This window comes from Rhizobium sp. BK619, from assembly GCF_014195245.1.
Taxonomy (GTDB): domain Bacteria; phylum Pseudomonadota; class Alphaproteobacteria; order Rhizobiales; family Rhizobiaceae; genus Rhizobium; species Rhizobium acidisoli.
Map to the genome: position 1 here is coordinate 1 of NZ_JACIBH010000014.1, position 57,671 is coordinate 57,671.

Annotated in this window: 48 protein-coding genes (1 of these 48 running past the window's edge); 21 read left to right on the forward strand and 27 right to left on the reverse strand. The window is 59.1% G+C overall.

What is annotated here, in order from left to right; translation table 11 throughout:
• On the reverse strand, positions 1-3,411 hold a 3,411-nt coding region (locus FHX14_RS24985), incomplete at its 3' end, for a N,N-dimethylformamidase beta subunit family domain-containing protein (protein ID WP_184379386.1).
• A gap of 572 nt (positions 3,412-3,983) precedes the next feature.
• Between FHX14_RS24985 and FHX14_RS24990 the strand changes: the two genes are divergently transcribed.
• Together FHX14_RS24990 and FHX14_RS24995 are read left to right on the forward strand one after the other, a co-directional pair.
• Complete coding sequence (locus tag FHX14_RS24990; RefSeq protein ID WP_184379689.1) at positions 3,984-5,297, forward strand: polysaccharide biosynthesis/export family protein; 1,314 nt, start codon at positions 3,984-3,986, stop codon at positions 5,295-5,297.
• 79 nt (positions 5,298-5,376) lie between these two features.
• A complete protein-coding gene (locus FHX14_RS24995; RefSeq protein ID WP_184379388.1) occupies positions 5,377-6,885 on the forward strand; it encodes an O-antigen translocase in 1,509 nt (502 codons plus the stop codon).
• 51 nt (positions 6,886-6,936) lie between these two features.
• Here FHX14_RS24995 and FHX14_RS25000 read toward each other — a convergent pair whose 3' ends face one another.
• Genes FHX14_RS25000 through FHX14_RS25025 form a run of 6 tightly spaced genes read right to left on the reverse strand, consistent with a single transcriptional unit; the run spans position 6,937 to position 12,468 of the window.
• Positions 6,937-8,154 (reverse strand): DegT/DnrJ/EryC1/StrS family aminotransferase, encoded by a 1,218-nt coding sequence (locus tag FHX14_RS25000; RefSeq protein ID WP_184379390.1) that lies wholly within the window; start codon positions 8,152-8,154, stop codon positions 6,937-6,939.
• Positions 8,151-9,122: an NAD-dependent epimerase/dehydratase family protein gene (locus tag FHX14_RS25005; RefSeq protein WP_012560037.1), complete on the reverse strand. Its 972-nt coding sequence runs from the start codon at positions 9,120-9,122 to the stop codon at positions 8,151-8,153. The genes FHX14_RS25000 and FHX14_RS25005 overlap by 4 nt, the downstream gene beginning before the upstream one ends.
• Positions 9,119-9,838 carry an acyltransferase gene (locus tag FHX14_RS25010; RefSeq protein ID WP_184379392.1) on the reverse strand — a complete coding sequence of 240 codons (720 nt, stop codon included), beginning with the start codon at positions 9,836-9,838 and terminating at the stop codon, positions 9,119-9,121. The genes FHX14_RS25005 and FHX14_RS25010 overlap by 4 nt, the downstream gene beginning before the upstream one ends.
• Complete coding sequence (locus FHX14_RS25015) at positions 9,828-10,931, reverse strand: DegT/DnrJ/EryC1/StrS family aminotransferase (RefSeq protein ID WP_184379394.1); 1,104 nt, start codon at positions 10,929-10,931, stop codon at positions 9,828-9,830. Before FHX14_RS25015 ends, FHX14_RS25010 begins: the two co-directional genes overlap by 11 nt.
• Entirely contained in the window at positions 10,928-11,965 is a 1,038-nt protein-coding gene (locus FHX14_RS25020; RefSeq protein WP_184379396.1) for a Gfo/Idh/MocA family oxidoreductase, read from the reverse strand. Before FHX14_RS25020 ends, FHX14_RS25015 begins: the two co-directional genes overlap by 4 nt.
• Positions 11,962-12,468 (reverse strand): acyltransferase, encoded by a 507-nt coding sequence (locus FHX14_RS25025; protein WP_097627782.1) that lies wholly within the window; start codon positions 12,466-12,468, stop codon positions 11,962-11,964. The genes FHX14_RS25020 and FHX14_RS25025 overlap by 4 nt, the downstream gene beginning before the upstream one ends.
• 564 nt (positions 12,469-13,032) lie before the next feature.
• Here FHX14_RS25025 and FHX14_RS25030 point away from each other — a divergent pair.
• Positions 13,033-13,794, forward strand: coding sequence for a response regulator transcription factor (locus tag FHX14_RS25030; RefSeq protein WP_184379398.1), 762 nt, complete (start codon positions 13,033-13,035; stop codon positions 13,792-13,794).
• Positions 13,795-14,012: 218 nt separating this feature from the next.
• On the opposite strand, the gene FHX14_RS25035 is transcribed toward FHX14_RS25030, so the two are convergent.
• The 7 genes from FHX14_RS25035 to FHX14_RS25065 form a co-directional block, all read right to left on the reverse strand.
• On the reverse strand, positions 14,013-15,005 hold the full coding sequence (locus tag FHX14_RS25035; protein WP_184379400.1) for a glycosyltransferase family 2 protein: 993 nt from the start codon (positions 15,003-15,005) through the stop codon (positions 14,013-14,015).
• 208 nt (positions 15,006-15,213) lie between these two features.
• Positions 15,214-16,029, reverse strand: a complete 816-nt coding sequence (locus FHX14_RS25040; protein WP_184379402.1) for a glycosyltransferase — start codon at positions 16,027-16,029, stop codon at positions 15,214-15,216.
• A gap of 126 nt (positions 16,030-16,155) precedes the next feature.
• The gene (locus FHX14_RS25045) at positions 16,156-17,208 is read right to left on the reverse strand and encodes a UDP-glucuronic acid decarboxylase family protein (protein ID WP_003595492.1); all 1,053 of its coding nucleotides are present in this window, start codon (positions 17,206-17,208) and stop codon (positions 16,156-16,158) included.
• 39 nt (positions 17,209-17,247) lie between these two features.
• Positions 17,248-18,741, reverse strand: coding sequence for a sugar transferase (locus FHX14_RS25050; RefSeq protein ID WP_184379404.1), 1,494 nt, complete (start codon positions 18,739-18,741; stop codon positions 17,248-17,250).
• A gap of 13 nt (positions 18,742-18,754) precedes the next feature.
• The gene (locus tag FHX14_RS25055; protein WP_003595488.1) at positions 18,755-19,612 is read right to left on the reverse strand and encodes a WecB/TagA/CpsF family glycosyltransferase; all 858 of its coding nucleotides are present in this window, start codon (positions 19,610-19,612) and stop codon (positions 18,755-18,757) included.
• A gap of 408 nt (positions 19,613-20,020) precedes the next feature.
• The gene (locus FHX14_RS25060; protein WP_184379406.1) at positions 20,021-22,147 is read right to left on the reverse strand and encodes a right-handed parallel beta-helix repeat-containing protein; all 2,127 of its coding nucleotides are present in this window, start codon (positions 22,145-22,147) and stop codon (positions 20,021-20,023) included.
• Positions 22,144-23,463 (reverse strand): O-antigen ligase family protein, encoded by a 1,320-nt coding sequence (locus FHX14_RS25065; protein WP_184379408.1) that lies wholly within the window; start codon positions 23,461-23,463, stop codon positions 22,144-22,146. The genes FHX14_RS25060 and FHX14_RS25065 overlap by 4 nt, the downstream gene beginning before the upstream one ends.
• A 395-nt stretch (positions 23,464-23,858) precedes the next feature.
• On the opposite strand from FHX14_RS25065, the gene FHX14_RS25070 reads away from it, so the two are divergent.
• The 8 genes from FHX14_RS25070 (at position 23,859) to FHX14_RS25105 (ending at position 33,411) form a co-directional block, all read left to right on the forward strand.
• Positions 23,859-24,080 (forward strand): hypothetical protein, encoded by a 222-nt coding sequence (locus FHX14_RS25070; RefSeq protein WP_184379410.1) that lies wholly within the window; start codon positions 23,859-23,861, stop codon positions 24,078-24,080.
• Between the two features lie 9 nt (positions 24,081-24,089).
• On the forward strand, positions 24,090-25,040 hold the full coding sequence (locus tag FHX14_RS25075; RefSeq protein WP_184379412.1) for a glycosyltransferase: 951 nt from the start codon (positions 24,090-24,092) through the stop codon (positions 25,038-25,040).
• Positions 25,037-26,137: a glycosyltransferase family 4 protein gene (locus FHX14_RS25080; RefSeq protein WP_184379414.1), complete on the forward strand. Its 1,101-nt coding sequence runs from the start codon at positions 25,037-25,039 to the stop codon at positions 26,135-26,137. Before FHX14_RS25075 ends, FHX14_RS25080 begins: the two co-directional genes overlap by 4 nt.
• Positions 26,131-27,273 carry a glycosyltransferase family 4 protein gene (locus FHX14_RS25085; protein ID WP_184379416.1) on the forward strand — a complete coding sequence of 381 codons (1,143 nt, stop codon included), beginning with the start codon at positions 26,131-26,133 and terminating at the stop codon, positions 27,271-27,273. Before FHX14_RS25080 ends, FHX14_RS25085 begins: the two co-directional genes overlap by 7 nt.
• Positions 27,270-29,474 carry a polysaccharide biosynthesis tyrosine autokinase gene (locus FHX14_RS25090; RefSeq protein ID WP_184379418.1) on the forward strand — a complete coding sequence of 735 codons (2,205 nt, stop codon included), beginning with the start codon at positions 27,270-27,272 and terminating at the stop codon, positions 29,472-29,474. The genes FHX14_RS25085 and FHX14_RS25090 overlap by 4 nt, the downstream gene beginning before the upstream one ends.
• A 64-nt stretch (positions 29,475-29,538) precedes the next feature.
• Positions 29,539-30,642: a GDP-mannose 4,6-dehydratase gene (gene gmd / locus FHX14_RS25095; RefSeq protein ID WP_184379420.1), complete on the forward strand. Its 1,104-nt coding sequence runs from the start codon at positions 29,539-29,541 to the stop codon at positions 30,640-30,642.
• On the forward strand, positions 30,635-31,672 hold the full coding sequence (locus FHX14_RS25100) for a GDP-L-fucose synthase (protein WP_184379422.1): 1,038 nt from the start codon (positions 30,635-30,637) through the stop codon (positions 31,670-31,672). Before gmd ends, FHX14_RS25100 begins: the two co-directional genes overlap by 8 nt.
• 440 nt (positions 31,673-32,112) lie before the next feature.
• Entirely contained in the window at positions 32,113-33,411 is a 1,299-nt protein-coding gene (locus FHX14_RS25105) for a mechanosensitive ion channel domain-containing protein (RefSeq protein ID WP_184379424.1), read from the forward strand.
• A gap of 131 nt (positions 33,412-33,542) precedes the next feature.
• Here FHX14_RS25105 and FHX14_RS25110 read toward each other — a convergent pair whose 3' ends face one another.
• Positions 33,543-33,809, reverse strand: coding sequence for a DUF2277 domain-containing protein (locus tag FHX14_RS25110; protein ID WP_184379426.1), 267 nt, complete (start codon positions 33,807-33,809; stop codon positions 33,543-33,545).
• Positions 33,810-34,086: 277 nt separating this feature from the next.
• Between FHX14_RS25110 and FHX14_RS25115 the strand changes: the two genes are divergently transcribed.
• From FHX14_RS25115 to FHX14_RS25130, 4 genes are all read left to right on the forward strand, one after another.
• Positions 34,087-35,316, forward strand: a complete 1,230-nt coding sequence (locus FHX14_RS25115; RefSeq protein ID WP_184379428.1) for a protein-L-isoaspartate(D-aspartate) O-methyltransferase — start codon at positions 34,087-34,089, stop codon at positions 35,314-35,316.
• Between the two features lie 10 nt (positions 35,317-35,326).
• A complete protein-coding gene (locus FHX14_RS25120; protein ID WP_012560059.1) occupies positions 35,327-35,779 on the forward strand; it encodes a YetF domain-containing protein in 453 nt (150 codons plus the stop codon).
• Between the two features lie 170 nt (positions 35,780-35,949).
• Positions 35,950-36,750: an alpha/beta hydrolase gene (locus tag FHX14_RS25125; RefSeq protein ID WP_281414178.1), complete on the forward strand. Its 801-nt coding sequence runs from the start codon at positions 35,950-35,952 to the stop codon at positions 36,748-36,750.
• 1 nt (position 36,751) lies between these two features.
• Complete coding sequence (locus FHX14_RS25130; RefSeq protein ID WP_184379430.1) at positions 36,752-37,879, forward strand: PAS domain-containing sensor histidine kinase; 1,128 nt, start codon at positions 36,752-36,754, stop codon at positions 37,877-37,879.
• Between the two features lie 99 nt (positions 37,880-37,978).
• Here FHX14_RS25130 and FHX14_RS25135 read toward each other — a convergent pair whose 3' ends face one another.
• From FHX14_RS25135 to FHX14_RS25165, 7 genes are all read right to left on the reverse strand, one after another.
• Positions 37,979-38,743: a FadR/GntR family transcriptional regulator gene (locus FHX14_RS25135; RefSeq protein ID WP_183916921.1), complete on the reverse strand. Its 765-nt coding sequence runs from the start codon at positions 38,741-38,743 to the stop codon at positions 37,979-37,981.
• Between the two features lie 21 nt (positions 38,744-38,764).
• Positions 38,765-39,826 (reverse strand): four-carbon acid sugar kinase family protein, encoded by a 1,062-nt coding sequence (locus FHX14_RS25140; protein WP_184379432.1) that lies wholly within the window; start codon positions 39,824-39,826, stop codon positions 38,765-38,767.
• On the reverse strand, positions 39,823-40,815 hold the full coding sequence (locus FHX14_RS25145; protein WP_184379434.1) for an oligopeptide/dipeptide ABC transporter ATP-binding protein: 993 nt from the start codon (positions 40,813-40,815) through the stop codon (positions 39,823-39,825). Before FHX14_RS25145 ends, FHX14_RS25140 begins: the two co-directional genes overlap by 4 nt.
• Positions 40,815-41,822, reverse strand: a complete 1,008-nt coding sequence (locus FHX14_RS25150; protein ID WP_184379436.1) for an ABC transporter ATP-binding protein — start codon at positions 41,820-41,822, stop codon at positions 40,815-40,817. Before FHX14_RS25150 ends, FHX14_RS25145 begins: the two co-directional genes overlap by 1 nt.
• Positions 41,819-42,778: an ABC transporter permease gene (locus FHX14_RS25155; protein ID WP_184379438.1), complete on the reverse strand. Its 960-nt coding sequence runs from the start codon at positions 42,776-42,778 to the stop codon at positions 41,819-41,821. Before FHX14_RS25155 ends, FHX14_RS25150 begins: the two co-directional genes overlap by 4 nt.
• Before the next feature lie 2 nt (positions 42,779-42,780).
• Entirely contained in the window at positions 42,781-43,737 is a 957-nt protein-coding gene (locus tag FHX14_RS25160; RefSeq protein ID WP_003595845.1) for an ABC transporter permease, read from the reverse strand.
• Between the two features lie 128 nt (positions 43,738-43,865).
• A complete protein-coding gene (locus tag FHX14_RS25165; protein WP_003595843.1) occupies positions 43,866-45,503 on the reverse strand; it encodes an ABC transporter substrate-binding protein in 1,638 nt (545 codons plus the stop codon).
• 327 nt (positions 45,504-45,830) lie between these two features.
• Between FHX14_RS25165 and FHX14_RS25170 the strand changes: the two genes are divergently transcribed.
• The 4 genes from FHX14_RS25170 (at position 45,831) to pdxA (ending at position 50,436) form a co-directional block, all read left to right on the forward strand.
• Positions 45,831-46,733, forward strand: a complete 903-nt coding sequence (locus FHX14_RS25170) for a dihydrodipicolinate synthase family protein (RefSeq protein WP_184379440.1) — start codon at positions 45,831-45,833, stop codon at positions 46,731-46,733.
• 11 nt (positions 46,734-46,744) lie between these two features.
• Positions 46,745-47,929, forward strand: coding sequence for an exo-alpha-sialidase (locus tag FHX14_RS25175; protein ID WP_184379442.1), 1,185 nt, complete (start codon positions 46,745-46,747; stop codon positions 47,927-47,929).
• 351 nt (positions 47,930-48,280) lie between these two features.
• Positions 48,281-49,414: an iron-containing alcohol dehydrogenase gene (locus tag FHX14_RS25180; protein WP_184379444.1), complete on the forward strand. Its 1,134-nt coding sequence runs from the start codon at positions 48,281-48,283 to the stop codon at positions 49,412-49,414.
• A gap of 14 nt (positions 49,415-49,428) precedes the next feature.
• Positions 49,429-50,436: a 4-hydroxythreonine-4-phosphate dehydrogenase PdxA gene (gene pdxA / locus FHX14_RS25185; RefSeq protein WP_184379446.1), complete on the forward strand. Its 1,008-nt coding sequence runs from the start codon at positions 49,429-49,431 to the stop codon at positions 50,434-50,436.
• On the opposite strand, the gene FHX14_RS25190 is transcribed toward pdxA, so the two are convergent.
• The 5 genes from FHX14_RS25190 to FHX14_RS25210 form a co-directional block, all read right to left on the reverse strand.
• The gene (locus FHX14_RS25190; RefSeq protein WP_184379448.1) at positions 50,411-51,502 is read right to left on the reverse strand and encodes an acyltransferase; all 1,092 of its coding nucleotides are present in this window, start codon (positions 51,500-51,502) and stop codon (positions 50,411-50,413) included. The genes pdxA and FHX14_RS25190 overlap by 26 nt on opposite strands.
• A 92-nt stretch (positions 51,503-51,594) precedes the next feature.
• Positions 51,595-53,106 (reverse strand): lipopolysaccharide biosynthesis protein, encoded by a 1,512-nt coding sequence (locus FHX14_RS25195; RefSeq protein WP_184379451.1) that lies wholly within the window; start codon positions 53,104-53,106, stop codon positions 51,595-51,597.
• A gap of 19 nt (positions 53,107-53,125) precedes the next feature.
• A complete protein-coding gene (locus FHX14_RS25200; RefSeq protein ID WP_184379454.1) occupies positions 53,126-54,211 on the reverse strand; it encodes a polysaccharide pyruvyl transferase family protein in 1,086 nt (361 codons plus the stop codon).
• A gap of 450 nt (positions 54,212-54,661) precedes the next feature.
• Positions 54,662-55,144: an RES family NAD+ phosphorylase gene (locus tag FHX14_RS25205; protein WP_003595832.1), complete on the reverse strand. Its 483-nt coding sequence runs from the start codon at positions 55,142-55,144 to the stop codon at positions 54,662-54,664.
• Entirely contained in the window at positions 55,141-55,572 is a 432-nt protein-coding gene (locus tag FHX14_RS25210; protein ID WP_003595831.1) for an antitoxin Xre-like helix-turn-helix domain-containing protein, read from the reverse strand. The genes FHX14_RS25205 and FHX14_RS25210 overlap by 4 nt, the downstream gene beginning before the upstream one ends.
• Before the next feature lie 140 nt (positions 55,573-55,712).
• Between FHX14_RS25210 and FHX14_RS25215 the strand changes: the two genes are divergently transcribed.
• Together FHX14_RS25215 and FHX14_RS25220 are read left to right on the forward strand one after the other, a co-directional pair.
• Complete coding sequence (locus tag FHX14_RS25215; protein WP_184379693.1) at positions 55,713-56,591, forward strand: alanine--tRNA ligase-related protein; 879 nt, start codon at positions 55,713-55,715, stop codon at positions 56,589-56,591.
• 241 nt (positions 56,592-56,832) lie between these two features.
• Positions 56,833-57,671: the 5' portion of a sugar ABC transporter substrate-binding protein gene (locus FHX14_RS25220; protein WP_184379456.1), read on the forward strand. The gene runs 175 nt beyond the window's last position; only the first 839 of its 1,014 coding nucleotides appear in the window; the start codon lies at positions 56,833-56,835; its stop codon lies off the right edge, out of view.

Below are 57,671 nucleotides of genomic sequence, written 5' to 3' on the forward strand. Positions count from 1 at the left end.
GTTGCCGCTGGCGACCACCCCGCCCGAACCATTGGCAACACCACCCTTCTCCGTCGCATCACCCGCATCGGCGACTGCCGTCGGCGTCGTGTTCGAGCTCGGCGTTGTAAACATCACATCGACCCAATAATTCGTCGACTGGAATGTGGTCGTGGGGAATAGGCTGTTGCTGCCATAGCGATAGACGCCGTTGCCGCTGGACGGTGCCGTGAGCGGGCCGCTCGTCACGTTCGAGGTGAAATAGCCGGTGGTCGTGGAATAATGACCGGTATTCGTGTGGTAAGACGCCGTGTAGGTTTGCCCGGCTGTCAGTGACACCGGACTGGTGAAATAGGCAGTCTGCCAGCCGCTGGTCGTCTCGTTCGTGAAGGTGAGGGTCGCAAGCCGTGTACCAGTGCTCGACCATAGTGAACCTGTATGCGTTCCCGTATCGAGGTCGCTCTTGTAGAAACGAATGCCGGTGACGGTGCCCGCCAAGGAGGTCTGAAATTTCACGCCGAGTTCAACGGCCGAGGTATCGTTGGTGTTGATCACCGCCGGTGTCGCTGCACCGAAGAGAGAGGTGTAATTCGGCCCGCTGACGGTGACCGTTCGACCCGTCGACGGTGTTTCCAGGTTGACGTTGTCGTCCACTGCGCGAGATCGGATAGTGTAGGTGCCCGCGGTCTGCGGCGACCACTTATAAGTCCAGTTCTCATCGCCGGTAGCTGGATGCCAACTCGCCCCGTTGTCGGTCGAGACCTCGACCGCGGCGATAACCCCGCCTCCCGAATCGGTAGCTGTGCCGGTAATCGTCACGGTGGAGCCAACGGCCGCCGTGTCGGGCACCGTGATCACCGAAGTCGGTGCAGTATGATCCGCCGAAGCCGTTGCCGCAACGAGCCCGGATTGCAGCGTCCCGGGCTGAATGCCCATGTCGGCCAGCAGATTGACCATAGCCTGCTGCACGCGGGGATCGGTCGCAGTCGCCTGATTGTCATGATTGTCGCTCAGGCCCCACGTCCAGTAGACGGTACCGGCGCCGAACACCAGCGCGCCGCTCGGCGCGCGATAAAGCGTCAGATTGTGGGTCGCGGTGGCATCGCCGGTCGTGTTTCCGTAATCGAGCAAATAGGTGCTGACCGGAAGCGTCGTCGATGACAGCTTGACGAGACCAGCCGGATCGAAGCCGTTGTCAGACGCTTCATCCCACTCATAGCCAAGATAGTTCTTGGTGAGCGTTGCCGTCTGGCCTGGCTGAAGATTGGCGACGCTCGTATTACGCCAGAAGCGCAGGTTGGCGTCGTCATAGCCGACGGTGATCGAAGCAAGATTGTTGCCGACATCGTCGACCTTGAACAACTGTCCGGTCAGTGAGTTTTCCGGGTTTCCGCCGCCGATGGCAGGTGGGCTGAAGCGTGGATCGCGGAAGGTGCCCGTCCATTCGTTGGAAGGATCGATGCTGGAGTTGGCCCATGTCTCCTTGTAGGTGATCAAGGTGCGATAAGGCGTGCCGTCGGCGCTGTAGGCATTGCCCCAGCGGGTACGCCAATAGACCTCATTGCCGCTCCAGAACATAAGGTTGACGCCAGCATCACGCGCGGCTTCGACATTGGTTCGCTGTTGACCGGACCAGTATTCGTCATGCCCGGCATCGATATATGTCTTGTGATTGAGCAACAGGCTGCCGTAGCGGTCGGCGTCGACACCTGACATATAGGAAACATCATAGCCGTTCTGTTCCAGCCAGTAGATGCCGGCATATTCGGCACCGAACAGATAGTCCTGCGGGCCGGCATAGGTGCCGACCCCGCCGCGGGTCGCAATCGGTCTGTTGTAGCTGACCGCATAGGCACGACCGGCACCCTGCCCCGTCGCCGGGCCGTTGCCGCCATAGAGGTTTGCGCCACCCCAGCCGTTGTAAGCCTGCCAGGTCTCGTCGGCGGTCTGGAAGACGATGTCGCTTTGGCTGGCGTCGTCGCGCACGATGAACGGGATTTGATTTTCGCCAGAGGTGCCATCCTGGCGCACGAGCTTGGCGATATAGACGCCTGAGACGGCATCATCAGGTACGGTCCACGAGGCCGAAACCGCCCAGTTGCCGGCGTCGACCGTGCCGGTCGTTGAATTGCGCAACGGACTTGGCTGGGTCTGCAAGCCGGTGTGCTGCATGGTTGCGACCTTGCGGGCACCCATGCCGCCATAATAGCCGAGCCGGTAGATATCGATCCGGTAGTTGGTGGAATTAGTGTTGATCTTGAAGCTGATCGTCTTGCCGTTGTCGACGCTGATATCGGTCGCAAACCCCTCGATATTGGTGCTGCCGGCACCGTCGATGCCCCACTCGCTCTCCGGATTGCCCTGCTTCTGGTTTTCCAAGACGATCGCGTTGCTGGCCGCCGCCGCAGCGGCCGCCAGATTTTGCGTCGTCAACGATCGCTGCGCAGAAGGTGGAGACGGCGTCGTCACCGAGCCGGAAAGGGTGCCGACACCCTTCGTGGTAGTGCCCTTTCCAGTTTCTCCGCCGCCGGGCAACGATCCGTTCAGGGCCGTTGATTCTGTCCACGTTGCGGTTCCGCGCCAGCCTGAGAGAGCAGACAAGCTACGATCGAGAAGTGGGTCGCTGACGGAGGCTCCGATGGCCTTCTTGATCGCCTCCGCATAGTCCGGTCCGTCGTTCAGCTTTGATCCCGGCAACTGACCATCTTGCTGAAGCAGGGCGCCGCTATGCGCGTAGTCGAGAATCCGTGTGGGGGACGTATAGTAGCCGCACCCGCACACACCAAAGGGCATGCCAACGGCCAGCGCATTTGCACCACCATGCTGCACGGTCGACTGCGCCGACGGCGTCGATTCGAGAATGACGACTTTGCCCGAGTGCGCACGCTCGCCGGCGACGGTGGCAGAATCGTGCTCCGACGCTGTCGGTGAAGGGCTCTGCGGCAGATACGGCGCCAAAGGATCGTCGCCTATGAGGTTCATTCCAGCGTAGGTGCGGTAAAGGGGTGATGCTGACCCGAATGAAATTCCGTGCGCGTTCCCCTCGAAAGAGGCAAAATCCGGCGTATGAACCGACAGTGCGGACGCCGCTCTATCAGCGCTTCGCTTTCCGATTTCGCGATTGACTGTGAAAGCGTCAGGCAAGGGTGGCGCGACGAGGCCGTCGTCGGCCCGACCTTCAGCGTCACCATTCACCCCCGCGATCTGCCCAACGTCGTGCTCCTTGAGCGCCGCGTCCTTATGGGGATCGCCGACGAGGGGAGCCTGCTTGTTTCCATCCGCCGTTTGCACCCCTGCCGCGAGTTGAGCATCATCCCCGTGCTTTCCGGCCGGCTTGCGCGGCCTTTCCTTTCCGCCGACAGTCAACCATCGGGGAACCAGCGAATCCAGCAGGAGTGAGCGCGAAGTCCACCGGCGAGCGTTGCGATACATGGCAGGTACCTCGCGAGATTGTCAGGGTCGAATCTATATCGCTTAAACGCGAAGTTCTGAAGTATAGTCGAAAATTATCAGAGTATATCCTACGCCTTTCGCTCTACTGGCGGCATCCTTTTGGCAAGCGGCCGTGTTGCGCGCCCACGCGATGGATCAGATGCGTGATGGCTGAGATCGCGGTTTCCTGTGCAAGGCTCGCCGCCGCAAAGAGAGCGAAACGGCGGGTCATCGCGCGGTAAAGTCGACGATCCGGAGCATACAGGCGCTGCCGAGGGGTTGCGCTTTACCGAAGCGAGCGCGCCTATTTCTGCGTGCAGAACCTGTTGATTTTGCGAGACAACGTCCGTGGGTGGCACCGACGATATATGTTTCTACTCAATTTAGGCTGAAGCACCCTCCCCACCTCATCAATATTGATGTGGCAAAGCAAACGACCTGCACCTTCCTCAAGGCTTCGCCAGACTGCACACTGGCGATGCAGCTTCGGAATTTGGTTCCGGCGTTCGAGCAGAGTTCAAGGTAATCGTATCAGCGTCCGTGTAAGAATGTTTTGCAGGCGAGACATGCATATGAATCTATCGCACCGCGCCCCTCGCGTGTTCTTTCGCGCGACGTTTGTCATCAGCACACTCGCCTTTCTCGCCGGAGCGGTGCCGCCTGCTGTCGCCGACAGCTCCCCCTTGGCGCCACAAACGAGAATCCGCCTGACGATCGTCCAATGGATCCAGTCCAAAGGCCAGTTTGAGCGATGGGACGGGATTGGCGGCGACTATACGGTTTCGGATACAGGTACGGTCTCCCTACCCTTTCTGGGGTCGCTGTCGGTTGGAAATCTGGATAATGCGGGCCTTACCAGCGAAATTGCCAAGCGCCTTCAGGCGAAGATGGGTCTGGCCCAGGCACCTGCGGTGACCATCGACATCCTCGACTATCCCTCCATTTACGTCGTCGGAGACGTGGTGGCGCCGGGAGAATACAAGTTTCGCTCCGGCCTCAGCGTCCTGCAATCCCTGGCCATGAGCGGCGGCCCGTTGCGGGCTGCGGCGCAGCAGCAATCGCAGACGATCAGGCTTGCCGGCGACTTGCGGGAAATCGACCATTCGCTGCTGCGCGGTTCGGCAAAACTCGCGCGGCTGCAAGCGGAGATGGCCGGGGAGAAAGAGATCGCCTTCGATCCGCCGCCCGCTGCCGATCGGCAATATGCCGAGAGTATCTACCAGGAAGAGCGGGTCATTTTTCAGGCCCGTGCAAACGCGCTGGACAAGCAGTCGGTGGCGCTCGTCGAATTGCGCAATCTCTTGACGGCGGAAATCGAAACAATGGAAGAAAAGCTGAAAGGCTCGGATGACAATATCCAGTCGGTCGAGGAGCAACTGACGAGCGTGAAGACGCTGGTCCAGAAGGGCCTGACAATCAGCTCACGCCAGATGGATCTGGAACGGTTGCTCACCACCTATCGCTCCGACCGGCTCGATCTCGTCACCGCCATCATGCGGGGCCGCCAGGCAATCAACGAGACGACGCGCAGTCTCGAGGGACTTTCCGACACGCGCCGTAGCGAGATCGCGTCCGAGGTGCAGGCGGAAAGAGCCAATCTCGATCAGCTGAAATTGAAGCGCGACACCACGCAACAACTGCTTCTCGAAGACCTGGCGAACGGCGCCAACGTGAATAACCGCGTTGAAGAACTTCCCCTGACGTTCGTCGTGAACCGGCGGGACAATGGACAGGTCAACCAATTCCAGGCCTTGGAAACGACCGAGCTAGCGCCGGGCGACGTGATCAGGGTAACCCGGAGCCGCAGCATCGCCGATGCGCCGTCCGAAGACGCCGCAGCCCTGCCTGCTCAGACCGAGGCGCATGTCAGTCAGGTAAGCCGGTGATAAGCGAAAAGCATGTGCTGCAATCGAGCCTGCGGCGGGGATTGAACGCCGGCACAGGACACACGGCTAGGGGCTTAAGATGACTTTGCGCATGACCCCACCTGGCAGCCAGACCTACACCGAGATCCTCAAGTCGACGATGCTGATGGGCGGCGCTTCCCTTGTGAACGTCGCACTCAGCATTATCAGAAACAAGGCGATGGCCGTCCTGCTCGGGCCGGAGGGCATCGGGCTTATGGGCCTTTATAGCTCGATCGTCGATATCGCGCAGTCTATCGCGGGTCTGGGCGTCGGCGGCAGCGGCGTGCGCCAAGTCGCGGAGGCAGCCGGCACCGGCGACGCAGCGAGGATTGCCCAGTCGGCGACCGTGCTGAGACGCATATCGGTGGTGCTGGCGCTGCTTGGCGGGCTTCTTCTCGCCGCCTTGGCATATCCCGTCTCAAGTTTCACGTTCGGTGATTTCCAGCATGTCGGTGGCATTGTGCTGCTGTCGCTCGCCGTTTTCTTCCGGCTGATGTCTGCAGGGCAGAGCGCCTTGATCCAGGGCCTGCGCGGCATTGCCGATCTCGCCCGCATCAACGTGCTTGCCGGGCTCTTCGGTACAGCCGTCAGTATCCCGTTGATCTACCTGTTCGGGGTCCAGGCGATCGCACCGTCGCTCGTGGTCATTGCAGCTGCCTCGATCCTTCCGACCTGGTGGTACAGCCGGCGGATCTTCCCGCATCCCTCGCCAATGCCGCCGCGCCAATTCAGCCGGGAGGTGTCTGCGCTGCTCCGGCTCGGTTTCGTCTTCATGGCAAGCGGGCTTCTGACCTTCGGTGCGGCCTATGCCATCCGCCTCATCGTGCTGAAGGAGGGCGGCGTCACGGCGGCGGGACTGTATCAGGCGGCCTGGGGCCTCGGCGGTCTATACGCCGGTTTCATCCTGCAGGCCATGGGAACGGATTTCTATCCGCGCCTGACCGCAACGATCGACAACAGTGCCGAATGCAACCGGCTGGTCAATGAACAGGCAGAAATCAGCATGCTGCTCGCCGGCCCCGGTCTTCTCGGCACGCTGACGCTCGCGCCGCTGATGATGAGCCTGTTCTATTCGGCTGAATTTCATGGGGCAGTCGAGCTTCTGCGCTGGATCTGCCTTGGAATGATGCTGCGGATCATTTCTTGGCCGATGGGTTTCATCGTCGTGGCGAAGCGGACCCAGGCGATTTTCTTCTGGACGGAGGTTGCGGCGGCAGTCGTGCATGTCGGGCTTGCCTGGCTCTTCGTATCGCTGCTCGGTACGCGCGGAGCCGGCATGGCGTTTTTTGGCCTCTATGTCTGGCACAGCATCCTGATCTATCTGATCGTGCGGAGGCTGACCGGTTTTCGCTGGTCCGCCACCAATCGCAGACACGCGCTGCTCTTCTTGCCTGCATCGGGACTGGTGTTCCTGATGTTCTCGATCTTGCCGCTGTGGCCGGCGACGGCGATCGGCTTCGTCGCCGTCGTTCTCTGCGGGCTCTATTCGCTGCGCATGCTGATCGACCTGCTTCCGCCGGAATCCGTGCCGGCAATCATCCGTGGATGGATCACGAAATCAGCATAACGAACAATGCGCGCATCCGAAGATACGCGCATTGTTCGTTATGCCGATTGTTCAGGCGAGAGCAACATCCCTGGCAGGTTGCACGGCAACCGCTCCGACGCTCGCTCCCGCAACGGCGGCGCGAAGTGCCTCGACAACCCGGTCCATGTCGGACACCGTCATCTGGGCATAAAGCGGCAGGATGATCGTTTGCTGCTGCGCAGATACGCTTCGCATCAGGCTCGAGGCAGCGCGGTAGGAGCTCTCGCCTGAATAGGCTCCCTCCAGATGAATGTTCATCACACCACGCCGGGTTGAGATACCCTGATCGAGCAGGGTCTGCATGACCGCACGCTGGTCGACCGTATCGGGCAATCTCACACAGAAGCTCTGCCAGTTGCTGCGAGCCCAGCGTGGTTCGGCCGGGAGAGAAAGCCCTGCAATCGTCTGCAGACGTTCGCAATATTGCTCGGCAAGCAGCCGGCGCTGGGCAACCAACTCCGGCAGCCGCCGCAGCTGCTCGCGTCCGACGGCCGCCTGGAGATCGGTCATCCGGTAATTGTAACCCAACTCGTCATAGTCTTCGAAGATCACCTGCTTCGAGCCGTGACGGACGGCATCGGTGACGCTCATGCCGTGCTGGCGCCAGAGCCGGAACTTCCGGTCATATTCGGGATTGGCCGTGGTCAGCATGCCGCCATCACCCGTGGTGACGACCTTCCTGGGGTGGAAGGAGAAGCACGCAATGTCGCCATGCGCTTTGCCGATCTTTTCCCAGCGCCCGTCCCACAGGATTTCGCTTCCCGTCGCACAGGCGGCATCCTCGATGACCGGTATCTGATGGCGCTTGCCGATCTCGACGACAGCGCGGAGATCGCAAGGCATGCCGAGTTGATGCACGCAGAGAATTGCCTTGGTGCGGGGCGTGATCGCCCGCTCGATCAGACTGGCATCGATATTGTAGCCATCGTCTTCGATATCGACGAAAACAGGCACCGCGTCGCAGTATCGAACCGCATTTGCGGTCGCGATGAAAGAATGGCTGACCGTCACGACTTCATCGCCGGCGGATACGCCGACCGCCTTCAGCGCCAGATGCAACGCAGTTGTGCAGTTGGACATGGCACAAGCATGCGCAGCGCCCACAAAGGCAGCGAATTCACGCTCGAAAGCGGCGACCTCCGGCCCCTGCGTCACCCATCCCGACAGAATGACTCGGCGCGCAGCTTCAGCCTCTTCCTCGCCGAGGACGGGTTTGGCGACAGGAATTGTCGATTGAGATGAACTCATGCTGCCTGTCCCCCTGCGTCGGTCTGCATTTGCCACCAGGCAACGAGATCACGAAGCCCTTGCTCCATGGAGATCTCCGCCTTGAAACCGAGGAGCCGTTCCGCCTTGCTGATATCGGCAAGACGACGAGTGACGCCGTTGACCGTGCGCGCTTCTTTGTGCTCCGGCTCCAGTGACGAACCCATAATATCGCTCAACATCTTCGCGAGTTGCAGCAGGCTTATTTCCGTGCCGCTCGCGACGTTGAACACTTCGTCCGTGACATCGCTTTTCGCGGCCAAAATGTTTGCGCGGGCGATGTCGCGGGCATCGACGAAGTCCATCGTCTGACTGCCGTCGCCGTAGACGAGGGGCGGCATTCCCGCCGCCAGACGCTCCATCCAGCGGATCAGAACTTCCGTATAGGCGCCGTAAACGTCCATGCGCGGCCCGTAGACGTTGAAATAACGGAGCGCTACATAGCGCAGGCCGTACATTTCCGCAAAGCTGCGCATCAGCCCCTCGTTGAATACCTTCGCCGCGCCGTAGATCGTCCGGTTGTTGTAGGGATGATGCTCTTCGGTTGTGGGAAAGCTCTCGGCCAGCCCCAGAACGGAAGCCGAGGAAGCAGCGACCACCTTCGAAACCCCTGCCTTGACGGCAGTTTCGAGAACGTTGAACGTGCCCTCCGCAAGGACATCAAAAGCCAGTCGTGGCTCTTCCGCGCATTGCGTGATGCGGATGGCGGCCTGATGAAACACGATATCGACGCCTTCGAAGACTTTCGCCAGAAGGGCTCTGTCGCGGATATCTCCCTCGATGATGTTAACGTACCCGCTGGCTATTGCCGTACTGAGATTATCCCGACGTCCGCGCACGAAGTTGTCGAGAATGATGATCTCACGCGGTTTTTCCAATGCGACGAGATCGGCAATATGTGACCCGATCAGGCCAGCTCCGCCGGTAATGAGCACCCGTTGATTTCTCACGATCTTCCTCCATGCGATATATCCAGCACAGGATCAGCCTCCGTGCGCCAGCGTATGAACTTCGCCGGCACGCCGGCGACAACTGAAAACGGCTCGACATCTGAGACGACAACGGCGCCCGCACCGACGATCGCGCCTTTGCCGATGGTCACGCCGGGAAGAATTGTGGCGTTGGTGCCGATGTCGGCCCATGCGCCGATACGGACAGGCTTGATTTCGAGATCCGTGCGGATGATCGGCACATCCACCGGCAGGGCCGTGTGGCTCGAGCCAAGCACCTTGGCGCCAGGTCCCCAGCCGACACAATCCTCGATCACTAGGTCGCGCGCGTCGAAATAGGCCATCGGGCCGATCCAGACATTGTCGCCGATCACGCAAGTGCCGTCGAAGCGTCCCTGGATATAGGCCTGGGCGCCAATGAACACGCCATCGCCAATTTCGAAAGTTTCCGGATGTTTGAAACCGGCACCGCCTGCAACCTGCAACCCTGCGCCGCAGCGCCGCGCGATGGCTTGCCAGATGGCCTTTCGCATCAGAGTATCGATGACACCGTCCCCGGCCGCGAAACGACCGTAGAGTTCAATCAGGCCGGCACGCCCATAAGATTGCCTGAGTTCTTCGGCCAACCCTGCCTGGTAAGCCGGGTCCGCCGGCCTTTCATGACGGCCATGGACCGCCTGCACGACCCGGGCCTCGCCGGCACGACTAGCTGACATAGGCGTACTCCAGCGCAGCGGCCACTTGATCGACGTGCCACGCCGGCATCTCGGGATAGATCGGCAGCGAGAGCACCTCCCGGGCGGCGGCTTCCGAGATTGGGAAATCGCCGGCCTGGTAACCAAGGTCGGCATGGGCCTTCTGCAGGTGAACGGGGATCGGATAGTGCAGTCCGGACTGGATGCCCTCCGCGCTCAGCACGCGCTGAAGCTCGTCGCGATCGCGGCTTCTGATGGCATAGACGTGGTAGACGTGGCGCCGGTCGGTGATCTCGACAGGGGTCCTCAAATTCGGCGAACTGCCAAGCAGCAGCGAGTAGCGGCGGCCATGGGCGCGCCGCGCTTCGGTCCAGGCTTCGAGATGCCGGAGCTTGATGCGCAGGATCGCACCCTGAATGGCATCCATGCGGTAGTTGAAGCCCTTCAGCAGATGGTGATAACGCTGTTCCTGACCCCAGTCGCGCAGCATGCGCATCGTCTTGGCCTGATCGTCGCTGTTGGTGACGACGATACCCCCCTCACCGCAGGCGCCGAGATTCTTGCCGGGATAGAAGCTGAAGCAGCCGGATGCGCCGATGCTGCCGGCGCGCGCGCCTTTGTACTGCGCTCCGTGCGCCTGGCAGGCGTCCTCGATGACCGGTATCCGGTGGTGATCGGCAATCGCCTTGATCGCGTCCATATCGGCCATCTGACCGTAGAGATGGACGGGAATGATGGCCTTGGTTCGGGGAGTGATCTTTGCCTCCAGCTGAGCCGGATCCATCGTCAGCGTCACGGGCTCGACATCGACGAACACCGGTCGTGCACCTGCATAGCAGATCGCCGACACGGTCGCGACGAAGGTAAACGGCACGGTGATGACTTCATCGCCGGGGCCGACACCTGCCGCGAGCAGCGACAGATGCAGGGCGCTCGTCCCGGTGTTGACGGCTATCGCATGTTTGACGTTGCAATAATCCGCGAATTCCTGCTCGAGCCGGGCGACCTCCTCGCCCAGTATGTATTGTCCCGAGCCGAGCACGCCGAGCACGGCGGCGTCGATTTCGCTCTTGATCGATTGATATTGTGCTTTGAGGTCCAGGAACGGGATCATGCAATGCGCCTCGCCTCTTCGAGCTCGATGATGCGACCGCGCTGGGCGAGCGACCGGCTTGCGGATTCAAGGATGCGAACAACGCGCAGCCCGGCTTGGCCATCGGTAATGGGCCGCGAATTCTGCTCGATGCATTCGACGAACTGATCCAGTTCGCGTTTCAACGCTTCAGTCATATCGAGCTTGGGCGCCCACATGTCGCCGCTGCGGTAGCCGACCATCATCTGATGCACCTTCTCGCCGTAGGCCTGGGAATTCGGGTTCAGCGTGATGCCCTTGTCGTAAACCTTGATCTTTTCGCTGGGCTCGAGATCATCGTAGACGACCATCTTGTTGCTGCCGCCGATCAGCGTACGGCGCACCTTGACCGGCGCCAGCCAGTTGACGTGGATGTGGGCGATAAGCTTGCTTTCGAAGAAAAGCGTCAGATAGGCGATGTTCTCCGGCTCACCGAGCACGTGGCTCATGCCAGTCGCCGAAACAGCCACCGGCCTTTCCTGCACAACATGGTCCAGGATGGACAGGTCGTGCACCGCGAGATCCCAGATAACGCTGACGTCGTGCTGGAAGAGCCCCAGATTGACCCGAACCGAGTCGTAGTAATACATGTCCCCAAGGCCGCTTTCGACCAGTTCGCGCATCTTGCGGACGGCGCCCGTGTGGACGAAGGTATGATCGACGGCCAGCACGAGGCGTCTGCGCGCGGCTTCCTCGACCATTCGCGCGGCCTCCTCCGTCGTCGATGCCATCGGCTTTTCGACGAAGACATGCTTTCCGGCCATCATCGCCTGCATTGCGAGCTTGAAGTGGGTCGAGACCGGCGTTGCGATGGCGATTGCATCCACTCTCGGATCGCGCAGGACTTCCTCGAAATTGTCGGTGATCGTCACTGCGGGATATCGGCTTTTAACAGCCGCCAGCCGTTCGACGTTCAGATCGCAAACTGAAAGGAGCTGCGCGCCGGCCGCTTCCGAGATGTTACGAACCAGGTTCGGGCCCCAATACCCATACCCAACTACAGCAATACCGATCATCGCATTCCTCCCAACACTTGCATGTCAACTGACCGGTCATGAACGCGACCGGTAATTCTCGCAGGAACGCCGGCAACAATGGCGCCGGCAGGCACATCCTTCGTTACGACAGCGCCGGCGCCGACCTGTGCGGCCTCGCCGATGGTCACGCCGGGCAGAATGGTGGCATTGCTGCCGATCGATGCGTGGCGCTTGACCAGAGTGGGGATGACAACCCAGTCGGCCTCCGTCTGCAGACTGCCGTCCGAATTGACGGCGCGCGGGTAGGTATCATTGGTGAACATGACCCCGTGGCCGATAAAAACGCCGTCCTCCAGCGTCACGCCTTCACAGAGGAAGGAATGGCTGGAGATCTTGCAGTCTTTTCCGACGAGGACGTTTTTCTGGATTTCAACGAAGGTGCCGATGCGCGTTCCCGCGCCGATCGTACAGCCGTATAGATTCACAAGATCCCGATGGTGGATAACGCAGCCGTCACCCAGGTTGACGTTCGATGCAATCATCCCAACTCGCCCCCTACGCTTCAACAGGCCCTGACGTGGGTGAAACCGGCCATCGCAAGAATGCATCCAAGGTTTCGTTTCGTCAGAGCAAATATTTCCTTCCATTCAAAAAGAATTGTTTTCTTCATCTGAGTAAAGAAACAAAACGTTGAAGCTCATTCACCTAAAGGCGTATCTGCTTACGAAAATTGGATGACGAGCGCATGCGAACGTCTATGACCATCGACCATCGGCAGCGACAGGTCACGCGCCGAGCGATCCTGATCCTCCACGTCGAGGACGGGCATAGTTTACATGGGTTTAGCGAGTACAACTGAATATATGTAGCAACCTGATGGGTCGACATACAAATGAATTAGCCACAGATCGATCAGTTTCAACGATGTAACCATTTGTATCTGTCCCAGGAACTTATGTGTTGGGGTAACCACTATTAATTAGTTTAACATCCTTGGAACTGTGGTATTAAATTAGCACTTCTGGTAATTAAACTCCCTTATTTACAGAGGAGTTTGATATTCGACTTTGAAGTACCGCGTAGAAAAAGGCTGGGAGGATGGGGCGTTGGATACAATAAATATAAGCCACAGGCAGGAAAACATATCTCTTCCGTTAGAGATAGAAGAGGGTTCGACGGCGTTTGCCGGACCGTCAAAGTCAAAGCATTCGCTTGTCATTCTTGACAAGAGGGAACTTGATCGGCACTGCCTTGCACAATGCATGGCCGCGCACACGGCGGATTTCGTGATTCTGGCGTTCGGATCGATTGAAGAGTGGAAGCAAAAGCGTGAAGAATATCCTCCGCTTTCGGCAATCCTCTTGAACGTCGGCGGCAAGACGGTCGACGACCCTGTCGTTTCGGAGCAGATCAAGGCTCTTTCGTCGGAATTCGCATCGACACCGGTCATTATATTGTCCGATAGCGACGACTTCGCCCAGATCGTCAGGGCGATCGATTACGGGGCAAAGGGTTACATACCTGCCTCCGTCAGCATTAGCGTCTGCATGGAGCTGATTGCGCTATCTGTAGCAGGAGGGCTTTTCGTGCCCGCAAGCGCTCTGTTCGCCATGCGTCACTTGCTGCAGTCGAACAATCCGACAACGCATCCGCTGGCCGGGATATTCACGGATCGCCAGGCCGAAGTCGTGGCGGCACTGCGGCGCGGAAAGGCGAACAAAATCATTGCCTATGAACTCAACCTGCGAGAAAGCACCGTCAAGGTGCATGTTCGCAACATCATGAAAAAGGTCAAGGCAACGAACAGGACGGAGGTTGTGTTCAAGCTTAACGACTTGTTCCAAAATACTAATACTCTTCCGGCTTGATCGTGAAGAAGACGCATGCTGATACTATGGTTGGAGCAGATCTTTTCTTGGAACCACGTTTTGCTCAAATCACCCCGGTGGCGCGAATGCGTCCCCGGGGTTTTTTGATGCGCGGGTGCTCTATTACGCTTTCCACGATCTGCGCATGATCAGCGATCGAGCGCTCAACCACGGACTGTTCTTTCCGTCCTTGCGGAATCCGTCCCGATCCCGCCTGTTCAGGCTGCAACTCTTCGCCGCATAGAATTCAAGGCGTACCAGCACTTTGGGCCGATCGTTTGCTTGCAGACCAACTTGATCCAGGGCAACGAATTTCGTACATCAGGAGAAACCTCCAATGCAAAACGCTGAATAGCCACGGCCGTCGCAACGTCGAAGTTGTTGAATGCGATGCCAGCCTGTCGAAGCGCCTGTTTTCCGAGATCCCTGGCAAGAAAGCGTCGTAACATCTCATCTTTCTTGAGGCTATCGGCCGCTTGACTAAATAGCATATCAAAAGCCTTTTTTCTTTGCAGGAGATCGGAGAGAATATTTTCTCCATAGTATTGCAGCGACATATTCGAGGCATGTTGGCGATATACTGCTTGATCAGCATTGATGAACCCTACGCCGGCATGTGATGCGAGCCTTAGCCACATTTCCATATCGCCGGCATGCGGCAGTTCCTTGCGGTAGCCGCCGACCTGCTTTTGCAGCGCCGTCCTCACGACAGCGGTCGCCGTTGGAACGAGATTGCGCGCTCCACTCAACTGCATGAATTGCCGACCGGACAAGATCTGCATGGGGTGAACGTAATTTTCGCCGAGAGGATCAGCGCGCTTGCTCATGGTGCCATCTGGCTCCGCTATGATCGCGTTCCCGAACGCCAACCCCACATCCGGATAATTGCGCATCAGTTCCGCTGCGCGGCGCAGCGCGCCTGGAAGAAGATAATCATCCGCAGAAAGAAGCAGGAATAAGTCACCGCCTGCCCAATCGATCCCCTCATTATAGGTGGCGATGTGCCGCATGTTTGCCGCGTGGCGCCGATAAGTGACCCGCGTGTCACGGGCTGCCAGGGACATCCCGACTTCCGGCGTGTTGTCGGGCGAGCAATCATCCAGAATAAGCACGCGCACATCGACGCCCGCCTGCGAAAGGACGCTTTCAACGCATTCCTGCAAGAAATGGGCGTAGTTATAGCAGGGAATTACCACATCAACACGTTGCAAACTTCTTCCTCCGTGCGCACAGCGTCACTCTCGGTTTGACAGATCTTCCAGACGCGGCCTCGTTTCGGTGTTATGCGGCATCTGTTTTCCGATTCATTCTCGCAGATGTTGAGAGATGTTTTCGCCCGGCCGATTTCATGCGCGACCAGACAGTCCCCAGCAGGGTGGACCGAGCAGGAAGACAAGAGATTGGGGCCTGGCAAGACGTTCAGTACTCATGTTTTGGGCCGAGATAAGAGTAGGGGGAAAGCCTTGACAGCGCATATTGGCCGACCAGCTTTGCTACCGAGCGCCGCCTGAGCGGAAAGCCGAAATCCTGCCAGATGCGCCAGCGGTCCCGAGCCGGGAGAGACTTGAACCAGTAGTACGGCTCGTCGGTGAACGCGAGAGTCTTGCTGCCCGCAGGGGCAGGTTCTCCCATTCGCTTGTAGTCGGCTTCCCAAGTCGTGCGGTAGCATACCGTCGCGGTCGGCTCATGAGCGCACGACAGCCGAGAACTCCGGATCGAGCTCCAATAGACGGAATCTCCCACTGGATAGAGTTCCCTCGGCATGTGAGCCCAGCGCGCAATGATCGGCAGGGCCGGTCGCGTGAGAAATAGGCAGTTGGTATCAACATGTGTACGACCGTCGCTCTTAGAGTCGTCGAACATGTAGCTGCCGTCCGCGCGGTGCATCGAACGTCTCGATGTGCAAACCGCAGCACCAGTCCGGCGGTGAAGGTCGAGCAGGCGCTGAATGTGGTCGGGTCTGTACCAGTTGTCCGCATCGAGAAACGCCACCGCGTCATAGCCCTGGGCAAAGGCGCTGAGGCTGCCGATCACGCGACCCATGTTGCCCGCGTCGCCGTGAGCATTCGGCAGGATGAAATGTTTTGTGCGCCAGCCCCCGACAACAGCGTTCGGGAACCCGTCGGCAACAAAAACCTGGTCGCATGCAACGGTTTGGTCGAGAACGCTCGCCCGGCATTGCTCAAGGAGCTCGTTGGGCTCCTTGTAGTATGGCGTAATAACGGCAATGCGCATGCTTCACGTCCTCAGTGTTTTTGCGGCGATTTGCATGTCCGGCAATCGCCGCTCTTTTTTCATATCGCGGTTTGGGCTCGGTTCATCGAAAGAACCGAGCCCTGATTTGCGCTTTGCCGTTTCTGTTCACGTTCCGAGGGGCGCAGCTTGCGGAACAGGAAGTCCGACGGCCGGGGTAGGCAGATAGGTGTTAGCCGTTCGCGAGGACCGGACGCTAGGCACGCTCTTGACCCCGCCAGAAAGCTTCCACTCGAAATACGCGATCGTTTTCTCGAGGCCCTCTCGCAGGTTCACCGTCGGCTGCCAGCCCAGGTCCTGCTTTGCGCGACTGATATCGGGCTTGCGCTGTGTCGGATCGTCAATCGGCAGAGGATTGTAAACGATGCTTGATTTCGATCCCGTCATCTCGATGACCATTTCGGCCAGTTCGCGGACCTGGAATTCTCCCGGATTGCCGAGATTGATTGGACCCGTAACGCCGGCTGGCGCGCCCATCAGGCGGATGAAGCCCTCGATCAGATCGTCTACATAGCAGAAGGAGCGCGTCTGCGTGCCGTTGCCGAAGATGGTGATCGGTTGGTTTTGAAGAGCCTGAACGATGAAGTTCGAGACGACGCGGCCGTCATTGGTCTGCATGCGCGGCCCATAGGTATTGAAGATCCGCGCCACCCGGATTTCCACACCGTATTGACGGTGATAGTCGAAGAACAATGTTTCGGCGCAGCGTTTGCCTTCGTCATAACATGCCCGCGGGCCGATCGGATTAACGCTGCCTCGATACTCCTCGGGTTGAGGGTGGACGGCCGGATCACCATAAACTTCGCTGGTGGAGGCCTGGAAGATCTTCGCCTTGGTGCGTTTTGCCAAGCCGAGCATGTTGATGGCGCCGTGCACATTGGTCTTCACCGTCTGCACGGGGTCGTGCTGATAGTGGACCGGAGATGCCGGGCAGGCGAGGTTGTAAATCTCGTCGACCTCCACATAAAGCGGGAAGGTAATGTCGTGGCGAAGAATCTCAAAGCGTGGATCGTCGAGAAGGTGCAGCACATTGTCGCGCGAACCGGTGTAGTAATTGTCGACGCAGAGGACGTCGTTACCCTCTCGCAAAAGCCTTTCGCACAGGAATGATCCCAGAAATCCGGTGCCGCCGGTAACCATAATTCTCTTGTGTCCGTGCATTGATGTGCTCCGTTGTTGATGATTGCCTCGTGGAAGTGGTCAGCAGGCTCCCCTGCGCTTGAAGACCGCGGGGATTGTGCCGAGAAGAATTTGGCAGTCGAACCAGAGGGACCGGTTGTCGATGTAGAACTCGTCGAGTTGCTGCTGCAGCTCGATATCCGCATCGCTTCGTTCGGATATTTGCCAAAGGCCCGTGAGCCCCGGCGTGACGGAACGGCGCTTGTCCCGAAATTCGCCGTCCATCGCCGAAAGGTGATACTCCGGGAACGGCCTTGGTCCCACAAAGGCCATCTCGCCCGCAATGATGTTCGCCAATTGCGGGAGCTCGTCGATGCTCGATGAGCGCAGCATATGCCCTATAATCGGAAGGATGCGCGGATCGTCCTTGAGCTTGAAGTGGCTCAACCACTCGGCGCGCATGGCGGGGTTGTCTCGGAATAGTGCTTCAAGGCGCTGTTCTGCATCTTGGTACATCGTCCGCAATTTCAGGACGTGCACCGGCTTGCCGGACCGTCCTTCCCTGGCATGCCGAAAGAAGACAGGACCTGGATCGATGGCGTAGATTGCGGCCGCTGCAATCGCGATGAATGGCGCGACCACGATCGTTGCAGGGATGGCGATTGCGAGATCGAGGATCCGGCGAACCGGATCCGAGTTGATCGAACTCCCACCGGTGGTGAGGCGAATGCCGATCTCTCCGCCGATATCGGCAGGTCGCAATCCACTTACCTTGAGGTTCGGTGTGTCGGACAGCAAAATGACTTCTGCGAACTTCCGACGCAGAGCCGGCAAGCCGGACACAAGCGAGCCCGTGTCGCCCGCGATGAAAGCAATGGATGGCCCGCCACCCGGCAATGCGTCCAAGGTATCGGGGGAAAATGGCTCCGGCCTGATGCCATACTGCCAGTGGTCGGTGAAATGTGCCACGAGTGCGGGAGCAAGGTTGCGCCCCCCTATGACAACCGCGCGCTCCCCCCAAATTCCAAGTCTCCAGCAGAGACCTCGTGCAAGCCAATGCACAAATGGCTGAACAATCAGCCCGAGACCGAGGAACGCGATGATGGCAAACAGCAGCCGTCCCCCCTCCGGCAGGACAATTGCCCCGAACGCCGCCAGGACAGCCACCTTGACGGCAGCCAAAGTGCGTCGCCGCAGATGTTCGTGGTCATGCAGCCGATATCCGGGATAGAGGCCGGCCGATGCGTAAAGAACAATCGCAGCCAGTGCGGCGACCGTGAACGCACGTTCCACGAACGTGCCCTCCGAACCACTGGGGAGAAAGGACTGGAGAACGAAATAGGCAATCAAATAGCTGACAGCGTCGCCGGCGACCAGCAAGGACGACGTTGCAAGCCGTGGAAGCCGGCGCCGTAGTGCGACGGGCATATTCAGCCCTGCCGGTACAAAGGCATCGGCGGTCTTGGCTGCTATGGGCGGCACGGATCCTGCCGGAATCGCCCGCGATGTCATGTCATTTGATGCAGATGCCTTCGACGGACCCCGTGTCATCGCTGACGGCACAAATATGGACATGACGCTTTACCCCCTACTGCATTTGTCCCGACGCGCCCGATCCAGAAATGGCGTCGTCAATCGGAAACTTCCGAAGTCCCAGCCTCTGGAATGCTGACAGCGAGATGAAGGTCGGCACGACGAGCGCATAGCGCCGCCACAGCCGCCGCGGCTCGCATAGAAGACGAAACGCCCATTCGAAGCCGCTTCTTTGAATGAACCTCGGCGCCTGCCGCTTGAGGCCGGCATGGAAATCAAACGCAGCCCCGACGCCGATAAGCATCGATGCTTCCAGACGGTCGCGCATGTGCGCCATCCAGAGCTCCTGCTTGGGACTGCTTAGCCCGACCCAGATGATATCGGCGCCCGACCGATTGAGCTGGTCAGCAATATCTGCTTCCTCCTGCGTCGACAGTTTGCGAAAAGGCGGCGCATAGGAGCCGACGATCTGCGCTTGCGGAAATTTTACGAGAAGGCGCGCCTGCAGTTGTTCGAGCGTTTCGGCCGTTGCGCCATAAAGAAAATGGCGCAAGCCCTTGGCGCTGCCGGCATCAAAAACGGATAGCATTAGATCAGGTCCATAGACTCTGTCGCTTTCCGCATGACCAGCCTTCCGCAGCGCCCAAACAAGCGGCATGCCGTCGGGAGTTACGAGGAACGCCCGGTTATGGATCGAGCGGAGCTCGGGATCATCCTGACATCGGACGATGCCGTGTGCGTCGCGAACGCAGACATATTCCTTCCTGCGGTCTTCGATCGCTTTTTGAATAAACCCAGTCGCGCTTTTGAGATTGACTGCCGAAACGCGAACGCCAAGGACATTCGTCCATCCTAAAGAGGCCCCCGGATGAAGAACTGAAGTTGGGCTGCTGCGTACTGGTTGTTTTCTCATGACCTACGCTTTCGCGACTGAAACTGTCATCAGAATATCCCGGCAGCTCGATTGCCTCCATACTTGCATCTCCAGCTATTGGACGTAGAAGAGTCTTCGCGTTTACGTCTTACGCCGGGATGACATACGATATTCGAAGTAAGTCCATGTACCCCATGGCTTGCAATGTTGCTCTTTTTGATGACCGCAGGGGGCGCACAGCATAGTCGCCCTCGCGCGCACAAAGCCGCGGAGGATCGCGTTCTATCTTTATGAGCAGAATGAAGGCCCGCCCGCGAATTGAAGGTTGGACCGAAAGCTCATCGCAAGGGCCTGGTAAAGAGCATGCCAGAGAAGAACTGTTCCACGGATCGGCGGCCTTCTGCCGGCTCTGTTGCCGCAGAACACCGCTCGTCGCGGCGCCCTTTGTCACTCGGCCGGCGCGACCACGCTTCCGATGTCCGCCCCAGCCTTCTGAAGATCCCGGAGGCTGCCAAATTCTCCCGAACGCATGATGCTGGGATCTATTCGGAAGCTCTGGCTGTTCAAGTTGCCGCTGTAGCGGTTGCGCGCGAATTGCACAAATCCAAGCCCAAGATCGGGAGCGTTGACATACGCGACAATGCCGCTGTCACTGTCAACCGATACAACATTCTCCTCAATACGATTGGGGCGTGCCCATGGCGGACGCCAACCCCTGCCGGTCCCGTCATCAACGCGAAAAGCCGCGCCCGATCCGTGTGTGATGACGTTTCCCGCCACCAGGTTGCTCCAACCGCCGTTGATACCGATCGCCGCGACATTGCCCGAGAGGGTATTTCCCTCGATGCGCAGCCCGCTCGCCTTCCCATCCGTATAGATCGCCCAGCTGATAGGAGACGGCCATTCCCTGGTATTCTCATATCCGGGAGGCCAGAACGTCCCATCGGCCCTATTCATGAGATGACCGGTCCCGGTCACGAAATTGGAGCGGATGGTACTGTTCAGAGGGTCGCCCTGCTCGCCCATCATCTTGATGGCGCCCCCATCTGCCGTCTGCTGATTGGCGTTACGGATCACATTGTGCTCGATGACAGCGTTATAGACGGCGTCATTGGAACCCCACAGCGATCCGCCGGCAATTCCGAACTGCGCCGCGTTTTCGATCAGGTTGTCGGCGATCCTGACATTGTCAGCCGCCTGGAACCATATTCCGGCGGTTTCAATGTAGACCTTTCCGATGTCATGGATATGGTTTGAAAGGATCCTGGCGCCGTTCGACTTGCCGAAGGTGCCATAATTTGTGCCGACGTATACCCCGTTGCCGGCCACATCCGCAATAACATTTGCGGCAATCAACACATCCTTGCTTTCCGTCACATGGATCCCGACGCCGACATTCCCGATGCTGTTGCCGACAATCTTGACGCCATCGGCGTGCTCGATCCGTATGGCGCCGAATCCTCTGGTTTCCGTATAGAACTTGCCGCTGCCTTCGGGCGCTCCATCTCTAAACTCGAGCCCTGATACCACCATCCCGCTGGCCCCATCCAACTTGAAGAATGTCGGTAGAATGCCAGCAACGACGACGGAATTGGGCAACGACTGATCGACAGGGATATAATGAAGCTCGCCCGCGACAGGGTCGTACCACCACTCTCCGGGAGCATCGAGCAAGGCCTTGGCTCCGGCAAGGAAATAGCGGCTGCCTTCTGCGGTAAAGAAATAGCCTGTGCCTTTCGTATGGACAGTCCGGCCGGCATCGTCAATGGATACAACGGGGAGCGTATCATTGCCCCACTGGCTTCCGGGTTGATACCCCCCGACGATGTCCACGACCAGTCCACTGGTATCACCCACTGCCGGAAGGTCGCCGGCGTGGAAACAAAAACGCGTGTTTCCTTCCGACCCGTCGACGGCAGGCCGGCACTTTGCGGCAAACAACCATCCCTTGCGCGGGTCGCCATCAGCGGGGACGTTGGGGAATCGAGCTCTGGTTTGGCGTATCCCATTGACGAAAAGATCGCCGACCCCTTCATCCGGTCGCAACTTCAGCGGCGCCGTCCAGCGACCCTCGGCCTGCTGCGCGAAGTCGCGCACGCGCAGCCCCCCATGCAAAATCGGCGCTTCATTGCATCTTGCCGTCAGGATCAAGCCGGTATCGCGGGCGTCAAAGACGATCGGCTGAGTAAGATAGTAATCGCCTTTACCCAGCGCGATGGTGTTGGTGCCGCCTTTCTCACGGGCAGCATCACGGGCTCTTTCGATGCTGGCGAAAGGGCCGTCGCCACCCTGCTGAGTTGCCGTTGGAAGGAGGCCACTCCAGGTGTCTTTGCCATCGGGAGAAACGTAAAATATCGTCCGCCCCTCGGTGCTGCTGCTCAATTCGTCGCTTAGAGAAGTCCCCTTCAACTTGGCTGACAAAGTCGCGGAAGCTTCCGCGCAGGTCGCCTCCCTGACGAGCATCTGCAGGCGCTCGGGCGCATCTATCTCCGTCCCGACTGAAGCCGCGTTGCCGGGCTGCGGAAAGAGCATGACAGGCAAGATGCTCGAAATCAGTCTAAAACGCCGTCTCATGATGTCTGCAACCCGCTCGTAAGGCCACGTGCGGGCGCCTGCCAAGCTGGCGAACGGCTGGTCGAAACGACGGGCGCGTATAGCGAAAACATGATGATGGCTGTGGTAAACAGGATGAAGATCGCGTCATTCTGAACGAAAAAAATACTTTCGGTTAGATTCATCACCGGAATCATGATCGTAAGGACATTGAGCCAGAGCCACCCGTACTGCCGATCATGACAGTGAAGGAACGCGCCCTGGCGAATTGCGTAGGGAAGCATCAAAGCAAACGGAATCATTCCCACAATGCCAAAGCTCAAAAGGATATCGCGGTATCCATTATGCGCGTGGGGCGCCGGCCATCCGATTTTTAACCAGATGTGCGTCGCTTCAGTGTTCGCGACTGTCCAGAAAGCCTGGTAACCGTAACCAAGCAACCAACGATCGGATATTTCGCGGTCAACCAGCTCCCACAATGGCACCCGACCCGTCAAAGTCGCGTCCTTGCCGAGCGCCTCAAGGGCCGGAACCAGGAATTCGTGCAGCGAAATCAGAATGCCGACAGACAGTTGAACGAAAAACAGGACGATGACGACGCGGCCAATGCCGCTGCTTCTTTGCAGGAGGGAATAAAAGCCGATCAGGCAATACGCCACTGACGTTGCAATGATTGCGGTCATCGATCCGGAGCTTGCAAGGCAGATCACACCCGCAGCCAGCAAGATGAACGCGGTTCGCCGCAGACCGAGCGTCCCGTCGATCAGCACCGCCGTCGCCACCAAGATCATCAGAGCCGCGTACCAGCCCAGCACGTTCTTGTGAATGAAGACGCCCCGCATAGCACCGTCCGGCATACTGGCGAGGCTTGGTGACACCACGGAGAAAACCACACTCAGACCGATACAGGCTCCGAGCGTCACAAATAGCAGGAACAACAGCTGCCTTGGCGTGAAACGTATCGCCAGGACGTAGGAAAGAAGCATGCAGAACAAAAGACCGATTGCGCGCCTCAAGCTCGTTGGCGGTGATATTGACCACAGGGTAGACAAAAACGGCAAGACGAGCATCAGGGGAAGAATGAGATTTCGTCTGAGCGCCGTTAGAAACTGCGGAAAATTGCGTAGCAGGATCACGATTGTAAATGCATAAACAGGAAAGCAAGGAAGACGCAGGATAGATTTGGCAGATTCGCTGAGCGTTCCGTCTGCATCTGCCAGCATAAGCGGCAGGAGAGCGCCTGCCTGAATAAAAAGGGATATGCCGGCGCCCCAGCATTCTATGGCCCGCCAACTGATGGTTGGTCCGCTGGCAGTTCTGAGGCTATCTACTCTCATTATCCGTCCCGACTGACTTGAACAGACAAGCGGCTGTTGATCGCGGCAGATCAAAAAAACAGGTGTCGGCCTTTGTGGCTGCGCTGCTCTCAAGCAATCATCCGGCCACATCCGCGGTCAACCTGTTCTAGTGAAGGGCGGACTACGCCTAATGCACCTTCGCTCCACCCAAAGACGGTGTTGCGCCTAAGCTTTCAGGCGGTATTTACCCAAAAGGCGGGTCTTCATGCCCGCGAATTGCCCTTAAGAGCAGATGTTGCGCTTGTCCGTTCACCGGTACCGTGGCGATGAATGTCTTGTGAAGCGTGGTGGGTAAACTGCGGTTCCACTGCAATGAGGCAACAATTCTGACAGAGGCTATCTCTGCAGTCGAAGCCTGGAAGGTTAGGATTACTATGTTTCTGCGTCATGATCCTAGTTCTCTATGCAACACGACCGGCGCACTGCTCGTCGTGGCATTATCAACGGCGATCTCATCGGCTTTGCGCGAGATGCTGGGCCGACAAGGAATTTTGAATATCACCATCACCGAGGCTCCAAACCGCGATGGCTGCGCAAAGGGCGACCTCTTAAGCAAAGTTGCGCTGCACAGCGGTGCATCGCGGCAACCCGCCTGAGCGCGCGCTATGGAGCGGCCGCCCCTCAGTGTCCTCATCAATAATTACAACTATGCTCGCTTCGTTGGGCGGGCGATAGACAGCGTGTTGAGCCAGGACGCGCGCAACGTCGAGATAATCGTCGTCGATGACGGCTCTACCGACCAGTCGCGGTCTGTTCTGGAAGCGTATGACAGCCGAATAAAGGTTATCTTTCAGGAGAACGCAGGACAGGCGGCGGCGATCAATGCCGCGGTGAGATCAAGCACGGGCGAGATCCTCTGTTTTCTGGATGCTGACGACTGGTGGGCGCCGAGCAAGCTGTCGGAGACGGCTGCAGCGTTCCGCGCAAACCCGCAAGCATCGCTCGTCTATCACCGGCTGCAGCCAACGCTTGTCGATGGCACGCCGACTTCCAAGCCGATCCCTCGAACCCTGTGTTCGGGCGCTTTGCCGCCGCTGCTCACCAGATCGGCTGGTTGGTGGCCTTTTCCGATGACGTCAGCCGTCGCGGTACGGCGTAGCGCATGGAATGCTGCCGGCAGCATTCCCGAACAATTCCGCATATCGGCCGACGCCTGGCTCGTGGGGATCTATCCGTTTCTGGGGGACGTGATTGCCATGCCGGATCCGCTTGGATTCTACCGAATCCATAATAACAACTGGTATCGCTCGACCGAGGATGCCACCACGCTACGGCGGCGGATGACGCACTGGCGGCATACCGTTGAGGTAACGAACCTGTTTCTCTCAGCCCATGAACTGCCGGCAAGACTGCATCTGGCGGATCACTATCCCTATCGCGTTGCGTCGGCGAAGCTACAGGGAGCCGATGCTCTCAACCGGTTCAAGCTTGCGGTCGAAGGCCTCTTTTTTGCCGGCGAACCGAACCTGCTCAGGCGGACGCGCGACAGTTTGCGCTCGGCACGCGGCCTGTCACGGATCGGTCTTGATGTAGGCTTGTCGGAGGCAACGAAATGAAGGCGCTGTTATTGGTTTCCGAACTGGAAGATTATACCATCTCCTTCGCCAGCGGCGTTGCCCAGCACCTGGACGTTGTGCTTGCCGTGCCGCGCCGGCGCTATGCACATCTCGCCTCTTCTTTCGATCCGGCTGTTGATCTGCACCTTCTCGACTGGCCAAGACACCGTTCTCTCTCCAATCCCTGGTTTCTGTACCAGCTCACGCGCCTGATCCGCAGGGAACAGCCGAACCTTATTCATCTCCTTAGCAACTCTACGCTTTGGCTGAACCTCGCCGTGCCGTTCTGGCGACCGATCCCGCTTGTGACGACCATCCATGACGTGGAAATCCATCCCGGCGATATGGAGACGCGTAAGCTGCCCGGCTGGGCTCCCGAACTGATGGTGAGGCAATCCGGGCATCTTGTCGTCCACGGCGAGGGACTGAAGCAGCTGGTTCTCGATCGATACGCGAAATCCGCCGATCACGTCCATGTCCTGTCGCATCCCTCCATCCTTCGCTATGCGGAACTCGCCCGGCGACAGAAGATGACGCCGCGCGAAGCCGATGGAACTGTACGCGTGCTGCTGTTCGGGCGGATTTTTGCCTACAAGGGCCTGGAACATCTTGTCCGAGCCGAAGCGATGCTCAAGGACGCGCTTCCCGACCTGCGCATCACAGTCGCAGGCCGCGGCGACGACCCGCGGATATTCCAGCCGCTTATGGGGGATGCCGGCCGCTACGATATCCGCAATCGTTTCATTGAGGATGCGGAGGTCGCCCAACTGTTCCTCGACACAGACATCGTCGTGCTTCCCTATACGGAAGCATCCCAAAGCGGTGTGCTCAACCTTGCAGCCGCATTTGGCAAACCGGTCATCGTTACGGATGTCGGCGAGTTGGGTGGCACTGTTCAGCCCAACGGGTTGGGAATGGTGGTCCCTCCCGGAGATGCCAAAGAGCTCGCGGCAGCGATCAGGACATTGGCAGATAACGCCGAGCTTAGAAACAAGTTCGGCGCCAATGCGCTTCAATGGGCCAAAGGACCGAATTCGCCGGAACGGGTCGGCGGCCAGGCCGCGGCCGTTTATCGGGAGGTGGTCGGGTCATGCTGATGGAGGCCCTCACGGACAGAAGTCGGCTGGCGGCACGGGGCACAGCCAGCGTCCGCCACTATGTTCCAGGCGGCTGCGAAAACGGCGGCGGCATTGGCAGGCTGGTCGGCTATATAACAGAGACGGCGAAAGAGACCGGCATCAAACATTTCGTCACCGATACGAGAGGGGCGCGATGGTCCAAATTGACGTCGCCGGCACGCCTGTTCGGCGCCATCCTGACGATGGCGAAGGACCGGATCGTTGCACCCGACCGCATTCACCATATCCATATCGCCGGCCGCGGCAGCACGTCGCGAAAACTGATCCTGACGGAGGCTGCCCGATTATTCGGGTGTTGCCACATGTTGCATCTGCACGACTACGACTATGCCGGCGACTTTGCGCAACGCTCGCCGCGCCAACAACGGCTCATCCGTCGGATGTTTCAGAATGCCGATTGCGTTGTGGCGCTGGGCCGGCGCGATCGCATGACGCTGACGACCCTTCTGGGCGTTGACGAGCGCCGCACGGTCATTGCCCATAATTGCGTCCCCGATCCCGGGGCGCACGATATTCGCGCCGGCCAGACACCGTTGATCGTATTCCTTGGCCGGTTGAGCGAACGCAAGGGCGTCACGGAGCTTCTGCTGGCCCTCAGCCACCCCGTGATGAAAGACCTTAAGTGGCGAGCTGTATTGGCAGGCGACGGGCCCGTCGAGGATTATCGCCGTCAGGCTGACGCCATGTCGCTTTCCAATTTGGTAGAGATGCCCGGCTGGCTCGACGCCGCTGAGGCGCGAGCCCTGTGTGCGCGTGCAGATATCCTGGTTTTGCCTTCGCATGCCGAAGGTCTGGCAATGGCCGTGCTCGAAGGGTTGTCTCACGGGCTGGCGGTCGTGACCACGTGTGTCGGAGCGCATGACGAAGTCATTACCGACGGTGAAACCGGGATCTTCGTCCCCGTCGGAGATCCGAATGCCTTGGCTGCAGCCTTGGCGAAACTGGTGACCGATCCGGAAACCTGCATCCGCCTCTCCGTCCAGGGGCGCACGCATTACCTCAACCATTTCAGCATGAAGGCCTATATGCGGTCGCTCGAGAAACTATACGAAACCGTTTCCGCGAAACCTCAAGCAATGGTTGGCGCACGATGACGATTTCCACTCTTCCGCCGGACCGCAATCTTCCGATCTCGCCGATGCGCTATGACCCACGCTTTCAGGTAGAGACCAAGGCGGACAGCTTCGACCTGGCATCGATTTACCGTCTCGTCCGCCGAAGAATGATCATGATCATCACGATAACCATGCTGCTCATGGCGCCGGCGGCGATTATGATCTTCGGGCTGAAGCCCACCTATCAGGGCTGGGCCCGGTTGATTGTCCACCAGCCCCTCGCATCATCACTTGATGCGGAAGATACCAGCCACAGTGATCTACTTGACGCGAAATCGGAAACTGAGCGGCTTCTATCCAGAGGCATCGCAGAGCGAGTTGTCCGCGAACTGCAGCTTAACGTGCGCGAGGAATTCAATCCCGCGCTGCGGGAGGTCTCGTTCATCGAAAGGATCCGGACGAAGCTGCGCGGCCTGTTCGACACGAAAAAGCCCACCTCGCTTTCACGGGACAACATCAACGCCATCATCCCGGAATATTTTAGGGCGCTCGGCGTGTGGCATGAAGATAAGAGTGACGTTATCCAGATCAGCTTCAATTCGACTGATCCTGAACTCGCAGCCGCGGTTCCGAATCGGGTGATCAGCGTTTACCTCGATGAGCGGAAGGACAGTGTCCGTGGTCGCCTGGATACGGCGGAAGAGTGGATACGACAGCGCATCACGGAACAGCAGGTTCGCGCTGACACGTCTCGAGACGCTGCCCGCGACTATCAAGAATCGATGGACGTCGTCTCGAAAGAGGACGCTCAAGAGGAACGGATCAAGTCATTTCTGGAACTCACTGGTCGAGAAGGAAAAATCGAAGAAAGCCGGGTTGAGGTAGAGGCGGTGATCTCAACGCTGGAAACAGCCGATAACGCTTCGGTCGCTGCGCAGAATATCGTCGTCCCCGACAGCATTGCCGTAAAGCAACGCGATCTTCGCGGACAGGAACAGGATCTCGCCCGTCTTCTCGAGACATATGACGGCAATGCCGAGGCAGTGGTGGAGCTACGTGGAGAAATCCAAGAATCCCGTGCCGATCTCGAACTTGCGACCAAACAATATCTCCAGACAATGCGCACCAAGCTCGTCGCACTCGATCATGAAGCTGAAGCAGTACAGTCCAGGTTGGTTGTTGCGAATGAAAAACGCATACGCGATGCGCTGGTGCAGACGGAATTGTTACGACTGCAGAAAATCGCCGAAAAGGAACAAACGGCACTCGACAAGCTTGAGAACCAGCGCCGTGACCTCGCCGCGAAGGCCATGCTGCCTGGGGCGGAGTTGGAGGTTTTAACACCGGCTACAGTGCCGCTCGCATCAACGGGACGTGGACGGCTCTCCTATCTGGTGGGCGCCCTCGTGGCTGCGATCTCTGCCGCCGTAACGGCTGCTTTCGTGATCGAAATGTGGGACCGGACGGTCCGGAGTTTCGACCAAATAGCTGGAATGGCGCGCACCTTACCGGCTGGACTTATCCCGCGTCTGGCGCGGAGCGAAAATTCGCAGACGATGTTCGCACATGTGCCGGTCCCGATGTTTGACGAAGCAATCCGTACCGTGGTGCTTTCACTCAAGCAGTCCAATGGCGGCAAATTGCCGAACAGTATTGTCGTTACCTCGGCTCATAGCGGAGATGGCAAGTCGCTTGTCGCGCGATCGCTGGCCATGGAACTTGCCGCTGCCGCGATTCCGGTCCTGCTGGTCGATGGCGACCTTCGACGGGGAAAACTCGATGCGTTTTTCAGGTCGGGGGTCATGTGCGGACTGAACGAATTCCTGAACGGTCAGGCCGATTTCCGCGACATCGTCTACCACCATCCAAGCGGCATCGATTTCATTCCATCTGGAAAATTCAGTCTCCAGCGGCGGGTCCGTCCGAACGGCCTGGCAGAAATCATCGAGATGGCGGTCGCGGCCGGCCAGATTGTCATCTTCGACAGCGCGCCTGTACTCGCCTCGGCAGATACCGTGCATTTGACCTCCCTGGCGGAAAGAACACTGGCAATCGTTAGATGGGGAAAGACGAGCCGACGCGCGGTCGAGTTCAGCCTGCAGCAAATGAAAAGCTCGCGAAATTCGGAAATCATCGTCGCGATCAACAACGTAAACCCCGAAAAGCACGCATTGTATAACTTCAGCGACTCGGAATTGTTTTCGAAATCCCTGATGAAATACTACAAATTCAAAGCATGAATACATCACATGCAGTGTTCAAACGCTCAATTTGCTTCTGGACTGGTATCGAGTTGGAGAAACCATGGATACGGGAATGAGAGAGAACCGCAAAGTTGCGCTGATTACGGGCATAACAGGTCAGGACGGCGCGTATCTGGCCGAATTGCTGCTGGAGAAAGGCTATATCGTTCACGGCCTGAAGCGCCGCTCATCATCCTTCAACACCAGTCGCATCGAGCATCTCTACGAGGATCCCCATATCGAGAATCCGCGCTTTATCCTGCATTTCGGGGACATGACCGATTCAACGAATCTTATCCGTGTCGTTCAGGAAACGCAGCCGGACGAGATTTACAATCTCGCCGCACAGAGCCACGTTCAAGTCTCTTTCGAGACGCCGGAATACACAGCGAACGCGGATGGAACCGGGACCCTTCGGCTCCTTGAAGCAATTCGCCTGCTGGGGCTGACCAAGAAAACCCGCTTCTATCAGGCGTCCACCTCCGAGCTCTACGGCAAAGTCCAGGAGGTCCCGCAGAGCGAAACGACGCCTTTCTACCCTCGATCACCTTACGCGGCCGCCAAGCTCTACGCCTATTGGATTGTGGTCAATTATCGCGAGGCCTATGGCATGCACGCCTCGAATGGCATCTTGTTCAATCATGAAAGCCCGATCCGCGGCGAAACATTCGTGACCCGCAAGATCACCCGGGCGGCGGCGGCGATCCATCTTGGCCTGCAGGAAAGGCTCTATCTCGGCAATCTGGATGCCAAGCGCGATTGGGGACATGCACGAGAATATGTCCGCGGCATGTGGTTGATGCTGCAACAGGACGAACCGGAGGACTATGTCCTTGCAACCGGCGAAACGCACTCGGTTCGTTCCTTTGTCGACAAGGCTTTTGCCAAGGTGGGCATGCAAATTGACTGGCGTGGAACCGGCGTTGAGGAAAAGGGATACGACAAGACATCCGGTCGGTGTCTGGTGGAGATTGATCCCGCTTATTTCCGTCCAACGGAAGTAGATCTTTTGATCGGCGACCCGACGAAGGCGCACACGAAGCTTGGCTGGAAACATGAAACCAGTCTCGATCAGCTGGTTGCGGAGATGGTTCGCGAGGACCTGAAAGTCATGGCACGAAATGTTTCGTCGGCAGGTGTAACCAAGGGTTTTGCCTATGCCTGAGGTTATCTACAGCCTTGCTGGAAAAAGGGTCTATGTCGCGGGCCACCGCGGCATGGTGGGCTCTGCGATCGTGCGGCGTCTTGCTTCGGAGGGCTGCGAGATTTTGACGGCGACCCGTGCCGAGGTCGACCTCAGACGGCAGGAGGAGGTGGAAGCCTGGATGAGCAAGAATCGTCCCGACGCTGTCTTCCTGGCTGCTGCAAGGGTCGGCGGCATTCTTGCAAACGCGACCTATCCGGCCGATTTCCTTTACGACAACCTGATTCTCCAAGCCAACGTCATCCACGCAGCCCATAGAGCTGACGTCGGAAAACTGATGTTTCTGGGCTCGTCCTGCATCTATCCGAAATTCGCCGACCAGCCGATCGTCGAGGATTCACTTCTCACTGGATCGCTTGAGCCGACGAACGAATGGTATGCGATCGCCAAAATCGCCGGACTGAAGCTCTGCCAAGCCTATCGCAAACAGCATGGGAGAGATTTCATCTCGGCCATGCCTACCAATCTTTACGGTCCAGAGGACAATTTCGACCTCGGATCCAGCCATGTGATGCCGGCGCTCATACGCAAGGCGCATGAGGCCAAGATCAATGGGCAGCAAGAGATATGCATCTGGGGTACCGGCACACCGCGGCGCGAATTCCTGCATGTTGACGATTGCGCCGACGCCTGCGTCCATCTCATGAAGACCTATTCCGCCGATAGTCATGTGAACGTCGGTTCCGGTGAAGACATTACCATCCTCGAATTGGCGCATCTCGTCTCCAAGGTCGTTGGCTTCAAAGGCAAGATCAAACGCGACATCACCAAGCCAGACGGCACGCCGCGTAAACTCTTGAGCGTCGACAAGCTTCGCTCGCTCGGCTGGTCTACGAAGATAGGTCTGAAGGAGGGCATCGAAGACGCCTATCGCTCCTTCCTGGATGGCCATTATCTCGAACGCAGCAGCAACGAATTTATGGCCGGGGACGTGGTGGGTCGAAGCGACATCGGTTTGGAGAGAGCCGAGACTTCGGCACTGCACGCTTAGGCGCTTGCTATGGTTGCTCACCCGCGCAAAGCGAATTAGCGCGAGGAATAAAAAGCTTTGTCCGGGGGGACGCATATGCTGGGATGGAGCGGATAATGCAACCAGTAGAAATCAGGATTGCAGCGCTCATTTTCTTAATAGTCGTGTGGGCGGTGATTATCGGTGCAGCGATGGATTTTTTCGCGGTCGACATACCGATGTCGCTTGTCGCACTATTGCACAGATAGTCCACGTCGGATGGGGGCGAAATTACCTTCAACTGAACTGTCGGACGACCATCCCCGCGGTAAAGTTGGCAGGCGCGTTCGTACCCGCATGCGAGCCGCCACCCTTCCAGAAGCAGCCAAAGGCCGTCGTTCAATCACCGGCCATCCTGGGGTGAATTGAACAAAACTCGTATCGACGCCTTACTGCCTTGAAGCTTGCTAAAGGCCAGCACCATGGACGTCAGGCAGACAATCGACGCGGTCGAACAGTGGCTCAGAACGTTCGTGCTGAGCGAATGGACGTTTTACCAATTCGGGATCATCGCCGTCGGTTACCTCGTAGCGTCTTTCCTGGCATCGCGCACCGAGCCTGCATTGGAATCGAAAGCGAGGCGTATCAAAGGTAATCCCGACCTGTTGCGCGTCATAATCGCTTTCATGCGCCGCTTGAAGTGGCTCTTTCTGGCCATATGGCTATGGCTCGCAAACGTTGCTCTCACTCAAACGACCTGGCCGTCGCGACGGTGGCTGGTCTCGACCGCCCTGACGCTGACGGCGGCGTGGTTCATCATCTCCGTCCTGACCAAGATCATCCGCAATCCCACATTGTCGCGTCTCGTCGCAATCTTCAGCTGGAGCTACGTCGCGTTGTACGCACTTCGGCTTGACGTTCCCGTGCTCTCCGCGCTTGACGGGCTGGCTGTCAATCTCGGGGCTGTGCGCCTTTCGCTGCTTCTTGTGCTCAAAGCCGTCGTCCTGGCCGTCACGCTCATCTGGGTCGCGGTTCTCGTCGGCAATGTCCTTTCCCATTGGGTGCAGAGGTCGGGCGACCTTTCGCCATCGATCAAGGTTCTCATCAGCAAATTCATAAAAATCGGCTTGATCATCATCGCCGGCGCAATCGCCTTATCAGCCACCGGCATCGACCTCACCGCACTGACCGTTTTTTCCGGCGCCGTTGGCGTAGGCATAGGCTTCGGCCTTCAGAAGGTCGTATCGAACTTCATCTCCGGCATCATCATCCTCCTCGACAAATCCATCAAGCCGGGCGACACGATCACGCTCGGCGATACCTTCGGATCGATCCGCGATCTGCGCTCGCGGTTCGTCTCGGTCATCACGCGTGACGGCAAAGAATACCTCATCCCCAACGAGGACTTCATCTCCCAACAGGTCGTCAACTGGTCGTTCTCCAGCGACTATGTCAGGATCGACGTCGACTTCGGCACGGCTTATGACAGCGATCCGCATGAGGTTGTCAGCATCGCAATCGCAACTGCCTCAACGGTGGACCGCGTCGCCAACCACTACAAAGCGCCGGTATGCTGGCTCACCTGCTTTGGTGCTTCGTCGCTGGACTTTCGGCTCCGCTTCTGGATCTCCGATCCCGCAAATGGCCTGACGAATGTCAGGGGCCAGGTGCTGATGGCGCTTTGGGACGCGTTCAAGCAAGCCGGCATCTCCATCCCGTTCCCGCATCGGGAAATCATCATGAAGACGCCTGTCGAGATCAGGCAGACGCGCGAGGACTAGCCAGCTTAGGAAAACCGTTTCGACGGACATCTATCGCCAGGGCGGTACGGCGACCTTCGATCCGAAGACGTCGAAACGCAAGCAGCACGCATCTGCTCGGGTCATGAGGCAAGGTAAGCCGAAGAGTTGTCTTACGCGAAGCGGATCGCCGTTCTCGCCCGCGCCTTTGCGGCAACTTCCTCTCGATCACGCGGAGGTTGGGAGGTCTCAAGCGAACTCAGCAGCTCGTGAGCGCATTTGGCGATCGACGTAACCGCCTGCTCGAACGCCGCCTCATTGCGTTTCGCCGGCTTGGTGGTTCCGCTCAACTTCCGCACGAACTGAAGCGCGGCGTCATGGATCTCATCGTCCGTCGCTGGGGGATCGAAATTGAACAGTGGTTTGATATTTCGGCACATGACCTGCTCCCGTTCTTCTCCTCTCTTCCACCGAGAGGAGGGATGATTTCACATAAAAGTAGTCGCGTGAGCGTGATTTACCAACGCACCGTGTGGCCGCGACTGCTCATTTGATGCCTCCAGGTTCGCATATGCCTGTCGAACTTTGCTCTTCACACTAAGTTCCCCACATGGACCGAGCAACGCATCGAAATGACGGGGCTCTCCCGTTGTTTTTCATCGTCTGTCCGGCCGAGAAGCTTGCCCAAGGCACAACCGGCGACAGTGGAGCCGATCCATGGATATGACGCAAAGCCGAAATCGGATGGTGGAGCACCAGCTGACGCGACGTGGCATAGGCGATCGCAGCGTCATCGAGGCGATGCGCACGGTGCCCCGCGAAAAATTCGTCGCTCCAGGCTCCGAGGATTTTGCCTATGAGGATGCGCCGCTGTCGATCGGCGAGGGCCAGACGATTTCGCAGCCGTTCATTGTGGCTCTTATGCTCGAAAAGGCCGGTCTGAAAGCCGGCGACAAGGTGCTCGAGGTCGGGACGGGCTCGGGTTACGCTTCAGCCCTGATGAGCCGGATCGCAAGGCAGGTCTATTCCATCGAGCGCCATGAAAGGCTGGCGCTTCAGGCCAGGGACCGGTTCGAGACGCTTGGATACCGCAATATTGAGGTCCGTGTGGGTGACGGCAGCAAGGGCTGGCCGGACGCCGCCCCATTCGACGCCATTGTCGTTTCTGCGGCAGCACCCGAGGTGCCGTCCGCCTTGAAGGAGCAGTTGAACCTCGGAGGGCGGCTCATCATCCCGGTCGGCCGCGGTCAAGAGCAGCGCCTGAAACGCGTCACGCGCACCGAGCCCGCCGCCCTCGAGGAAGACGATCTCGGCGGGGTGGTCTTCGTTCCCCTGATCGGTGAAGACGCCTGGACTGCGGCACATCCGATGTACACGGCGACGGCGTCATCGCCGGGAACTTTTGCGGCCGGCCCAGGTTCTCAGCCAGGAGCACAGGGAGAGGGCATGGAAACAACAAACAAGTTGCCGGCGCTGCCTGAAGGCGTGCTCGATCATACCGAATTCCAGCAACGGTTCTGGGCCGTTCAACGTCTTTCCTGGATCATGTTCACGCTTCTTCTGGCGACCTGCTTGCTGGGTCTACTTGGAAGAGGCGGCCCGTTTTCGCGGCAAACATTGATGTTGTCAGATGGGTCCGTGGACTTTCCCGTCATCTCCCGGTGGAATGCTCCCGAGGATATGACGGTGAATTTCTTAGCCTCATCCGAAGACAGGGTCTTCACGATCGATGCCGCCTTTCTTCAAACCTTCTCGGTTCAAAGCATCGACCCGCCCCAGAAGGCGACCTTCGCGCGGGAGGGCCGGATAGGTTACGTGTTCCCCGCCGATCCGGCAGAGCCGACACAGATCGTGTTCCGTCTGCAAACACAACAACCCGGCGCTCGCCGCGCCATCATCGGCCTGGGCGAAGAGGTCCGGACCCAATCCACTTTCATCTTTCCATGAGGGCGGCACGGTGGATGCAGTATTCCGCGGACTGGCAATTTACTTCACGCTGCTGGTGATCATCCGCTTGTCGGGAAGACGGACGTTGGCCCAGATGACGCCGTTCGACCTGGTCATCGTGCTGGTTATCTCCGAAACGACGCAGCAGGCGATGCTGGGCGACGACTTCTCGATCACCAACGCCGTTATCTTGATCCTGACGCTGTTTACCACAGACATCGGCCTCTCCTATGTGAAGAGGTGGTGGCCGCGCGCAGCTCATATCATCGATGGGGTTCCGACCGTCCTGGTGACGGATGGCGTCTACGACGAACGCGCGCTCAAAGGAGCCCGCCTGCAGAAGGAAGATGTCATGCAGGCGGCTCGAAGCCAGGAGGGCATCGAGACCGTGACGGAGATAAAATTTGCCATCCTCGAAGTGAGCGGCAACATCAGCATCATCAAGAAACAGAAATCCGGCTGACAAGAAGAGGAAATCTCGGCCTGTCCTAGATGTCTCTCCACTATCAGTACCTTGATTGTCATTCACCACTCGCTTGATCCATCCCAATCGTCCCGAACAACTTGAGCGAAGCTTGCTCTGCGGCGTTATATCAAGCTATCTTTTTGGGGCCTTTGGTTTATGTTATGTTCATGGACATCATCGACAGAAACAACGTAATCGTCAGCGGCACGGGCGACGAAGTAATGGTCTTCGCGCACGGGTTTGGCTGCGACAGCAACATGTGGCGGTTCGTGGCTCCGGCCTTCGAGGACAAATACCGCGTCGTCCTGTTCGACAATGTCGGTGCCGGCAAGTCCGACCTGAAGGCCTATTCCTTCGAAAAGTACGCCACCCTCGATGGCTATGCGGACGACGTGGTGGAGATCATCGATGCCCTCTCGTTAAAGAAGGTCGTCTTCGTCGGCCATTCGGTCAGTGCCATGGTCGGACTGATCGCGGCCAGGAAGCGTCCCGATCTCTTCCAGTCGCTGGTCATGGTCGGCCCCTCCCCGTGCTATATCGACAGCGACGGCTATGTCGGCGGCTTTTCGCAGGGTCAGATCGAGGAGCTGATGGAGTTCCTGGATTCCAACCACTTGGGATGGTCCGGAGCGATGGCGCCGGCCATCATGGGCAATCCGGACAGGCCCGCGCTCGCCGAGGAGCTGGCGGAGAGCTTCTGCAGGACGGATCCGGAGATCGCACGGCATTTTGCCCGGACGACCTTCCTGTCAGACTGCAGGAATCTCCTGCGGGGCTTCGACATCCCGACACTGATCCTTCAATGTTCGAGCGACGTGATTGCCCCTGTCGAGGTCGGCGAGTACGTGCACAGGCAGCTTGCAAACAGCAGCCTGGTGATCATGAAAGCAACCGGACACTGCCCCAATTTGAGCGCACCCAAAGAGACAATCTCCGCCATCGAAAACTTCCTCGGCAAGGCCGGATAAGATGGATCAAGCCGCGCCGAAAAACCTTCAGGACGACTTCGAGAACCTCTTCGAAAATACAATGGCGGGCAATCTCGTCGTCTCGCCGGGCGGCGTCGTCCTTCGGGCGAACAGTCGGCTTGCCAGCTGGCTCGGCCACTCGGCGCAGGATTTAGCAGGCAAACGCCTGTCCGACCTGCTGACCGTCGGCGGCAGTATCTATCTCGAGACCCACCTCGCGCCCATGCTCAGGATGCAGGGCGAGTTCGAAGAAATCATGCTCGAGATGCGACACTCCGATGGAGGCAAGATTCCGGTTCTGATGAATGGCTTCGAGCAGCGCGATGCCGCAGGGCAACCCCTGTTCCTCAGGCTGACCATCATCCGGGCATCGAACCGGCTGACCTACGAGCAGAACCTGCGAAAGGCGGGCAAACAGGCACGCGAAGCCCTAGCAACGGTGGAGGGGACGCTTCTCGACGAGCGGGAGACGGCGGCGCTTCGCGAGCAGTTCATCGCCGTCCTCGGTCACGACCTCAGAAACCCGCTCGCCGCGATCGACGGCGGCATGCGCGCGATCGCCAGATCACCCCTCAATGAGCAGCAGGAAAGAATCGTGTCGCTCGTGGCGGCGACAGTCAAAAGAATGAGCGGTCTCATTGACGACATCATGGATTTTGCCCGCGGGCGACTTGGCGGCGGGATTCCGGTAAGGCTGAGCGAGACCGATTTGTCCGCTGTCCTGCTTCAGGTCGTCAACGAGATTTCCGGAGCTCGTCCCGGCAGAAGGATCGAAGCGGACGTCGAACTCCCACTGCCGATCATGTGCGACGGTCCGAAGCTCGCACAGCTGACGTCGAACCTCCTTGCCAACGCCGTCGCACACGGATCCCCGGACGGCCCGATAACAATCACCGCCCGTTCCACGGCGGCGGGGTTCGAGCTCTCGGTCGCTAACACCGGAGAACCGATACAGGCCGATGCCGTTGAGCGGTTATTCCTGCCATTCACCAGGGTCGCGGATGGCGGCAAGCAAGGGCTCGGGCTTGGCCTCTATATCGCCAGTGAAATTGCCAAGGCGCATGGCGGTCGGCTGTGGGTGGTATCCGATGAGACGCGAACGGTGTTCACCCTCGAAATTCCAGTCTGAGCTTCAAGTCGGAAGCGGGAAAGCATCGTCGGTATCGTACTCCGATCCGACCACGATATGGGAGTGCGGCTGAGTAGCGCTTCGCTCTCCGGGACGCCCTCAGAAGGACAGGTCGAGCGCCCTGCCCTCGAACAGACGGTCGCGGGAGCCTTCGAGATGCGCCTTCATCAGCCTCTGCGCGTCGTCGGCCCGCCCATCGGCGATCGCCTTGTAGATGGCGTTATGCTCTTCATAGACCTGTTCCAGCCCCTGGCGGGGACCAAGCAGAGAAAGGCCGTGGAGATGCATGCCGACGGCGATATGCGCCTTCAGCGCATCGATCGAGGCCGTGTAGTAATGATTGTTGGCTGCCTCCGTCACCGCGCGGTGGAAGATGAAATCGGCATCGGTGCGGTGGAGTTGATGGCTGGTCGCCTCGCGCAGATCGGCAAGGGCGCTGGCGATCTTCTGGATCGCCTGCTCATTGCGGCGCTTGGCGGCGAAATAGGCGGCGGCCGGCTCGATGGTCAGGCGGAATTCGTAGCAGCGCTGAATGTCGGCGATGGTCTTGACCGGCGAATAGGCGAGCTGCGTCGTCGGCGAGCCATGGGCACTGACGAAGGTGCCGGCGCCCTGCCGGGCATAGACCATGCCCTGATCGCGCAGGCGGGCCAGCGCATCGCGCACGATCGGGCGGGAAACACCGAGCATCGAGGCAAGTTCATGTTCGCCGGGCAGGCGTGAATCCGGCGGATAGTTTCCGCCGCGGATACGCTCGAGCAACTGGTCGAAGACGCGGTCGACCAGCTTGACGGCCTTGCCGCGTTCGGGCTTGCCCGGCGGGCCGGCTTCCGCGTTCAAAGATTCGCCATTCGCTTCAGTCACGTCATTCTCCCCGACGGTATCTTATGCCGCCTGATTCCGAAGAACCAGCTTTAACAAACTATCCGGCTTACCGAAGCCCCCCGACTTGACGGCGCACCGAAAAGACCGCCCGTCGGCGGCCGTGACATCGAACCAGGGAATGCCGGCCTCGATTTCGCCCTTCGGCATGAGCACCCTCACCCCCAATGCTCGGAAAACCGCCAGCGCCGTATCGCCGCCGCCGACCATCAGCATATCGGGCCTGGTATCGTCGATCACCCTTTTGACGCCTGCGGCAAAATCATCGGCGACGAGCGCCGCATCGGCGGCCATGTCGCCGCTGCAGCGCAGCAGCACCGGCAGCGCCAGACCTTCCCCGCATTCGATCTGCCCCTTCGGCGCATCCACCACCATGCGTAGGGCGCCCGAGGCTTCGAGCCGGTTCATCTGGGCTGAAGTGATCGGATCGCGCGAGCCGAAGGCAAACAGCGTGCGCGGGCTCGCCGTAAACTCCGTCGCCGGCCGCCGCGCCGTTTCACCGAGCCGGCGGGCGAATGCCGCGCCGAGGCCGCGCGCACCGACGGCAAGCGTCGTCAGCCAGACATGACCCTCGGCGATCTGGTCGAGATCGGTATCGTCTTCGGCATCGGCAACCAAAACATTGTCAGCACCCGCGAAAAGATCGGCAATCGGCAGCGGCCTGTCGACACCGCGACCGACGACGCAGCCGCGGTAGGTCAGGCGCTCCTGATCGGGAATGGCAGGCGCCACGAGAATGTTCTTCAGGCCGAGCGCAGCTGCCAGCGCCAGGCTTTCCGCTGCGACATTGCCCTTCAGCCGGGAATCGATCTTCTTCATGACAATGCCGGGCTTCGCGCCGCCAAGCATCCCCACAGCCAGTCGGATCCTTTCGGCGGCCTGGCGCTCGCCAAGCGCGCGCGAAGCGGTGTTGATGACCACGACATCGCAGCCGGTGGTAATCGCATCCTGGGCCGCCGCGACATCGATGGCGACCGCCACCGAAAGGCCGGCGGCGACAAAGGGCGTGCCGGTATCGAGCGCGCCCGTCAGATCGTCGGCGATGATCGCGGCCTTCAGCGTCATGCAATCTGCTCCGTATTGACGGCGTGACAGGCGACGAGATGGCCGGGCTTGGCTTCCTTCCAGGCAGGAATGACCTTGCTGCAGACATCCATGGCGATCGGGCAGCGGGTGTGGAAACGGCAGCCGGACGGCGGATTCAGCGGGCTCGGCACGTCGCCCTGCAGGATCTGGCGCTGGCGGGTGCGCTCATGCTCCGGATCGGTCTCCGGCACGGCCGACAACAGCGCCCTGGTATAAGGGTGCAGCGGATTGTCGAAGAGCTCCTCGCGTGTGGCAAGTTCGGCAAGCCGGCCGAGATACATCACGCCCACCCGGGTGCTGATATGGCGCACCACGGCAAGGTCATGGGCGATGAACAGATAGGTCAGCCCATACTTTTCCTGCAGATCGAGCAGCAGGTTGATGATCTGCGCCTGGATCGACACGTCCAGCGCCGAGATCGCCTCGTCGCAGACGATGAATTTCGGCTGGCAGGCGAGCGCCCGGGCAATGACAACGCGCTGGCGCTGGCCGCCGGAGAGCTCATGCGGGTAACGCTGGGCAAAGCGCGTGGGCAGGCCGACATCGGTCAGCAGCGTCGCCACCTTATCCTTCAGCTCGGCCTTGGTGCAGAGCTTGTGGAAGAGGATCGGCTCGCCGATCGCCTCGCCCACCGTCATGCGCGGATTGAGCGTCGAATAGGGGTCCTGGAAGACGATCTGCAGGTCGCGGCGGAACGGCCGCATCTGCTTTTCGTCGAGCGTCGCGAGATCCTGGCCCTTGTAGACCACCTTGCCGCTGGTCGCCTTGTAGAGATTGAGGATGGTGAAGCCGGTTGTCGATTTACCGCAGCCGGATTCGCCGACGAGGCTCAGCGTCTCGCCTTCCATGATGTCGAGATTGACATTGTCGAGCGCATAGACCGTCGCCGAGCGCTCACCGAAGGCGCCAAGCTTGACTTGGAAATGCTTGACGAGGTTCTCGACCTTGAGCAGCGGTTGCGCAGCCATCACGCGGCCTCCTGCATTCTCTGGACGACGAAACAGGCGGCGCGGTGATTGCTGCTGCCGCTCAAGGGTTCGAGCCGCGGCACCCTCTCGTGACAGATCGCCTCCACAAGCGGGCAGCGCGGCGCAAACGGGCAGCCCTTCGGCCGGCGGCCGGGCTCCGGTGGCGTGCCGCCGATCGAGCTCAGCCGGCTTGCCGGCGGATCTGATAGCTTCGGGATCGAGGAGAGCAGGCCGCGCGTATAGGGGTGGCTGGGGCGGGCATAGAGCTCGTCGACCGGTGCATCCTCGACGACCGTGCCGGCATAAAGCACGGCGACGCGGTCGACGAGGCCGGCGATCAGCGCCAGATCATGGGTGATCCAGACGACCGACATGCCGAGCTTGGCGCGCAGATCCTTCACCAGGTCGACGATCTGGGCCTGGATGGTGACGTCGAGCGCCGTCGTCGGCTCATCGGCGATCAGCAGTTTGGGATTGCAGGCAAGGCCGATGGCGATCATCACGCGCTGGCGCATGCCGCCGGAGAGTTCGTGCGGAAAGGCCTGCAGCCGTTCTTCTGGGCCAGGAATGCCGACGAGGCGCAGAAGCTCGACAGCGCGGGCACGGGCCTCAGCCTTTTTCATTTTGCGGTGATAGATCAGCGGTTCGCAGATCTGGTCGCCGACGCGCATGACGGGATTGAGCGAGGTCATCGGATCTTGGAAGACGAAGCCGATATCGCCGCCGCGCACCTTGCGCAGCTCGCCATTCGACATCGTCTGCAGATCGCGACCGTCGAAGGTCGCGGTGCCCTTGGTAACCTTGATCTTGTTCGGCAGGAGGCGCATCAGGCTCAGCATGGTGAGGCTCTTGCCGCAGCCGGATTCGCCGACGACACCCAGCGTCTCGCCCTTGTCGACATGGAGGTCGATGCCGTCGACGACGACGGCCGGACCATTGCGGCCATCGATCTCGACGGTGAGGTTCCTGACATCGAGCAGGCGTTTTCTGTTTTGCGTGTCCATCATTTGCTGCCCCGCGGATTGAGCGCGTCGTTAAGGCCGTCGCCGAGGAAGCTGAAGGCAACCGAGGCAAGGCCGAGCACGGCCGCCGGAGCGGCGAGAAGATGCGGATAGTGCTGCCAGACGCGAAGGCCGTCCGAGATCATGTTGCCCCAGCTTGGTGTCGGCGGATTGACGCCGACACCGAGGAAGCTGAAGGCGCTTTCCAGAACCATCGCTGTGCCGAGACCGGCGCTGACCGAGACGATCAGCGGCCCGAGCGCATTCGGCACGACATAACGCTTGATGATGACCCAGTTCGACAGGCCGAGCGCCTGGGCCGCGGTGATATAGGGCCGGCTGCGGATCGACAGCACCTGGGCGCGCACCAGGCGGGCATAAGGCGGCCAGGAGATCAGCGCCATCGACCCGAAGACCAGGATGAAATCCACCCAGATCGTCTGGCGGTAGAAGGGATTGAGGGTCTCGAGGTAACGCGCCTCCATCCAACGGGTGATCGGCGATTTCAGCGAGGCGTTGATGACGACGACGAGCAGCAGATTGGGAACCGACATGGTCACGTCGGTCAGCCACATGATGGCGCGGTCGAAGGGATTGCCGAAGAACCCGGCCACCGCACCCAGCGTGAGGCCGATCAGCACCGCGAAGAAGGTGACGATGACGGCGACGAGAAAGGCGGTCCGCGTGCCGAAGACCACACGGCTGAAGACGTCGCGGCCGAGATCATCGGTTCCGAAGAGATGGCTCATCGACGGCAGCGCGTTGCGGGCGTTGAGGTCCTGGCCGAGATAGTCATAGGGCGTCAGGTAAGGCCCGAAGATCGCCGTGAAAGCCAGGATCAGCACAATGACGAGACCGAAGACGGCGAGCTTGTTGCGCTTCAGCCGATACCAGGCGTCGCGCCACAGGCTGACCGGTTGTTCCTCGACGGTTTCAGGGTTGGAAAGAGGGATTGCGGACATGGTCAGCGGCTCCTTCTTGCATCATTGGCGCGTGGATCGAGCAGCGGATAGAGCACGTCGACCAAAAGGTTCGACACCATCACCAGGAACGAGCCGATCAGCGTGATCGCCAGAATGACGGGATAATCGGAATTGATCAGCGCCTGCACCGTCAGACGTCCGAGGCCCGGCAGGCCGAAGACCAGCTCGACGAAGATCGCGCCGTTGACGATGGTGATCATGATCAGGCCGAGCTGCGTCACGACAGGCGTCAGCACCGGCCGCAGGATGTGGCGCAGCGCCACGACGATCTCGGGCACGCCCTTGGCGCGGGCGGTGCGGACGAAATCCTCCGACAGCACCTCGATGACGGCGGCGCGGGTCTGGCGCACGATCAGCGCGATAGGCTGGAAGGAAAGCACCAGCAGGGGCAGCAGGATGCGCACATCGAAGATGCCGCCCCAGCCATAGGGCACACTCGCACCCGGCAGCAGCACAATGAGGCCGACCATCAGCAAGGGACCTGCGACATAGGCAGGGATCGCCCAGAGGAAAAGTGCCGAGCCCAGAATGGCGTAATCGAGGCGCGAATTCTGGTTCAGCGCCGCGATCATGCCGAGCGGGATCGCGACGACGGTCGTCAGGATGACGCAACATAGGGCAAGCTGGAAGGAGACAGGAGCTGCGGCCGAGACCATTGCCCAGACGGCGCGGCCCGAGGTCAGCGAATTGCCGAACTGGCCGTGCAGCAGGTTCCAGATGTAAAGGCCGAACTGCTCGATGAAGGGTCGGTTGAGACCGGCGCTTTCGCGGATGGCCTCGATGCGCTGCGGATTATAGGCGACGTCGCCGGGCGCGCGCAGGAAGATCAGCTTGATCGGATCGCCGGCGCCGTAAAAGGCCAGCGCGTAGACCGCCAGCATCACCACCAGAACGGATGGAATCCAGATGGCAAACCGGGTTAGCACGTAGCGCAGCAAGGCCACCTCCCACCTGTTGTCGATGCGGCCCGGCTTTGGCAAAGCGCAGCCGATCGCATCTCTTCTTGAAATTTGCGCGAAGACCTTGCGGCCTTCGCGCGTTTATCGCCAGGAACGATTGTTCCGGATCAACCGATCGAAATGTTCCAGGGTTCGGCTATCTGCCAGTCGAGGTTCTTCTCCATGCCCTTGACCTCCTTGGTGGCCCAGCGCGACATCGCCTGAGAATACCACGGGATGAAGGCCCAATCCTCGCGGAACGCCTTCTGGGCCTCCTGGGCGAGAGAGATGCGCTGCGGATCGTCCGCAGCCTTGGTCGCCGCTTCGGCAAGGGCGCTGTCGACCTTGTCGTTCTTGTATCCGCCGAGCTTGTTCTGCGCGTTCGACGAGGTCGAGGCGATGCTGCCCGCCAGATACGAAACGGCGTCGGGGACACGGGTGCCGACGTCGTCGCGGAAGATCTGCACCGAATTCTGGTCCGGGCCGGCATAGGCGTCCTGCTGCGGTTTCATGTCGACGGCCGTGATGCCGAGATTCTGGCGCCACTGCTCGGCGATGAACTGGGCGGCGGCCTGAATGGCCGGCGCCGAAATGCCGACGAACAGGATCTTCGGCAGGCGCTCGGGCCCGCCATAGCTCGATTCGGCAAGCAGCTTCTTGGCGGCTGCCGGATCATAGGGAAAGGACTCGAAGCCGGAATTGTCGGCGCCGGGAACCGAATTGAGGATCTGATCGGCCTTCTTGTGCGGCCCATCGGGATAGGACGCCTTGAACAGGCCGTCGCGATCGACCGCCATGATCAGCGCCTGGCGGACCTTCGGATCGTCCATCGGCGCGCGGGAGATGTTGAACCAGAAGTGCTGGCTGGTCGGGATCAGCGGGCCGGCCGAGAATTCCGGGCCGAGATCCTGGATGATCGTCGAGGTGACGAGTTCGGTATGGGCGTTGAACTCGCCGGACTTGATCAGCGAGGTCGCCGTCACATTGTCCTCGATCGAGGTGATGTCGATGCGGGCAAGCTTCGGCTTCGACCCAAAGAAGTTTTCATTCGGCTCGAATGTGATCTTGCCGGCATCAATATCGATGCTCGTCAGCTTAAAGGGGCCGGAGAAGACCGGCTTGTTTTCGGGCTTGTACCAGTCGATGATTTCCTCACCGTCGCTGCCGCGCGATTGCGACGCTTTGGTGATCGGCGCGATGTGGTTTGCGAGACGCATGAAGAAGATCGGATCGGCAGCGGCGAGCGTCACCACGACTGTTCCCTCGTCGGGTGTCGCCACACCGGTCAGCTCCTTGCCGGAGCCGGCGGCGATTTCGGCGTAACCCTTGACCTTGCTCAGCACCTGGTCGGCGCGCTGGCTCTTGGTGTTCGGCATCGAGGCGACTTCCCACGATCCCTTGACGTCGGCCGAGGTGATCTTGCTGCCGTCGGAGAAGACGGCCTTCGGGTCGATCTTGAAGGTCCACACCGTGTTGTCGGCCGATTCCCAGCTGGCGAAGACGTAAGGCTTGATATTGCCCTGGCTGTCGAAATACATCGGCGAAGCCCACCAGATCGAATTCCAGCGGAACGTCCTGCCGCCGCCGCGCAGCGGCGACCAGTCCTGGTCGAAGGCCGGATGTGCGACCTTCAGGACCTGGCCTTCATCGGCCATCACGATGCGCGCATTCATCCCGAACACGGTGAGGCCGACGCCGGCCGCCAGACCGAGCTTCAGCGCGTTGCGGCGCGATAGATTGGTTTTATCAGATGGATCAAAAGACATGGCATTCCCTCCCAGGTGAATTCGGCAGCGCTCTCCCTGCACCTGCCAGGCGCAGCACAATCCGTCCCATATCGTTCTCTCGTTATTGTAAATATGTCAACAAAAAATCGCAATTTTTGCTGCAACAAAATTTATGATGAAAAATAGCACAATAATAACAAATACATAATTTTTCAATCCGGAATGAGAGCATTTTGTCTTCTTGACAAAAGCGCTTCAATGGAAAAGTTTTTCGCAATCCATCGCGACAGACGAATGACAATTGCCCGTGCAGCCGTGCGGTTCGAACGCGCACCGGAAAAGGCAGGACGCACCGAGGAGGGCGGAATGAGCCACAGGATCACAGGCGTTTTCAGCGCGGCCGCAACGCCGCTGACGGCAGACAATACGCCGGACCTCACCCTTTTCACCGATCACTGCCGGCAGCTGCTGGCCGAGGGATGTCACGGCGTGGCCCTGCTCGGCACGACGGGCGAGGCCAACTCCTTCTCCGGAGCCGAGCGCCGCACCATATTGGAGGCGGCTGTGAAGGCCGGCATTCCGGCCGACAGGCTTTTGCCGGGCACCGGCGTCGTCGCCATTCCGGAAACCGTTGAACTGACACGGCACGCCCTGTCGCTCGGCGTCACCAAGGTGGTGATGCTGCCGCCCTTCTATTACAAGGGCGTCTCCGACGACGGCCTCTTCGCGGCCTATTCGCAGGTTCTGGAAAAGGTCGCCGACACGCGTCTGAAGGTGATCCTCTATCATATCCCGCAGGTCTCGGGCGTTCCGCTCTCCATCCCACTAATCGGCCGGCTGATTGCGGCCTTCCCGGAGACGGTCGTCGGCATCAAGGAATCTGCTGGCGATTTCAATAACATGCAGGCTATCATCGCCGCGCATCCCGGCTTCTCGGTGTTGGCGGGCGCCGATCCACTGCTACTGCCGCTGATGAAGGCCGGCGGCGCCGGCTGCATCACCGCCACCTCCAATCTGGTGGCGGATTCGCTGCGCACCGTTTACGACCATGTCCATGACGAGGCGCGCGCCGCCGATGTCGAGGCGGCGCAGGCGCGCATCAACGCCTATCGCACGCTTTCCAATTCCTACGTCCAGATCCCGACCATCAAGGCAATGGTGGGGCTGAAGACCGGCAATCCCGCCTGGAAGCGCACCCGCGCGCCGCTGATGCCACTTGATGAGACGGATTACGCCGTGCTCGCCGAAAGCTACGCCAAGCTGCCTTGAGGAGATCCACGATGAATTTTACCGGCCTGCCTTCGGAAGCCGTTCCCGCTTTGATGACCGGGGTCATCACCCCTCATCCCTCTGTCGCGGGCCGCGCTGATGCCTATCTGCCCTCGCCCTGCATCCAGAACCATGCGGCAAATCTCGCCTTTCTGCGCGACGGCACACTGAGCTGCGTCTGGTTCGGCGGGACGATGGAGGGCATGGGCGATATTTCGATTTACATGTCGCGGCTGGCGCCGGGCTCCGAGTGCTGGTCCGCGCCTGAGAAGATGAGCGACGATCCGGAGAAATCCGAGCAGAACCCATTGATTTTCAATGCTCCCGACGGAAAGACCTGGCTGCTCTATACCTCGCAAACCTCCGGCAATCAGGACGGTTCGGTTGTCAAATGCCGCATATCGGATGACGGCGGCAAAAGCTTCGGCCCGGTCAGGATCCTCTGCGACAGCCCCGGCACATTCGTTCGCCAGCAGATCGTCGTCAACGGCCGGGGCGACTGGCTGCTTCCGGTCTTTCGCTGCGTCGGCCTTAACGGCCAGCGCTGGAGCGGCGATGCCGACACCGCAGCGGTGCTGATCTCGCGGGACGGTGGCGCGAGCTGGCAGATGCGCGATATTCCAGACAGTATCGGCGCCGTGCACATGAACATCCTACCGCTCGACGGCGACGACATGATCGCCTTCTACCGCAATCGTTTCGCCGAGAGCATTCTTTCCAGCCGATCGTCCGATGGCGGCGAAACGTGGAGCGCGCCCGAGCCGACCGAACTGCCGAACAACAACTCCTCGATTCAGGCCACGGTCTTGAATGATGGAGCGATTGCAATGGTTTATAACCATTCTAATGCAAACACATCGGATGCGCGACGCCAGTCTCTCTATGACGAAATCGAGGGCGGCGAGACAGGAGAGGCCACTGTTGTCGCCGATATCGGCCGCAAGGCGGTCTGGGGCGTTCCGCGGGCGCCGCTCAGCCTTGCGATCTCGAGGGATGGCGGCAAGAGCTTTCCGCATCGCATCGATCTCGATACCGGGGACGGTTTCTGCCTCAGCAACAATTCGAAGGATTCGCTGAACCGCGAATTCTCCTATCCCTCGATCATTGAGGGCGGCGACGGCGCGTTGCATATCGCCTACACCTACTACCGGCGCGCCATCAAATATGTGCGCCTCGCCCCGCAATCGCTGCCCTGAACCACGTGGCGGCCGGAAGATTGTAAACCTGCATCCGATCGCGCACGAAAGGATGCAGGACCACCGGCGTTCAACCGACCAAGCGGCAAGAAATTGACAAGAGACGTGCGCCGGCAGATGGTCGCCCGGTCCTTCGCGCCGGAAGGCGCATTTCCATCGAAATCTGTCCGTTAATCTACTGATATTAATGTATATTGTGACGTACAAATGCCGCTTGAAAGCCTAATCGACCATATGTCAGACGATAAAAATTTCGGCGCCTTGGAATGCTGGCTTGACATTTATCTTACAACTTTACAATAAAGAGGGCGACGAAATTGTTGCCGCAAGATCTTGCAGGGAGGACTGGTTATGGCCAGCTTGGATTCGCCGATCACGATCGTTCGGCCGCATCTGATCGAATTCGGCATCGGCACCGCGGGCAAGCTCGGCAAATGGGCTGCCGAGAAGGGCTATAGGCGCACGCTTGTCATCTCCGATGCTTTCAACGCCTCCCGCATCGACGTGCTGGATCTGAAAGGCGAAGTCACCGTCTTCTCCGAAGTGACGCCCGAGCCGGATACGGCCAACCTCGAAAAAGTGCTCGCGGCGGCCAACGGCGCCGATGCCGAGCTGATCGTCGGCTTCGGCGGCGGCAGCGCCATGGACCTGGCAAAACTTGCCGCCGTTCTTGCCGGCTCCGCGCAAACGCTGCATGACGTCGTCGGCCCGAACAAGGTGCATGGGCCGCGCAAGGTAGCGCTCGCCCAGGTGCCGACGACTTCTGGCACCGGCAGCGAGGCCGGTATTCGCGCGCTCGTCACCGATCCCAAGACGATGGCGAAGCTTGCCGTCGAAAGCCTGCACATGCTGGCCGACATCGCCGTCATCGATCCCGCCCTGACCTTCACCGTGCCGGCGCGCACCACGGCTGCCACTGGCGTCGATGCCATGGCCCACTGCGTCGAGGCCTTCACCAACCGCAAGGCCCACCCGATGGTCGATATCTATGCGATCGAGGGAACGCGGCTGGTCGGCAAATATCTCGCCCGCGCCGTCAAGGATGGCAACGACGCCGAAGCGCGCGCCGGCCTGTCGCTCGCCTCGCTTTACGGCGGCTTCTGCCTCGGCCCGGTCAACACCGCCGGCGGCCATGCGCTCGCCTATCCCCTCGGCACGCGCTGGCATGTGGCGCATGGGGCGGCGAATGCGCTGATCTTCCCGCATGTGCTCGCCTTCAACACACCATCAGCCCCGGAAAAAACAAAAGCAGTGATGGACGCGCTTGGGCGCCAGACCTCTGACAACATCGCATCCGTCTTCGATGCGGCCTACGCCTTCTGCGCCGAGCTGGGCGTCGAGATGAAACTCTCCGCCCTCGGCGTGCCGGAAAGCGATCTCGACGCCATGGCCGACGATGCCTTTGCCATCCGCCGCCTGCTCGACAACAATCCGCGCGATCTCACGCGCGCCGACATTCGCTCGATCTACACAGCCGCGTTCTAGAAGGGATTTTGACGATGGACAGGAATGCGAAAGTCGCGGTGACGCTCGGCGATCCCGCCGGCGTCGGCCCCGAAGTGATCGTCAAGGCCCTGGCGGCCCTTCCGAGCGAAGAGCGCCGCGATTTCGTCATCGTCGGCAATGTCGAAGCGCTGGAGCGCGCCGACCGTGTCTGCGGCACCGGCCTGAAATTCGCGCCTGCCGATGCCGCCGGCCACGACGGGATCGCCGTCGATGAAGTTGCGCTCGGCGCGGCCCTGCCGGAGATCGGCAAGGTCAGCCCCGTCGCCGGCGATGCCTCGGTGCGCTATATCACTCGCGCCGTCGATCTCGCCCTATCTGGGGAAGCCGATGTCATCGTCACCGCGCCGATCAACAAGGAGGCGATGAACCTCGCCGGCCATCACCATGACGGCCATACCGGGCTTCTCGCCCATCTCACCGGCTCGAAGAGTTCCTTCATGCTGCTTGCCTCCGAGCGGCTGAACACCATCCACGTCTCCACCCATATCTCGCTGAAAGGCGCAATCGAACGCGCCAAGACCGAACGGGTTCTCGCCACCATCGAAGCCGGCCACAGGCATTTCCTGCGCCTCGGCAAGAAGGCGCGCATCGCCGTTGCCGGCCTCAATCCGCATTGCGGCGAAAACGGCCTGTTCGGCACCGAGGATATGGAATTCCTGGCACCCGCCGTCGAGCAGGCGCAGGCGAAAGGCATCGACGTCGTCGGCCCGATCTCCGCCGACACGGTGTTCGCCCGCGCTTATAACGGCGCCTTCGATCTCGTCATCGCTCAATATCACGACCAGGGTCACATTCCGATCAAGCTCGTCGCCTTCGACACGGCGGTCAACGTCTCGCTCGGCCTGCCGATCGACCGCGTCTCGGTCGACCACGGCACCGCCTTCGACATTGCCGGCACGGGAAAGGCCAACCACGTCAACATGCTCTCGGCCATCGCCTATGCCCGGCTGATGGCGCGTTCACCGCGGCAGGATGTTATTGAGCTCGGCGGGTCCGCATAGCCATCGTTTTATCTACGAGACGAGCCGTTACATAAGCAAAACAGACGACTGCGCTGAGAAGCACGAAGAAGGCGAGCGGGCCGTTCAACCCGAGCGACCCGGCAATTGGCTTGAAAACACCGATCACACCTCGGTGTAAAATGTAGACAGGGTAGGATATATACCCGATCCACGTCGCCAACGCCTCTGCTTTCGCAGGCATTTCCAAAAAGAGGCCAAGCATCACGATGAACGGCGCCAGGGCCATCGCGAACGTCAAATCGTAATAAGGCCGCAGCACGGAAGGGAGTGGTGCTGCGATGCAGATCATCAAAAGCAGGCACGGCACGATGGCGATCCAACCCTTCCTCCAGGCCGGCATGCCGCCGAATAGACGGCTGATCACCACACCCGCAGTAAATGAAAACATCACCCTTGGGAGCCCACCTACCGCGGAAGGCCACTCCCAGCCGATATTCAACAGGCCGTACTTAAGCCCGACACAAACCAATACTGCAGCGGACACGAAGGCAACGAGGCAAAGGGCGCGCGTCGGGAGCCGGAAAAGCCATAATGCGAAGACTATGTTCACCAACAGTTCCCAGAACATCGACCATGCTGGGCCATTGATTGGAAACATCCCCTGCATCGGGCTCGCTTGAAGGAAATACATCGGGCTGGGCAGGAAAGCCCCGTTGGCAACTGTCGACACCAGCAGGTCGATGACAGCTTGGTTTCTCAGCCCCCAGCTTGTCAGCAGAATGATCTGCACCAGACCGACTAAAATTCCGATCAGATAAAGCGGATAGAGACGCTTGATTCGTGCCGCCATGAACGACTGGAACGGCAGGCCGCGCGAAAGCCGCTTTCCGTAAATGTCCGCGATAATAAACCCGCTGAGAACGAAGAAAAAGTCGACGGCCAGATAAGCGGAGGGGGCATATCTCTCCTGGAAATGTGTGGCCACAACGCAGATGGCGGCAAACCCGCGCATTGCGTCGAGAGAATAATAACGGCTGCGGCCGGTAATCGGGACCCTTGGGTTGTCAATCGCCGGTGGCGCATAACCGCGGTCGAGACTGGTCATCTTATCGATTATCCTATGACACTTTATTCTGGAGAGCCTGAACAGCATTGGGCTCCAACCGCATAGGTGGGAGCCCAATGCGGATTGACGGGCTATAGAGTCGACATCGCGTCCTTATTGGTTTTGCGCTGTCGTACCTGCTTTATGCTGCCGATCAAGACATTCAAGCGAGCCCTGCACAGAACAAATATCAGGCAGCAGTACGCAGTCCCGCCTGCAACGATTTCCACGGCCAAACGTGGATAAGGCGACCAATGAATGAGCGATTCATTCAAGAGCAAAACGACCGCAACCATTCCCGCACAAGCCAAGCTTGGCCGCAGGAATTGCATCAGATAGGCCCCGACACTCAGCTCTATATGCCGCGAAATCTTCCAGCTGGTGATCGGCCAAAACAACAGAACTTCGATCATAATGGCGAAAACAATCGTTGTGACGCCATAAGGATAAAGAACTGCGATCGTCGCGAGCGTGAGGAGATTTCGTGCCAGTTGGTAGTAGAACCACCAATCCATCTCCCCCTGGCTCTTTATCAAGGATGCCTGCACGTAGCCGATCCCTGCCATCAGCCCGATGACGCAGTAGAACCGGACTGGCCAAACGGCCTCGATCCAATGGGCGCCGAAAATTGTGGTGATCGCATCATCGGCAACGGCGGCAAGGCCGATGAATACCGGGTACGAAACCAGAGCACAACCAAACGTTGCCATGAGAAATGCTTCTCGAACTTTCTTCGGATCGCTTCGCAAAGAGGAAAGCAAGACGTGCGTGACAGATGTTAAGCCCCCGGCGATTACGTTGTTGATCATATCGAACAAGCGCTTGGAAAAATTATAGATACCGAGCGCCGACGGACTCAGGAGCACGCCTATCAGCAGGTTGTCCAAGCTCATCGTCTGTAAAAAGCGAGTGCCGGATGCAAAAAAGCCGTAGTGAAGGAGATCGTTCAGGCTGTCTCTCTTCACGTGAAGCCCAGGCGACCACCCCGCACCCCAGAAAGCGGCACCGCATGATGCCGCCGTGGCCGCGATCTGAGCAATCGCAAGCGCCCACAAACCGAAGCCCGCGAGAACCAATACAAGGCAAATGCAAGCAGAAGTGATCGTGGCGATGACAGTCCGCACCGCCACCAGATGGAATGACATCTTTCTATTGACAATCGCATTCGGAACGATGGCCGTGAAGTCGAAGAATACCTTCAGCCCTATGATGTAAATAAGGGGTGTGATCTCCTTATGCCCCACATATGCTGCGATCGGCGAGGCGGCTATACACAAAATTCCATAGATCAAAAATGAAAAGACAAGGGAAAGCAGGAATATGGTATCGAGATGGCTACGCCTTATTTCAGCTCTCTGTATGATTGCTTCACCAAATGCCGTCGGCCCAAAACTGCCTGCAAACGACACAATACTGAATGCCAGGGCGACAAGACCGAAATCCTGGGGTTGGAGAACGCGAGACGTCACCACGAAAACTGCAAAGGTGAGGACCGTCGGAATAAGCGTACTCATCGCCGACCAGAAGGCACCCGTTACGGCTGCGGCGGATCGGTTCTTACTGACATGGCTGAATAGAATATCGTCGTCTCGTGCAACCGACAAAACTGAGCTCCTACGGCAATCAAACTATAGAGGGATGAGGGACGAGATCTGGGGCGGGAAGACCGGGACGCAGATCGATCGGCCTGCTCGACTTGTACCAAGCGCCGTTCATCTCATACGGAAGGCGGGACATTGCGGCCAAAAGCTCACTGGCGTTTGTCGCTTTCTCCACCAGGAGACTGTCGCCAGTCCAGCTACTGATGAAGTCGTGCAGCTTGCTGCCGTTTCTCGCAACCGCGACATGCGGCTTATTGAGCAAAAGACAAAGAATATGAGCATGCAAACGGTTGGTGATGATCCGTTGCGCGCCGGACAGCATCTTCACGCCATAGTCGACATAGCGAGCAGCGACATCCTCGTGATGTTGGGCCACCATTTCGGAACGGCTAAAGCTGCGCCGCATCGTGGCCTTGAGGAAAGTCGACATGTGCGGGCGCGACAAACGATCCGGACCGTTGATCCAATTGGTAAGAGGTCCGTCAACGATCGCTCGTGCTTCAGCTATATCGATGTCGTCCTCTCCGAAAGGCTGCATGACGTATAATGCCCTGAGAGGATCGGCTTCGAAGGGTTTAAGCAGGTCGATACCGAATGCCGTGTCCGGCCCAGCCTCGACATCGCAATCGAAGTTTGCCTTTGCCAGCTCGAAACTCTGTTCATCGCGCGTCATAAAGAAAAATTTGCGATGCCTCCCGATCGTTCGCTTCGCGTACTCCATAAGTGCGTCGTTGGCGAAATCGAGTGTTTGAGGCATCTGGATGATGGTTCGATCCGGGTATTTGCACGCAAGGCGATAGCGAATATCATCTCTGCCTGCCCGCACATTTCCAAAGTCATTCCACCCACAAATGAATATTGGTGCGTCGGTTGGTGTGTATTTTATTTTATCAATACTTTGGATAGAGCCACCTGTAAGCACTGGCAGACGCCCGGTCGCATCTTGCAATATTTTTGCCAATCCCAACCAGCTTGCGTGATGTCCTGGATCTTTATTGGATGGAAAATCCATTATAATGTAAGGTTGTTCTCTACCAACAAATTTCCTTACTGATTTATTCAACTTTTCTTGTAGTCTCTGTATTATAACTTCGCCAAGATGAATCATATATTCTGCTTATATCGCTAATATTCGACCGGAAGTTACATGGTAAAATCTAGGAGTCAATTGGACTACCGTGCGTCATAGCTACGCACCGAGCTCGCCTTACTTTTAACGTAAATAGCGCCGTGGAGGTTCGGACCTTGTTCTCTGCTGGCGATTTTGAAGCCATACGGAGCATGACAAGATCGTGCTGCTTCCGCGCTGAGGCAGCCGGTCGTCGCTTTTGTTCGCGCCTATCGTGGCGCCTTCGATGTGGTCGGCTGCGACATCATCATCGGGGCACCTCAGGATTAAGCGCGTCGACTGCGAGATTGCCGGCACTCGAAACGCCACCACGTGAATATGCTTCCCCCATAGCCTCTGCCCCGGATAGCGACGGGTTCGCGGTAGCAGAAGGCATGATCCGAAATTGCAGATATCGATAAGGAAGGAGGCGTTCCGACCGACGTCCCATCAAATCCCGAAGAGACGGCGGTCCCAGTAGACGGGTTGGTGGAGGCTGACCGTGATCGATGGGAATTCCGGGTGGGCCGGATTGATCAGCACGTTGCGGTCGACGCGGGCGACGACGCTTGGCACCAGCAGGATGGCGCTGCGCTTCTCCTGGCACCACTTTTCGCCGAAAACCTTGCTGACAACAGCCGGCATGCTGTCCCAGCCAGGCAGCGCCGGCTCTGACAGGACCTCGTAGCTGAGCCCGCGCGGCATTGATATCGTGACGTAATGCTGGTTGGGCGGCAGCCTGCCGCTGCCATGGACGAGCTTTTCGAGCAGCGCCGTCGAATAGTGCTCGCTCGTATAGATGATCGGGCTGCCCGAGGTGTTCCACCGCCCCGGCGCGATGGTCGAGCCGGTGGCATCGAAGATCGGGTAGGTTCCGTTTGGGTCGCCGATGCGGACGGATGTCAGCGTGCGGTCAAGAAGCTGTGCGCTCACGCAGCGCTGCCGTATTTCAGGCTTCCGAGGATATCGAGCACGAGCTCGCCGCCGATCTCGCTCTGGATGACGACATCGATCGGCCGCCTGTCCTCCAGCATCGCATGCGGGCGAAACAGGAAATCCCGCGCCTCCGCCTCGGTCTGCCAGACATCGAGCGCCAGCCCCCAGACCCGCGCGAGACGGGCGAGCCTTATGCCCTCGTCGGAGGAGAGCCGATGCTTGGACTTGCGCCGCTCATAAGTGGCCTTGGGAACGAGCTTGTATTTGAACTGGGTGTCATCAGGGGCCAGAAGCAGCGCCATGCGGTCAAGCGCCTTGACCGGCAATCCTGCCTCGATGCTGGAGAGCAGGCCGAAGGCCGAGCGCGACGCCGGCTCCCTGGCAGGCAATCCGAGAACGTCGGCAACGGCAGCAAATCCCATCATGACAATGGCTCCTTTTTCACTTGATGTTATATTTAGTCTCAACTGGGCCGAGGATCAAGAGCGTGATTTGCCGAGTGGCTGATGGAGGCGGATTGCCGTCAGTGCGGGAGATCGTTATCTTCCCGGAAGGCACACGAACAATGAAGGAGGTTGCCTATGACACCGCGGGACGCCTGATCCAGCACTATAGAGACTTCTGCCTTTCCAAGGGCATTGATTTCACACGCATCCCATCCGTACGGCCGCATGATAACACCACGCTCTTCTGCAGCGCCGGCATGCAGCAATATAAACCCCGCTTCTCCGATCCTTCCCACATTGGAACTGTCGCAAACAGCCAGGCCTGCCTGCGCATGGGCGACCTCGAGGAGATCGGCGACGGAACGCATCTTCTCCACTTCACCATGCTCGGCCTTTTCTCCTTCAGGGAAATGACCATCGGCAACGCCATCGATTTCTGGCTCGAATTTCTGGCAACGCTGGGGCTCGTGCCGGATCATGTGACGATCCATCCCGATCGCCTGATGGAATGGACGCCGCTCTATCGCGGACGTGTGGCCATCATTGCAGATCCGGAATGCACCTGGAGCGATGGCAGCATCCGTGGATACTGCACAGAGTTCTACAAGCACGGCGTCGAGATCGGAAACATCGTCAATCCGCTCGGAACCTGCATCGACGTCGGCTTTGGCGCCGAGCGTCTCGACATGATCGTCAACGGCACGCCGCAAGACGATGCGCTCGAGACGCTGTGCGAGACGGTGGCAACGATCGTGGAGAGCGGCTACCGGCCCGGCAACAAGGAGCAGGGATACGTCCTGCGAAAGCTGCTCCGCCGCATCCACAAGATGGGCGGCACGCTCGATCATCCCTTCTTCACCGAAGAGGTCGAACGCCAGAAGCGGCTGCGCGCAAAATATCTGCGCCTGCGTGACCGTCATGCCGAGATGAGTCCCGACTGGTGGTTCGACACCCATGGCATCGACCTTGCCGAACTCGGCGAGACGCTTGACGAATAGCTTGAACAAGGCCTTCCGGAAACGGGAGGCCTTCCCTCATGCGAAAGCGTCCGTTTCCGGCGACTTTCATCGCCGGCATGATGCCATGTCACGCACCATCGATCGTAGCGGCAAACCCGGCCAGGAAAGAGCTTGCAGTGCTCACTCTTTTTCTCGGAAAGCCTCTTTTTGGAAATTCCTTTCTCCTCATTTTTATTAGTCTACTTAATTTATAGAAATAACTTAATTGGAGAGTGTGGTCATGAGCATCGAAAAGTCCGGCAGCCGCTTCGGAAGACGAGACCTGCTGAAACTGTCGGCAGCGGCCGGGGTCGCCGTCGCCGGCGCTTCGCTGGTCGGGCAGAAGGCGGTTTTGGCAGCCGACGAAGAACTGTCGCTGAAAGGCAAGCGCATCGCCATCAGCGCAACCGGCACCGACCATTTCTTCGACCTGCAGGCCTATAATGCCCAGATCGAAGAGGTAAAACGCCTCGGCGGCGAGCCGATCGCCGTCGATGCCGGGCGCAATGACGGCAAGCTGGTGTCACAGCTGCAGACGCTGATCGCCCAGAAGCCGGATGCGATCGTTCAAATCCTCGGCACGCTGAGCGTCATCGACCCCTGGCTGAAGAAGGCGCGTGACGCCGGCATTCCGGTTCTGACCGTCGACGTCGGCTCGACCAACTCGATCAGCAACACCACCTCCGACAACTGGGGCATCGGCAAGGACCTGGCGCTGCAGCTCGTCTCCGATATCGGCGGCGAAGGCAATATCGTCGTCTTCAACGGTTTCTATGGCGTCACCCCCTGCGCGATCCGCTATGATCAGCTGGTCAATGTGGTTAAATATTTCCCGAAGGTGAAAATCCTTCAGCCGGAACTGCGCGACGTCATCCCGAACACCGTGCAGGATGCCTTCACGCAGATCACCGCAATCCTCAACAAATATCCCGAAAAAGGTTCGATCAAGGCGATCTGGTCGGCCTGGGATATTCCGCAGCTTGGCGCCACCCAGGCTTTGGCGGCGGCCGGCCGGACCGAGATCCGTACCTACGGCGTCGATGGCAGCCCTGAGGTTCTGCAGCTTGTCGCCGATCCGAA

Coding starts and splice junctions, on each gene's coding strand:
- FHX14_RS25145 (WP_184379434.1), bottom strand. CDS start 40,815: ATGGCTGCGCAACCGCTGCTCAAGGTCGAGAACCTCGTCAAGCATTTC.
- FHX14_RS25215 (WP_184379693.1), top strand. CDS start 55,713: ATGAAGGAGGTTGCCTATGACACCGCGGGACGCCTGATCCAGCACTAT.
- FHX14_RS25115 (WP_184379428.1), top strand. CDS start 34,087: ATGGATATGACGCAAAGCCGAAATCGGATGGTGGAGCACCAGCTGACG.
- FHX14_RS24990 (WP_184379689.1), top strand. CDS start 3,984: ATGAATCTATCGCACCGCGCCCCTCGCGTGTTCTTTCGCGCGACGTTT.
- FHX14_RS25180 (WP_184379444.1), top strand. CDS start 48,281: ATGGCCAGCTTGGATTCGCCGATCACGATCGTTCGGCCGCATCTGATC.
- FHX14_RS25065 (WP_184379408.1), bottom strand. CDS start 23,463: ATGAGAGTAGATAGCCTCAGAACTGCCAGCGGACCAACCATCAGTTGG.
- FHX14_RS24995 (WP_184379388.1), top strand. CDS start 5,377: ATGACTTTGCGCATGACCCCACCTGGCAGCCAGACCTACACCGAGATC.
- FHX14_RS25090 (WP_184379418.1), top strand. CDS start 27,270: ATGACGATTTCCACTCTTCCGCCGGACCGCAATCTTCCGATCTCGCCG.
- pdxA (WP_184379446.1), top strand. CDS start 49,429: ATGGACAGGAATGCGAAAGTCGCGGTGACGCTCGGCGATCCCGCCGGC.
- FHX14_RS25110 (WP_184379426.1), bottom strand. CDS start 33,809: ATGTGCCGAAATATCAAACCACTGTTCAATTTCGATCCCCCAGCGACG.
- FHX14_RS25175 (WP_184379442.1), top strand. CDS start 46,745: ATGAATTTTACCGGCCTGCCTTCGGAAGCCGTTCCCGCTTTGATGACC.
- FHX14_RS25130 (WP_184379430.1), top strand. CDS start 36,752: ATGGATCAAGCCGCGCCGAAAAACCTTCAGGACGACTTCGAGAACCTC.
- FHX14_RS25210 (WP_003595831.1), bottom strand. CDS start 55,572: ATGATGGGATTTGCTGCCGTTGCCGACGTTCTCGGATTGCCTGCCAGG.
- FHX14_RS25025 (WP_097627782.1), bottom strand. CDS start 12,468: ATGATTGCATCGAACGTCAACCTGGGTGACGGCTGCGTTATCCACCAT.
- FHX14_RS25040 (WP_184379402.1), bottom strand. CDS start 16,029: ATGCGCATTGCCGTTATTACGCCATACTACAAGGAGCCCAACGAGCTC.
- FHX14_RS25070 (WP_184379410.1), top strand. CDS start 23,859: ATGTTTCTGCGTCATGATCCTAGTTCTCTATGCAACACGACCGGCGCA.
- FHX14_RS25080 (WP_184379414.1), top strand. CDS start 25,037: ATGAAGGCGCTGTTATTGGTTTCCGAACTGGAAGATTATACCATCTCC.
- FHX14_RS25170 (WP_184379440.1), top strand. CDS start 45,831: ATGAGCCACAGGATCACAGGCGTTTTCAGCGCGGCCGCAACGCCGCTG.
- FHX14_RS25060 (WP_184379406.1), bottom strand. CDS start 22,147: ATGAGACGGCGTTTTAGACTGATTTCGAGCATCTTGCCTGTCATGCTC.
- gmd (WP_184379420.1), top strand. CDS start 29,539: ATGGATACGGGAATGAGAGAGAACCGCAAAGTTGCGCTGATTACGGGC.
- FHX14_RS25165 (WP_003595843.1), bottom strand. CDS start 45,503: ATGTCTTTTGATCCATCTGATAAAACCAATCTATCGCGCCGCAACGCG.
- FHX14_RS25155 (WP_184379438.1), bottom strand. CDS start 42,778: ATGTCCGCAATCCCTCTTTCCAACCCTGAAACCGTCGAGGAACAACCG.
- FHX14_RS25190 (WP_184379448.1), bottom strand. CDS start 51,502: ATGACCAGTCTCGACCGCGGTTATGCGCCACCGGCGATTGACAACCCA.
- FHX14_RS25075 (WP_184379412.1), top strand. CDS start 24,090: ATGGAGCGGCCGCCCCTCAGTGTCCTCATCAATAATTACAACTATGCT.
- FHX14_RS25105 (WP_184379424.1), top strand. CDS start 32,113: ATGGACGTCAGGCAGACAATCGACGCGGTCGAACAGTGGCTCAGAACG.
- FHX14_RS25000 (WP_184379390.1), bottom strand. CDS start 8,154: ATGAGTTCATCTCAATCGACAATTCCTGTCGCCAAACCCGTCCTCGGC.
- FHX14_RS25150 (WP_184379436.1), bottom strand. CDS start 41,822: ATGATGGACACGCAAAACAGAAAACGCCTGCTCGATGTCAGGAACCTC.
- FHX14_RS25200 (WP_184379454.1), bottom strand. CDS start 54,211: ATGATTCATCTTGGCGAAGTTATAATACAGAGACTACAAGAAAAGTTG.
- FHX14_RS25045 (WP_003595492.1), bottom strand. CDS start 17,208: ATGCACGGACACAAGAGAATTATGGTTACCGGCGGCACCGGATTTCTG.
- FHX14_RS25055 (WP_003595488.1), bottom strand. CDS start 19,612: ATGAGAAAACAACCAGTACGCAGCAGCCCAACTTCAGTTCTTCATCCG.
- FHX14_RS25085 (WP_184379416.1), top strand. CDS start 26,131: ATGCTGATGGAGGCCCTCACGGACAGAAGTCGGCTGGCGGCACGGGGC.
- FHX14_RS25015 (WP_184379394.1), bottom strand. CDS start 10,931: ATGATCCCGTTCCTGGACCTCAAAGCACAATATCAATCGATCAAGAGC.
- FHX14_RS25010 (WP_184379392.1), bottom strand. CDS start 9,838: ATGTCAGCTAGTCGTGCCGGCGAGGCCCGGGTCGTGCAGGCGGTCCAT.
- FHX14_RS25050 (WP_184379404.1), bottom strand. CDS start 18,741: ATGTCCATATTTGTGCCGTCAGCGATGACACGGGGTCCGTCGAAGGCA.
- FHX14_RS25125 (WP_281414178.1), top strand. CDS start 35,950: ATGGACATCATCGACAGAAACAACGTAATCGTCAGCGGCACGGGCGAC.
- FHX14_RS25140 (WP_184379432.1), bottom strand. CDS start 39,826: ATGACGCTGAAGGCCGCGATCATCGCCGACGATCTGACGGGCGCGCTC.
- FHX14_RS25020 (WP_184379396.1), bottom strand. CDS start 11,965: ATGATCGGTATTGCTGTAGTTGGGTATGGGTATTGGGGCCCGAACCTG.
- FHX14_RS25100 (WP_184379422.1), top strand. CDS start 30,635: ATGCCTGAGGTTATCTACAGCCTTGCTGGAAAAAGGGTCTATGTCGCG.